The sequence below is a fragment of the Streptomyces sp. NBC_01433 genome (assembly GCF_026340105.1).
Classification (GTDB): domain Bacteria; phylum Actinomycetota; class Actinomycetes; order Streptomycetales; family Streptomycetaceae; genus Streptomyces.
This window is the reverse complement of sequence record NZ_JAPEPM010000001.1, coordinates 3778802-3835784: the sequence shown is the minus strand read 5'-3', so window position 1 is coordinate 3835784 and position 56983 is coordinate 3778802. Positions and strand designations below refer to the sequence as shown.

Below are 56983 nucleotides of genomic sequence, written 5' to 3'. Positions count from 1 at the left end.
GGGCGATGGCGTCGGTGCGGTTGCCCGCGAGGGCCCTGGCGGCCCGGTTGGGTACGTAGCCCAGCTCCGCGACCGCCGCCTGGACCGCCTCGCGGGTCTGCGCGCTGACCCGCGGCGAGCCGTTGATGACGCGGGAGGCGGTGCCCCGGCCTACTCCCGCCCGTGCCGCCACTTCTTCGAGCGTGGGCCGCCCACCGCTCCGTACTCGCGCTGCCGCCATGGCTGCCTCCCCGTTCCCGGTCAATTTCTCACAGCCGCAAAGTCAATCCAAGTCTCGGAGGTTTCGTCCCGGCGGGGGCCGGACCGTGCCGCTTGGGAGCGCTCCCAGACGTGCCGAGTCTACGGGCAGGAGACCGGGAACGGTGATCGTCGCCGGGTTCCGTAAGCGCGCGAAAGCCGGGAGACCCCGTCCGGTGGTGCGGGGTCTCCCGGCTTCGTGGTGCCGCGGCGGTCAGGCGTGCGCGTCCGGCACCGGGGGCAGCGCGTGGCGGCGGATCACGTCGGCGTACCAGTGGGCGCTCGCCTTGGGGGTGCGCAGCTGGGACGCGTAGTCGACGTACACCGCGCCGAAGCGCTTCGAGTACCCGTACGCCCACTCGAAGTTGTCCATCAGCGACCAGAGGAAGTAGCCCCGTACGTCCGCCCCGTCGGCCACGGCCCGCTGTACGGCGTCCAGATGGCCGCGCAGGTAGGCGATCCGCTCGGGGTCCTCGACCGTGCCCTCGGGGGTCACGTGGTCGTCGAACGCGGCGCCGTTCTCCGTGACCATCAGGGGCAGGCCCGGGTGGTCACGGGTGACGTCGAGGAGCAGGTCGTACAGTCCGTCGGGGTCCACCGACCAGTTCATCGCCGTACGCGGCCTGCCCTCGGCGAGGTGGAAGGCGACGTGCTCGGAGCCGGGCCACGGGGAGTGGTCGCTGTTGCCGTGGCCGTCGTTGCGGGTGTCACCCGCGCCGGAGGCGGGCGTGGAGACGATCGTCGGTGTGTAGTAGTTGACGCCGAGTACGTCGACGGGGCGGGAGATCGTCGGCAGGTCGCTGTCCCGGACGAGCGTGGACCAGTCGACCAGGTGCGCGGTGTCGGCGATCAGGTCCTCGGGGTACTCGCCCCGCAGCATCGGGCCGGTGAAGACCCGGTTGCCCACCGCGTCGATCCGGCGGGCGGCGTCCGCGTCCTCGGCGCTCGCGGTCAGCGGGCGGACCTGGTGGAGGTTGAGGGTGACCGAGATCTGCGCGGCGGCGGGGAGCCGGTCGCGCAGGATCCCGGCCGCCCGGCCGTGGGCGAGGTTGAGGTGGTGGGCGGCCCGCAGCGCGGCGGCCGGTTCGGTGCGGCCGGGGGCGTGCACTCCGGAGCCGTAACCGAGGAAGGCCGAGCACCAGGGCTCGTTGAGCGTGGTCCACATGCCGACCCGGTCACCGAGCGCACCGGCCATGATGGCGGCGTAGTCGGCGAAGCGTTCGGCGGTGGCGCGCTCGGGCCAGCCGCCCGCGTCCTCCAGCTCCTGCGGGAGGTCCCAGTGGTAGAGCGTGGCGACGGGAGTGATGCCCGCCGCCAGCAGCTCGTCGACGAGCTTGCGGTAGAAGTCCAGGCCGCGCTCGACGGCGGGGCCGCGGCCGGTGGGCTGGACGCGGGACCAGGAGACGGAGAAGCGGTACGCCTTGAGCCCGAGCCGCTTCATCAGCGCGACGTCGTCGCCGTAGCGGTGGTAGTGGTCGGCGGCGATGTCGCCGGTGTCGCCGTTGCGGACCTTGCCCGGTGTGTGGCTGAAGGTGTCCCAGATGGAGGGGGTGCGGCCGTCCTCGGCGGCGGCGCCCTCCACCTGGTAGGCGGCGGTCGCGGCGCCCCAGACGAAGCCCGCCGGGAAGAGGGGCGCCGCGGGTTCCCCGTACGGGACGGTGGCGGTGGTGGGCGTGAGGGTGGCGTCAGGTCGTACGACAGTCATTCGGGAGCGCTCCCATGAGTGGGTGGGGCAGGGGGCTGGGGCAGGGGGCAGGGGCAGGGGAAGGAGAAAGGGAAGGACGGTGGTGGGCGGGTGTCACCCCTTGACCGCGCCGGACATGATCCCTCCGACGATCTTCTTCCCGAAGAGGACGAACACCACGAGCAGCGGCAGCGTGCTGATCAGCGCGCCCGCCATGACGATGCTCTGGTCAGGGGTGTAGGAGGCGCTGAGCTGCCCCAGCGCGACCTGGAGGGTCGGGTTCTGCTGGTTCAGCGCGAGGTAGGGCCAGAAGAAGTCGTTCCACGCCTGGACGAACGTGAGCATGCCCAGCACCATCATCGCCGGGCGGGCCACCGGGAGCACCACGCTCACCACGATGCGCAGGTTGTTCGCTCCGTCGATCCTGGCCGCCTCGATGAGTTCGTACGGCAGCGCCTCGATCAGGTACTGACGCATGAAGAAGACGCCGAAGGCGCTCACCAGGGTCGGGAAGATCACCGACTCCAGCTGCCCGCCCCAGCCGAGGCCGGACATCATCATGAACAGCGGGACGACGCTGAGCTGCGGCGGGATCGTCAGCGTGGCGATGACCGCGGTCATCAGCCAGCCGCGGCCGCGGAAGCGCATCTTGGCGAAGGCGTAACCGGCCAGCGTGCAGAAGAACAGCGTCGCCGCGGTGATCGACGCGGAGACGACGATGCTGTTGACGATCGCCTTGCCGAGGTTCGCCTGTTCCCAGGCCGTCCGCAGGTTGTCGAACAGCCGCCCGCCCGGCAGGAACGGCGGGGTGCCGGCGAGGACTTCGTCCTGGGTGCGGGACGCCGCCACGAGCGTCCAGTAGAGCGGCAGCAGCGAACCGATACCGACGACGATCAGCGCGGCGTAGGCGAACGGGCCGCCCTTCATCTGCTGGCCCGCGCCCATCCGGAAGCGGTTCGTGCGCCGCGGTGTCCGGCGTTCGGGCTTCGGCGGGAGGGCCCGCGGGGCTTGGGTGGGGCTGGTCATGGTCATGGAATTCGCTCCCGGTCAGGCCGCTGAGGTGCGTGTGAAGCGGCCGATGAGCCAGTTGACCGCGGCGATGATGAGCAGGAGGGCGAGCATCGCCCAGGCCACGGCGGCGGCCGGGCCCAGATGCCCGAGATTCCAGCCGTAGTTGTAGAGGTAGACGCTGAGCGTCTCGTACTGATTCTCGTTGCCGCCGGTGGCGCCGAGCGAGCCGCCCTCCAGGAGCAGGGGCTCGGCGAACAACTGCATCGAACCGATGGTCGAGATGACGATCGTGAAGAGGATCGTCGGCCGCAGCGAGGGGATGGTCACCTTGCGGAACTGCTGCCAGCGCGACGCGCCGTCGAGCGAGGCGGCCTCGTACAGGTCGTTCGGTACCGCCTGCATGGCGGCCAGGTAGATCAGGGCGTTGTACCCCGTCCAGCGCCAGATCACGATCACGGAGATGGCGATCTTCGACGTCCAGTGCCCGTTGACCCAGTTGGTGTCACCGAAGCCGACGAAGTGGAGCACCCAGTTCAGCAGACCGCCGTCGGCGCGGAAGACCAGCGCGAAGACGAGGGTGGCCGAGGCCACCGAAGTGGCGTACGGGGTCAGGATGATGGTGCGCCAGAACGTGCTGGCCCGCAGCTTGTAGTTCAGCAGATGGGCCAGGCCCAGCGCGACGAGCAGCTGCGGAACGGTCGAGATGACCCCGATCAGAAAGGTGTTGCTGACCGCCGTCCAGAACTCGGAGTCGTGCAGGATCCGGTCGAAGTTCCCCCAGCCGACCCACTCCATGTGGTCCAGGCCGGTCATCTCCACCCGGTGCAGGGCTATCCAGCCGGTGTAGATGAGCGGGTAGAGCCCGAAGGCGGCGAAGACGAGGAAGAACGGCGCGATGTACGCGTACGGGGACGCCTTGTCGTCGAACCGCCACAGCCGGCTCCGCCACAACTGGCGTCGGGCGGCCCGGTGTTCGCGCTGGGGGTCACCGGGTGGCGGGGCGTACGCGTCCCGGGTCGGGGTCGAGGTTGCCACGGGTGGGAGTCCTTCCCTGGGGTGCGCCGGCAGGACGACGCGGTGAGCGGCCGGACCGGAGACGGGGGTGGGGATGAGGGCGGTTTCGCCCGAGGCGCCGGTGCGGGCGGCGGACGGCCGCCCGCACCGGCGGCGGTTCAGCCGATCGCCTTGTCGATGGCCTTGGTCGCCGCGTCCCAGGCGTCGTCGGGGCTGGTCCCGCGCTGCTCCATGTTGTTGATCTGGGTGGAGATGGAGTCCTTGATCACGCCGTCCTTCGGGCCGATGACCGCCTCGGGGATGGACGTCGCCTCATCCGCGTAGATCTGGCCGATCGGGGCGTTGTTGAAGTACGGGAGGGTCGCGTTCTTCACGTCGGGCAGCTCGTACGCGCCCTTGTTGGACGGGAACACACCGATCGCCTTGAAGACGGCGGCCTGCTGCTCGGGGGCGGTCAGCCACTTGACGAGCTTCATGGCCTCGTCCACGTTCTTGCCGGACTTCGGTACGGAGAGGAAGGAGCCGCCCCAGTTGGCGGCGGTCGCACCGGGGGCGGTGGTGATGTCCCACTTGCCCTTGTTGGCGTCACCGGCGTAGGTCGAGATCTGACCGGCCATCCACGCGGGGCACACCACCGTCGCGATGGTGCCCTTGCGCAGGGCGGCCTGCCACGGGTCCTCGAACTGCGCGAGGCCCTGGGTCAGCTTCTTCGACGCGGCCTCGGCGGCCAGGCCCCAGCCCTGCTTGACGCTGGGGCTGTCCTGGTAGACCGGCTTGCCGCTCTCGTCGTAGTACTGCTTCGCGTTCGAGCTGACCACGGCGTTGAACATCGCGCTCGCGGAGTCCATGAAGTACGTGCCCTTGGGCGCCTTCTTCTTGAACTCCTCACCGAGCGCGAGGAAGTCCTCCCAGCCCCCGGCGGTCCGCTCGGCGACCTCGGTGCGGTCCGTCGGCAGACCGGCCTTCGCGAAGAGCTCGGTGTTGTAGCAGAGGGACATCGGGCCGATGTCCGTGCCCGCGCCGATCACGGCGCCGCTGGGAGCCGTGGCCTGCTTCTCCTTCCACAACACCCACTCGTCGACGTCTATCACCTTGCCGAGGTCGGCGAACGCGTCCGCCTTGGTGTCGACGATCTCCTTGATCCGGCCGACCTCGATCCCCTGGACATCCGCCAGCCCACTGCCCGAGTTCAGCTGCTGAAGCAGCTTGGGGTAGTAGTTCTTCTCCTCGGCGGTGGTGTCCTCCTTGACGGTGATCTTCGGGTTGAGCTCGTGGTACTTCTCGAAGAGCCCGGCCTCCTTGTACCCGAACTGCCCGAAGTCGGCGACGGTCAGCGTGATGTTCCCGTCGGCGTCGGCTCCGCCGCCGGAGTCCGAGGAGCCGCCGCACGCGGTGAGCAAGAGGGCGGAGACCGTCAGGCCCGTGGTGGCCACGATCGCGGTTCTACGGCGTCGACCGGCAACGCTGCGGGTGATGCGCATTCCACTACTCCTTGTTCCAGGGTGGGACTGGCGTCGCTCCGCGGGGCCCCGGGGAGCGGCGCGGACGACGGCAGGTGGTACTGGGGGAGGCACGGGCAGTGCCATGCGCACGAGGTTCGCGTGCGATGTGGGAGCGCTCCCATGCGTCGATGTCGGAAGGTTGCTGCCTCAAGGGGGTGAGTGTCAAGAGTTGAAGACGTTTCCGTTGCCCGAGCGTGTCCATCACGTCACGCGAACGTGCCCGCGCGACACCTTGCGCCCCTGCCGGGGCTTCTGATCGCCCGTCCGTCCCATGGGTTCATGCGCGTAGGTCAGGCGCCCGTGCGGCGGCGAGGTCCGCCTCCGGCGGCGGCGGGGATCATCCCCGCGCACCCCGGCCGCCCGACTCCCCGGCGTACCCCGACGGGGAGCCGGGTATCGCGGCCCGGCCGCCGGAAGGTGAACGGGCCATGGCATCGAGCGCCCCGACCGGGCCGGTTCCGCGTTCTTTCCCGAAGGCCCGCCCTCTCGACCCACCCCTCGGCCGCCCCCGGCCCACCCCTCGGTTACGCCGCGACCCACCCCTCGGCCAACTCCCGGCCATCCCCGACCAGGCCCTCGACCAGCCCCCCGGCCACCCGAGGAAGACCCGCGAGCGCGGGGTCCGCGCAGTGAAGCATCTCCGTGCCCAACTGCTGCTAATTTCACCCTTATGCCCTTTTTGATCACCGACTCCCCGCTGGGCGGGTGAGGCGCGATGGGTGTCATCCGTGACCATCCCGAACTGGCGCTCTTCCTCTGCCTTGCCGCCGGATACCTGGTCGGCAAGCTCCGCGTCGGCCCGATCACGCTCGGCGGCATCTGCGGGACGCTGATCGTCTCGCTGCTGCTCGGCACCCGGCACATCAGCGTCAACGACGACGTCAAGACCGTCTTCTTCGCACTGTTCATCTTCTCGCTCGGCTACATGGCGGGCCCTCAGTTCTTCGCCAACCTCAACCGCAAGAGCCTGCGCTTCTTCGCGCTCTGCCTGATCGAGCTGGTCTGTGTCCTCGGCATCGCCTACGGCCTGGCCAAGGCGTTCGACCTGGACGTCGGCACCGCCGCCGGCATCCTGGCGGGCGCGGCCACCGAGTCCGCGGTCGTGGGTACGGCCACCGAGGCCATCGGCAAGCTCAGCGATCTGACCGCCGGCCAGATCTCCCAGTACCAGGGGCATGTCGCCACCGCGTACACGGTCTGCTATCTGTTCGGCCTGATCACCATCGTGCTCTTCACCAGTCAGATCATGCCGATGCTGCTGCGGATCAACCTGGCGGACGCCTCGCGCGAACTCTGGGAGAAGATGCGCGGCGGCGCGGCCGGGCTGGAGTCCGACGAGCGCGAGGCACTGCCCGGCATGGTCGGCCGCACCTATCTTGTGACCCTGGCCGACGGGCGCACCATCGGTGAGCTGGAGACCGCGCTCGGCGGCCAGGTCACGGTCGAGGGCGTCAAGCGCGGCAGCAAGCTGCTGACGCCCGCCGCCGACCTGGAACTGACGCTCAGCGACCTGATCCAGGTCGTCGGGCGACGCACGGCCATCATCGAGGCGGGCCGGGAGATCGGCCCCGAGACACCCGCCATTCCGGGCCTCGACACCCCGCTGGCCACCAAGCAGGTCGCCGTCACCGAGAAGGCCACCCACGGCCGGACCATCGACCAGCTGGAGCAGGCCCATCCCGAATTCCGCGCGGACGGGGTCTACATCACCGAGGTCGTGCGCAACGACCAGCAGTTGCCCGCCTCGGGCCGCACCACGCTCTACCGCGGTGACGTGCTGACCCTGGTCGGTGCGCGCGGCGGGCTGAACAAGCTGGTCGCGAAGATCGGCGCCGTGGTCAAGAACGACACGACCGACTTCATCTACATCGGGTTCGGCATCGTGGCGGGCTCCCTGCTGGGCCAGATCGTCATCAACGCCGGTGACATCCCCATGTCGCTCGGCACCGGTGGCGGCTGTCTGATCTCCGGCCTGATCTTCGGCTGGTTCCGCTCCCGCAAGCAGACCTTCGGCGCCTTCCCGCCGCAGGCCGCGAGCACGCTCAAGGACCTGGGCCTGGCGGTCTTCATCGCCTGTACGGGGCTGACCGCCGGGCCGCAGGCCTGGCCGCTGCTCAAGGAGTACGGGGCGCTGCTGCCGTTCGCGGGCATCGCCATGGTGCTGGTCCCGGCGACGATCTCGCTGATCGTCGGCCGCAAGCTGCTGAAGATCGAGAAACCGCTGCTCATCGGCGCCATCGCCGGACAGCAGTGCTCCACCCCCGCGATCACCTCCATCACCCAGGTGGCCCAGAGTTCCGTACCGCTGCTCGGCTACACGATCACGTACACGCTCTCGAACTTCCTGCTGCCGCTCACCGGGCCGATCCTCGTCGGTGTCCTGGGAGCCTGAGGTGATCGATTTCCTCGGCCGGAGCATCTTCCGGCCCCCACCCGGGCCGCTCGTCCTCGGGGCGGTCGCCACCGTCGTACCGCTGATCGTCATCCCCCACCACTGAAACGCACGGGAGCGGAGACCACCATGCCCAAGACCACCCTCAGCCGCGAAGAGATCCGTTCCTTCGCCCGGCTCAGCCCGTTCGAGCTGAAGGACAAATTCATCGCGATCGCCCAGTCGGCGCAGAGCGACAAGCCCGGCCAGAAGGGCAAGACGACGCGGGCCATGCTCAACGCGGGCCGCGGCAACCCGAACTGGGTGGCCACCGGCCCCCGCGAGGCGTACCACGCGCTGGGCTACTTCGCGATCTCCGAGTCCCGCCGGGTGTGGACGGCCGACAACCTGGGGGGCATGCCGGAGGAGGTCGGCTGCGCGGAGCGCTTCGAGCACTTCATCCGTACCCACCCGGAGCTGCCCGGCATCGAACTGCTCAGGGCGAGCGTGGATCTGGCGGTGAAGCGGTTCGGCTTCGACCCCGACGCCTTCGTCCATGAGCTGACGGACTCCTCGATCGGCGACAACTACCCGGTGCCCGGCCGGATTCTGCGTCACACCGAGCAGATCGTGCGCGGGTACGTCGCGGACGAGATGTTCGACCACCGTCCGCCCGCCGGGCAGAACCTGAGCCTGTTCGCCACCGAGGGCGGCACGGCGGCGATGTGCTACATCTTCGACTCGCTGCTGAAGAACGGGATCTTGAAGAAGGGTGACCGGATCGCCCTGATGGTCCCGGTGTTCACCCCGTACCTGGAGATCCCGGAGCTGGACACGTACGGCTTCGACGTGGTCCGTGTCGAGGCCAGTCTGTTCACGGAGACCGGGGTGCGGCAGTGGCGCTACCCGCCGGAGGAGATCGCCAAGCTCGCCGATCCGACGGTGAAGATGGTCTGCTGCGTCAACCCCAGCAACCCGCCCTCGCTGGCGCTCTCCCCGACGGTCTCCGAGCAGATCGTGTCGATCGTCGCCGAGCGGAACCCGAATCTGATCATCGTGACCGACGATGTGTACGGCACCTTCGTGGAGGACTTCCGCTCGCTCGCCGCCGATCTGCCGCGCAACACGATCCTCGTGTACTCCTACTCCAAGCACTACGGCGCCACGGGCTGGCGGCTCGGGGTGATCGGGCTGCACGACGACAACGTGATCGACGCGATGCTGGCGGCGCAGGGTCCGGAGGAGAAGGCCCGGCTGAACAAGCGGTACGGGACGCTGTCGCTGGAGCCGGAGAAGATCGCGTTCATCGACCGGCTGGTCGCGGACTCCCGGCAGGTGGCGCTGAACCACACCGCCGGGCTGTCGCTCCCCCACCAGGTGATGATGTCGCTCTTCTCGCTCTTCGACATGCTGGACGAGGGCCAGGCGTACAAGCACCGCATCCGCGCCATCGTGCGGCAGCGCCTGGAACTCCTGCTGGAGGGCGTGCACATGAAGGTCTCCGAGGACCCCAAGCGGGCCGCGTACTACATCGAACTGGACCTGCTCGCGGAGGCCGAACGCGTCCACGGGAAGCCGTTCGCCGACTTCCTGGAGAAGAACTACGAACCGGTCGACCCGCTGTTCCGGCTGGCCGAGCAGACCTCGGTGGTGCTGCTGAACGGTGGCGGCTTCGACGGACCGGAGTGGTCGGTACGGGTGTCGCTGGCCAACCTGGACGACCTGGACTACCTGAAGATCGGCCACCATCTGCGGGCGATCTTCGACGAGTACGCGCAGGAGTGGCAGGCGCGGTAGGCCCCCGGTCCAGGTGCCGCGGGGCGCCGGGTCAGGCGCCCCGCAGCATGCCGAGCGTGGCCTCCAGCTCGGCCCTGGCGGTCCGGGCCGCCTCCTGCGCGTCGCCCGCGACAACGGCCCGGACGAGGGCGGCGTGGGTGTCCTCACCGTGGCCGGGATGGGCGGTGCGCAGGTCCAGCAGGTCGACGAGGTCGATCAGGCCCTGGCGCAGGGCGGGGGCGAACTCCGCGAACAGATCGGTGAGTACGGGGTTGTGTGCGGCGGCCACGACCGCCCGGTGCAGCGCGATGTCCGCGTCGACGAACTCCGCGTCCCCCCAGCCGCTCGCCGCCCGGCGGGCCGCCATCGCCCCGTCCAGGGCGACGAGGTCGTCCTCGGTACGGCGCTCGGCGGCGAGCCGGGCCGCCTCGACCTCGACGATCATCCGGACCTCGTAGACATCGGTGACCGCGGCCCGGCGCAGCCGCGTGGGCCAGTCCTCGTGCGGGCGATCGGCGATGACGAAGACCCCGGCGCCCTGCCGGGCCCGGACCAGCCCGGTCGCGGCCAGGGCGCGCACGGCCTCGCGGACCGTGGAGCGGCCGACCCCGAGGGTCTTGGCCAGGGTGGTCTCGCCGGGAATCTTCGTGCCGACCGGCCACTGTCCGCCGGTGATCTGCTCGCGCAGGTGGTCCGTGGCCTGCTCGACGAGGGGACTGGGGCGGAGCGGGCCGAGGGGTCGGCCGAGCGGACCGGGCGAGGACACGAGTTTCACCTGTCAGGTTGTCTGAGGACTTGTTCGGTGGCTACTGTACCGGCATGACGCTCAGCGGTCTCCTTCTTCTCGGCTGCCGCGGCGGGGCCTGAAGCGACCGGCACCCCGCCGGGGTGCCGTGCCGTGCCGGTCGCGTCCGGCGACCCGAGAAGAGACCGTTTCCATGTCCGACGTCATGCCCGGCTTTCTGCCCGACTCCACCTCCGACGTCATGCCCGGCCCCACCTCCGGCTCCACGTCCACGACGCACGGCTTCCCCACCCTCCGTACGCCGCGCGGCCCCGTCCCGGCCGGTGCGCCCGCCTGGAATCCGCAGCGCGCCAGCGAGATGCCCTCGCACCGCTACCGCTCCGCCTTCGACCGCGTCGAACTGCCGCTGACCGGCCGTCGCTGGCCCGACGCCCGGATCGAGCGGGCACCCCTCTGGGTGCCGGTCGACCTGCGGGACGGCAACCAGGCGCTGGCCGAACCGATGGACACCCCGCGCAAGCGCCGGATGTTCGACCTGCTGGTGACGATGGGGTTCAAGGAGATCGAGGTCGGCTACCCCTCCGCGAGCCGGACGGACTTCGACTTCGTACGGCATCTGGTGGAGAGCGGGGCGGTGCCCGGCGACGTCACCCCCGTCGTCTTCACCCCGGCCAGGGCCGACCTGATCGAGCGGACCTTCGCGTCCGTGGCGGGGATGGACCGCGCGGTCGTCCACCTGTACATCCCGACGGCGCCGGTCTGGCGCGAGGTGGTGCTGGGCCGCAGCCGGGCCGAGGTGCACGGGGTGATCCGGGAGGCGGCGACACAGATGGCGCGGCTCGCGGCGGCGGCGCCGGACACGGACATCCGGTTCGAGTTCTCCCCCGAGGTCTTCATCCTCACCGAGCCGGACTTCATCCTGGAGATCTGCGACAGCCTGACCGAACTGTGGGACGCCTCCCCCGACCGGCCGGTGATCCACAACCTCCCGGCCACGGTGGAGATCGCGACGCCGAACGTGTACGCGGACCAGATCGAGTACATGCACCGGAACCTGGCCCGGCGGGACTCGGTGATCCTCTCGGTGCACCCGCACCACGACCGCGGTACGGGGGTGGCCTGCGCCGAACTGGCCGTGCTGGCGGGCGCCCAGCGCGTGGAGGGCTGCCTGTTCGGCAACGGGGAGCGCACGGGCAACGTGGACCTGGTGAACCTCGCGCTGAACCTGCACGCCCAGGGGGTCGACCCGATGATCGACTTCTCCGACATCGACGAGATCCGCCGCACGGTCGAGCACTGCAACCGGCTGCCGGTGCCGCCGCGCCACCCGTACGGCGGCGACCTCGTCTACACCGCGTTCTCCGGTACCCACCAGGACGCCATCAGCAAGGGCCTGGCCCACCAGGAGACGAGCGGTTCCGCGCTCTGGTCGGTGCCGTACCTGCCGATCGACCCGGCCGACGTGGGCCGTAGCTACGAGGCGGTCATCCGGGTCAACAGCCAGTCCGGCAAGGGCGGCATCGCCCATCTGCTGCACAGCAGCTACGGCGTGGACCTGCCGGCCGCGATGCGGGCCGACTTCTCCCGTACGGTGCAGACGGCCACGGACGACAGCGGGCTGGAGGCCACCCCGAAGGACCTGTGGGAGCTGTTCGAGGCGACGTATCTGAGGCCGGGACGGGACGGCGCGGTCGCCCTCACCTCCTGGACGGCGGACCGCGGCCCGACAGGTGAGCACCGCTTCGTCTGCACGCTCCGGACGGACGACGGCCTGCGCGAGGGCGAGTACGAAGGCACGGGCAACGGCCCGGTGTCGGCGTTCACGCACGCGCTGGCGGGTGTGGGGATCGAGGTCGAGATCCTCACCTACACGCAGCACGCGACGGGGCGGGGCCAGGGCAGCCCCGCGATGGCGTACGTGGAGTGCCTGGTCGGCGGGCGGCGGTGCTGGGGTGCGGGCCAGGACACGTCCGTGCTGGCCGCCTCGGTGACGGCCGTGCTCTCGGCGGTGAACCGGGCGGCCTGAGCCGGGAGGCGCCTGAGCCGGGGCCATCGGAGGCGCGCGCCGGCCGGGGTGGGGCGCGCGCCCCGGCCGGGGTGGGGGGGATGGGGACCGGCCGGGGCGCGCGGGGGGTGGGTGGCTACGTGCAGGCGCCGACCCCGAGGGCCACACCCTGCCGGGTCAGGCCCTCGGGCATCACCGGGAAGGTGGGGCCGAATTCGAGGCCCCGGTCGGACCGGGCCTTGCCGGTGACGTACTGCCCGGTGTGTCCGCTGTTCCGGCCGCCGGTCCTGGTGTACGTCGCGCCGACCGCCCCGGTGCGGGTGCTCGCCGTTCGGCGGTGCGTGCCGGTGCCCATCGAGTGCCTGCCTCTGTCCTGCGGAAGTGAGGGATTCGGGAGCACGCTAGCGGCATCGATTCCGGCAAAGGGGGTGATTCGGTCCGGAGTCGAGGTTCTTAGGGCGGGCTTAAGGAACCCATCGGCGCGGGTTAATGGTGCGGGTCGGCGGCGGCCTGTGGTGCGGGTAGGCGGCGGCCTGTGGTGCGGGTCTTCGCGGACCAGCGAGTCGGATCAGCGGGTCAGGTTGGTGGGTCGGGTCAGCGGGTCGGGCCCGCGCCGCCGGTGCCCCGGGCTTCCGCGTTCCGGCGGATCTTTCCGCGCCGCTGACGGCCCACCCGTCGCCCGTGTCCTCGGCCGCCCCGCTCCGGCCGGCTCCCGTGCAGCCCGATCCAGATCCGGACCTCCGTACCGCCGAGCACCGAACGGCCGATGCGCAGGTCGCCGCCGGTGGCCTCGGCGACCCGGCGCACGATGTCCAGACCGAGCCCGGTCGAGCCCACCGCGCCCGCCGCGCCGCCCCGGCCGCTGGAACCCCGGGCCAGGGCCGCCTCCGGATCGGCGATCCCGGGACCCGCGTCCGAGACCAGCACGATCACCGCGTCGCCGCTGTGGTGCACATCGACCGCGAAGGCGGTGCCCTCGGGGGTGTGCCGGAAGACATTGCCGAGCAACGCGTCGAGGGCGGCGGCCAGTTCGGGCCGGGCGACCGGGATGCGTACCGTACGGTCCACTCCCGCGAGGCGCACCTCGCGCCCCTCGTCCTCGGCGAGCGCCGACCAGAAGCCCATCCGCTCCCGGATCACCTCGGAGGCGTCGCAGCCGGCCCCCGCGCCCTTCTGCACGCCCTGGGTCTGCGGGCGTTGTTCGCGGGCGGTACGGATGATCGTGTCGACCTCGTGCTCCAACTGCTCGACCGCGGCCCGGGTCTGCTCGGCGGCCGGCCCCTCGCCCAGCGAGGCGGCGTTGAGCCGGAGCACGGTGAGCGGGGTGCGCAGCCGGTGCGAGAGGTCGGCGGCCAGTTCGCGTTCGTTGGCCAGGAGCTGGACGACCTGGTCGGCCATCGAGTTGAACGCCACCGCGGCGGACCGCAGTTCGGTGGGCCCCTCCTCCGGGACCCTGGTCCCGAGCCTGCCCTCGCCCAGGTCCTGGGCGGCGCCCGCGAGCCGCTGGGCGGGCTCCACCATGCGTACGCCGAGCCGGTCGGCGACCGCCACCGAGCCGACGATCAGCGCGATGCCGACACCCGCCAGCATCAGCCAGGCGGTGGCCACCCCGTGGGAGACCTCGCCCTCGGGCACGAACACCTCGACGACGGCGATGTCCCCGGAGCCCAGGGCGATGGGCGTGAGCAGTGCGGAGCCGCCCCGCACCGCGGTGATGGAGGCGCGCCCGTCCTTCCGTGCGGTCTCCACGTCCTCGCGCGGAGCGCGCCGGGTGCCGATCTCCAGCGCCCGGCGCCCCGGCTCGTCGGCGGCCGGGACATGGACGGCGAGCCGCCCCTCGTCGCCCGGTTCGGTGGACAGGACGGCCCGGGTCAGCTCCTTGCGGTCGGTGGTGATGGAGAGGGTCGGGCCGATCGTGGCGGCCTGCCGTTCCGCGTCGGAGAAGGCCCGGTCGCTGGCCATCTCCTTGACGACGAGCGCGAGCGGTACGGCGAACGCGATCGCGACCATGGCGGTGACCGCCAGACAGACCTTGGCCAGGGCCCATCTCATGCGGGCGGTTCCACGGCCGGTGGCTGGAGCTTCACGCCGACGCCGCGCAGGGTGTGCAGATAGCGCGGGCGGGCCGCGGTCTCGCCCAGCTTGCGGCGCAGCCACGACAGATGGACGTCGATGGTCTGGTCGTCGCCGTAGGACTGCTGCCAGACCTCGGCCAGCAGCTCCTTGCGCGGGACGACGACGCCCGGCCGTCCGGCGAGGAAGGTCAGCAGGTCGAATTCGCGGCGGGTCAGATCGATGGCCGCGCCGTCCAGTTCGGCCTGGCGGCGCAGCGGGTCGATGGCGAGCCCGCCGACCCTGATGATCCTGGGCGGCGACGCCTCACCGCCCGAGGCGCGCGAGCGGCGCAGCACGGCGGCCATCCGCGCCGAGAGGTGTTCGACCGAGAACGGCTTGGTCAGATAGTCGTCCGCGCCGTCGTTGAGCAGCCGCACGATCTCGCTCTCGTCGTCCCGCGCGGTGGCGATGATCACCGGTACGTCGGTGATGGACCGGAGCATCTTCAGTGCCTCGGCGCCGTCGAGATCGGGCAGTCCGAGGTCGAGGACGACCACGTCGAAGCCGTGGTGCGCGACCTCGCGCAGCGCTTCGAGCGCGGTCCCCACACTCCGTACCGTATGAGCGGCCTCACTGAGGTGCCGGATGAGGGCGGAACGTACGAACTGGTCGTCCTCGACCACGAGCACACTTGCCATGGGCGGCACCGTACGCCATTCAACGGCCCCCGGTCCCGCCGCCGGAGGTACGGGGACAGCACGGGCCCGGGTGGTGCAGGATGTCCCGGATGCAACGAGGACTCGTACACGCGATCGCGTGGTCGCTCGCCACCGGGGCGGCGGTCACGCTGTCGTGGTGGGGCGTGCACACGGTGATGGCGGGGACGGCGTACGACCCTCCGCGCGCCGTTCCGATCGCGGTGGGCTCGCGGGCTCCCGAGGGGCCCGAAGAGGCCGACCGGGAGCCGGTGTCGTCCTCGACACACCGGGCCGCCCCTCCCCCGTCGCCGCGCACCTCCGGCCCGGAGACCTCGGGCCCGGACGCCACGTCGTCGCCGTCGTCCGCCCGGCCGTCCCGGCAGCCGTCCGGCACCCCGGCGAGGAGGTCGGCGCCCGCGGGCGAGGTGAAGGGGTACCGCACGGACGGGGGCCGGGTCGTCTTCGAGCTGGGGAGCGACGCGGCGAAACTGGTCTCGGCGACCCCGGAGCCGGGCTGGTCGATGCAGGTCTGGACGAACGCGGCCTGGATCCGGGTGAACTTCAGTGACGGGGGCGAGGCGACGTACTCGGTGTTCTGCACCTGGAACGGTCATCCGCCGACGGTGCAGATCGTCGACCCGTAGGCGGGTGCGCGGGGATGCCGGGCGGGGTGCGCGGGGATGCCGGGCCGGGTCGTGCGTACGCGTCCCCTGGCGCTATGTGAAGGCCGAGGGCGGCGGTGCCGGGGACGGTTTGGCGGCCTCGTCCGTGACGACGGCGGCGCCTCCGGTGAAGTCCGCGAGCGCCCGCCCGTGTTCGACGCGGCCGGGGTGCGGATCGCTCGCGACCCGGCGGGTCAGTTCGGCGACCGCGAGCGGCAGGTCCGAGGCGAGCAGCACCGCGTTGCCGAAGCGACGGCCGCGCCACACGGTCGGGTCGGCGGCGAGCGCCAGTTCCGGGAAGGCGGTGGCGGCGGTGGCGATCTGGCCGCGCAGGTGGGCCAGCGGCGGCCCGTCGGCGAGATTGGCGACGTACTGTCCACCCGGCTTCAGGACCCGGCGCACCTCGGCGAGGAATTCGGCTGAGGTGAGATGGGCGGGGGTACGGGCCCCGCTGAACACATCGGCGATGACGAGGTCGGCCCAGCCGTCCTGGATCTTGCCGAGCCCGGCGCGGGCGTCCGTGGAGCGGACCCTGATCCGGGCCTGCGGGTCCAGCGGGAGTTCCCTGCGCACCAGTTGGACGAGGGCGGCGTCGACCTCGACGATCTGCTGGGTGGAGCGGGGGCGGGTCGCCGCGACGTAACGGGCGAGGGTGAAGGCGCCGCCGCCCAGATGAAGGACGTGCAGCGGCTGCTGCGCGGGGGCGGCGAGGTCGATGATGTGGCCGATCCTGCGCTGGTACTCGAAGGAGAGGTACGTGGGGTCGTCGAGATCCACGTGCGACTGGGGTGCGCCGTCCAGCAGCAGGGTCCAGCCGTGCGGCCGTTCCCGGTCGGGTATCAGCTCGGCGAGGCCGCCGTCCACCGCCTCGGACGTCTCGGACGTCTCGGCCCGCTCTCCCTTGCCGGTCCGGCGCTCCTGCTTGCGCGCGGAACCCTTCCGTGCGCCCGCGCCCCCGGCCGGCGCTCCTCGACGTGCCACGTTCGCTGATCCTCGCTGATGGGGGCCCGGGGTACCGGCAACGGCGGCAGATCCGCCCGTCCGGCCATTATGGGCTCAGCTGCAGTTGTCGGCCGCTTCGATCACCCGGGCCGCCTGGTCGAGCGCGGCCCGGAGCGCGGCCGGGTCGGTGACCGGGGCGTCGTCAGCGGGCGGCAGCAGCCAGCCGGAACCGGAGACGGGCGGCTCGGCGGGGATGCGCAGCCCGCGGCCGTTCGTGGACGTACAGGCACTGCCCGGTACGTCCCATGCCTCGGCGGTGCCCGGCGGCACCAGGAATCCCAGGGTGTCGCAGGCCCCGTCGTGCAGCACCGGGCCGACCGGCTCCTGGTCGGCGCCGCGGCGCAGGATGTCCACGGCCTCCAGGCCCTGGCGGGACGGGACGGTGACCAGGTCGCAGGGTTCCTCGGCGGATCCGGCCTCGGGGGTCGGCGAAGCCGCCACCTGACCCGTGGGATGGGTTGTCGGACCTGCGGGGTGCGTTGCCGGGCCTGCGGGATGCGTCGTCGGAACTGCGGGATGCGTCGTTGTTGCCGCCGGATCGGCCGCCACGGCCGTCGGGTTCGCCGCCACGGCCATCGGATTCGTCGTCGTGCCCGTCGAGTTCGTCGCGGTCGTACGTGAGCCGGTCTCCGAGCCGAGATGCAGCAAGGGAACCCCTCCTCTCATCGCCGAACGGAGCCACACTCCGTCTCCATGTGGACCAACGCGCAGACAGCGTCAAGGGCTACGGCGCCACGCCGCCGCAAAGGGTGGCAGTTCATGGCGGATCAGGGGGGAGTTATCCCTTTTGTAGGGAAACTCTGTGTATGTGGTTCGTCACACCAGGTACGTTCTTGCCCCGCCGGGACACCTGAACACAGGAGCCCGGCCGCACCGGAGAGGGCCAGCCATGGTGTCGACAGGGGCAGTTCCCAACGTCGTCTTCCGCCAACTGCGCGGCCGGCGTTCGGCGGGGGAGTTCGCGGCGGCCGTCCGCAGGGCCGCCCGCGAGATCGGCGAACACGTCGCGTGCGATGCCCGGTACATCGGGCGCGTGGAGTCCGGCGAGATCCGCTGTCCCAACTACGCGTACGAACGGGTCTTCCTGCACATGTTCCCCGGGTCGTCCCTGGCCGACCTGGGGTTCTCGGCCCGCGAGGCCGTACGCGGGAGGGGGGCGCGCGACACGGTCCCGGCGCCCTCGCCCTCTCCACCCCCGCCCCTTCCCCCGCCCGCCACGGGCCGCGGCGACATCGACATCGACGAGGAGAGCGACGTGCTGCGTCGCGTGTTCATGACGAGCGGTACCGCCACGGTGGCGGCCGCGTCCCTGAGCTTCGACGGCACCCGCGCGGCTGCCGCCCCGGTCCTCCTGCCCGCGCAGCGCCGGGTCGGCGAGGCGGAGGTGGCCGCCGTCGAGAAGGCGGTGCGGCAGATCCGGCTGCTGGACGACCGGCACGGCGGCGACGGACTCTACCGGCGGGCGGGCCGGCCGCTGCGTGCGGCTTACGCGCTGCTGGACTCCGGGACCACGACGCGGCGTGCCACCGCGGACCGGCTGCACGCGGGCGCGGGTGAGCTGGCGATCTCGGTGGGGTGGCTGGCGCACGACTCGGGCCGGTTCGACGACGCGCGCTCGCACTACGCGGAGGCGCTCGCCATGGCCCGGCTGGCCGGTGACGCGGCGCTGGAGGCGCACGCGTTCTGCAACGCGTCGTTCCTGGCGCGGGACACCGGGCGGCCCCGGGAGGCGGTGCGTGCGGCGGAGGCCGGACAGCGGGCCGCCCGCGCGCTCGGCTCGCCCCGGCTGCTGGCGCTGCTCGCACTGCGGGAGGCGGGGGGCCGGGCGGGGCTCGGCGACCGGACGGGGTGCGACCGGGCGATCGGCCGCGCCCGTGCCGCGTTCGAGCGGGGGCCGGCCGCCGCCGATCCGGAGTGGATGACCTTCTTCCGGGACGCGGAGCTGGAACTGCTGGAGGCGCAGTGCTGGTCGGCACTGGGCGACTGGTCCCGGGCGGCCCGGCACGGGCGGCGTGCGGTGGCGCTCCAGGACGCGCACTTCACCAGGAACCTGGCGCTGTACCGGGCCCAGCTGACGGGTGACCTGGCACGGGCGGGCCTGGCCGACGAGGCGGCGTCGACGGGCCACCAGGCGCTGGACCTGCTGGACCGGGTCCGTTCCTCCCGGATCCGCGGAATGCTGGCGGGGGCGGCCCGGGTGCTGGAGCCGCGGGGTGGGGCGGCGGGGGTAGCCACGTTCCTGACCCGCCACGCAGACCGCGACCGCCACTGAGACGTTCCGGGCGCACCCATCTCAGCCCGTCCGGCGTCCGGGGGCCCCTACATTCCGGGCGCGCACCCATTCCAGCCCGTCCGGCGATTGAGGACGGAACCGGTAAGCACGTCCCCGGGTACGAAATCAGGCCGCCCGGCGTCCGGGGCCCCCTACATTCCGGGCGCGCACCCATTCCAGCCCGTCCGGCGATTGAGGACGGAACCGGTGAGCACGTCCCCGGGTACGAAATCAGGCCGCCCGGCCCCGCAGGACCGCGAAGGTGCGCCACCCCCGGCACAAGGGTTCCGTCCTCAATCGCCGGACGGGCTGAGTAGGTACGCCCCGCCCCCACACAAGGGTCCCGTCCTCAAACGCCGGACGGGCCGAGTAGGTACGCCCCGCCCCCACACAAGGGTCCCGTCCTCAAACGCCGGACGGGCCGAGTAGGTACGCCCCGCCCCCACACAAAGGTTCCGTCCTCAAACGCCGGACCGGCTGAGTAGGTGCGCCCTGCCCCCGCGCAAGCGGACGGGCCAAAGGCAGGCGCCGCGCAGCTACTGGTGCAGGTGGCCCGTGTCGTTCCAGCGTTCCACCGCCGGCATCCCGTACGCCCACCCCAGCACCGACAGCGACGTCGGATCCAGCCTGATCCTGGCCCCGAAGGACACGTCCTCGCCCAGCCACCGCGCCCCCAGCGCCCGCAGGATGTGCCCGTGGGCGAAGACCAGGACGTCCCGGTCCGCCGAGCGCGCCCAGTCGACGATCTCGTCGGCGCGGGCGGAGATCTCCGCCGTCGTCTCCCCCTCCGGCACACCGTCGCGCCAGATCAGCCAGTCCGGCCGGTCCGCCCGGATCTGCGCCGGGGTCAGCCCCTCGTACGCCCCGTAGTCCCACTCCATCAGCGCGTCCCACGGCTCGGCACGCTCCCCGAACCCGGCGATCTCGCAGGTCTCGGCGGCCCGGACGAGCGGGCTGGTCCGCACCTCCACCCCGGGGAGCCCCGCCCAGGGCTCCTCGTGCAGCCGCGCGCCGAGCAGCTTCGCGCCCGCACGGCCGAAGTCGAGGAGCGGGATGTCCGTCCTGCCGGTGTGATTGCCCTGGACGGACCACTGGGTCTGGCCATGCCGGGCGAGCAGGATTCGCGGTGCCATGACGGCTCTCCCTGAAACGGTGGAACGGTGAACAGGTCCCGGACTGCGGTGGCCGGGACGGCTACGGAGGGACGGCGACACGGCTCCGGGCTCGGTCGAGGACGGAGCCGATTCGTCCCGCTCCATCATCTCTCACGTGCCCGGCAGGCAACCTCCGGGGCCGTAACCGCGTCCCACCCTGAGCAGTCCCGTGCCTCGGTCCGACCACGACGGGAACCGCGTGTGTACGGGGCGTCCGAAAGGGACCCCCCGGGGGGAACGGCGGCTCACGACCACCGTACGGTTGAACGCCCGCCGTCGGCCGCATGAACATGGGGAGAGCTACCGGATGCCGCACGCCACTGCCGCGCCCGTGCCCGGCCACCGGCCCCGCTGGTGGACGGAACTGCCACTGATAGCGGTGGTGTACGCGCTGTACTCGGCGGGACGGCTCGTGGTCCGCGGCGATGTGTCGACGGCGGTCGACCACGGCCTGGCCATCCTCCGCCTGGAGCAGGCGCTCCACATCAACGCCGAGCACCCGCTCAACCGGCTGCTGACCGACACCCCGTCGCTCGGGATACCCGCCGACTTCGCGTACGCCTCCCTGCACTACCTGGTCACCCCGGCCGTCCTCATATGGATGTTCCGGCGCAGGTCGGCCGCCTACCGGGCGGCCAGGACCTGGCTGATGACCTCGACCCTGCTGGGCATGATCGGCTTCACGCTGATGCCGACCTGCCCGCCCCGGCTGCTGGACGCCGGATACGGGTTCGTCGACACGATGGCCCAGTACAGCTCGTACGGCTGGTGGGGCACCGGCGCGAGCGCGCCGCGCGGGCTCAGCGGAATGACCAACCAGTACGCGGCGATGCCCAGTCTGCACGTGGGCTGGGCCGTGTGGTGCGGGGTCCTGCTGTGGCGCCACGGCCGTCACCCCCTCATACGGGCCGCGGGTATCGCCTACCCGCTGCTGACCACTTTCGTGGTGATGGGCACCGCCAACCACTATTTCCTCGACGCCGTCGCGGGTGCCGCCGTGATGGGCCTCGGAGCACTGCTGACCAGGCCGGTGATGCGGCTGGCGGACCGGGTCAAGGACCGGTTCCGGGCGGCTTCCGCCCCTGTCGCCGCGGCCTCCCGGGCGACGAAGTCCCCGATTGTCAGTGCCGGATGCAAGACTTCCGCGGGTGAGCGAATCCCCGGCCAGCGGACCACCTCCGCAGATTCCACCGACGCGACACGAAGCGACGCCGGACGAAGCGACGCGGCAGCGATCGACGCCGCACGGAGCGACGCGGCGGAGAGCGACGACGCTCCGGCAGCGGCTCGCTGAACTGCGCGGCCCGTCCGTCGCACCGCACCCGCTCGACGCCCGCGCGCTGGCCGCCCTCGCCGCCAACCCCGGCTGCAAACGCCGGGCGCTGCTCGACGGCGCCGGGGTGGACAAGGCCGTGCTCGCCACCGCTCTCGGCTCCCCCGCCCCGTTCGGCCAGTCCCAGTTCGCCTTCATGCGGGGCAACGCGTTCGAGGCGAAGGTCAAGGCCGACGGCGGTACGGAGCTGCTGCGCCTGCTGCACGAACGCCTCGGCGGCGGTGCCGAGGCGCCGGCCGAGGTGCGGGTGCCCGATCTGGCGGCGGCCGGACCCGAGGGCCGCGCGGCGCGCACCGCGCTCGCCCTGCGGGAGGCGACGACGGCGGGCGGCTGGACCCTGCTGGACCACCCGATGCTGGCCCTGGAGGTGGCGGGATCGCCCGCCTATCTGGAGCCGGACGCGGTGGTGGTGCACCCCGACGGCCGGTGGACGGTCGTCGAGATCAAGTCCTTCCCCATGATCGACGGTTCCGCCGATGCCGCGAAGGTCGGCGCGGCGGCCCGCCAGTCCGCCGTCTATGTGCTGGCCCTGGAGCGGGTCGCGGCGCTGACCGAGGGCGCCGAGGTCGGGCACCGGGTGCTGCTGGTCTGCCCGAAGGACTTCTCCAACCTGCCGACCGCCTCGGTCGTGGACGTACGCAAGCAGCGCGCCGTCACCCGCCGCCAGCTGACCCGGCTGACCCGCATCGAGGACATCGCGGCGACGCTGCCCGAGGGGACGACGTTCGACCCGGAGTGCTCCCCGCGGGAGCTCGACGCCGCGGTCGAATCGGTCACCGCGGCGTACGCCCCGGAATGCCTGGCCGCGTGCGAGCTGGCCTTCCACTGCCGGGCGAAGTCCCGTGCCGAGGGCGCGGTGGAGTCGCTGGGCCGGAGCGTACGGGGTGAGCTGGGCGGGCTGACGACGGTGGCCGGGGTCCTGGCCGCCGCGGCGGGCAAGGAGGGCGACCCGGCCGACCCCACGGTCGCCGCGCTGCGCAGGGCCGCGGCCCTGCGCGCGGAGGCACTGGAGGGCGCGGCCGCATGTCGCTGATCAACACGCTGGCCCGGCTGGAGGCCGTGGAGAGCGGCCGTGCGCAGCCGATGGCCACCGTCCGCCACCGCCATCTCACCGCCGCGCCCCTGGTGCTGGTGCCGCTGACCACCGCCGGTGAGGCGGGCGCCCCGCTGGGGGCGCTGGTCGGGACGGACCGCGAGGCGCCCCGGCTGCTGGCCGTCGCCCAGCCGCGCGACCGGGACCTGCGGTTCGCCTTCCTGGCGGAGCTGGCCGAGTCGATCCTGCCGCACATCGAGGGGTACGCGGACGTCGTCGAGCCGGCCGAGCGCAGCGAGGTCGACCCCGAGACCGGCAAGAAGGTCAAGGTCGAGGTCGAACTGTGCGCGGACGCGGCCCAGTTGATCGTGCCGAGCCGCGCGGGCATCGAGTTCGTCCGGCTGCTGGGGCGGTCGATGCGTTTCCGGCGGACCGCCGAGGACGATCCCGGCACCCCCTATCCGGCGCCCCCACGGGTGCCCCTGCTCGGCCGCTGGCTGACGCACTACGGGGAGCGCGCCCGGGTGCCGGGCTCCTCGCTGCTGCTCGCCACCACCGATCTGCTGAACCGGCACTGGGCGACCGGGCAGAGCAGTCTGGAGGACCAGCATCTGGGGGCGCTGCTCGCCTGGATCGACCCGTCGGCGGGCGAGTCGGGGGCGGAGGCGGCGCTCCGTGCGGAGCTGGCGCGGGACGGGGAGGGCCAGTTGCTGTGTCCGCCCGCCGGACCGGCCACCGACCCGGCGTTCGACAACCGGCTGCTGGCGCCCGCGATCGAGAAGTACGACCGGGCGCGCACCTCGCTGGCCGCCGCCGAGGACGGGCTCGCGGCGGATGCCCGGCTGGGTGAGCTGAGTTCCGCCGAGCGGGAGATCCGTTCGCTGCTGGCCGGGGTGCTGCTGCCCACCTGGGACGCCGTGTGGCGGGGGCTCGATCTGCTGCGGGAGCTGCCCGAGGGGGCCAGGGCCGAGGACCGGTGGACCCGGGACCGCTGGTCGTTCACCGGCCACCGGGACCGGGTGCGCTCCGGTGAGCCGCCGCAGCCGCGCCGGGACGACGCGGTGACGGCGGCGCAGAAGCTGGCCTCGCGGGAGACGGCCCAGGCGCAGTTGGACGCGCAGGAGGCGCTGGACGATCCGTTGGTGCTCGCCGGACGGCGGCTGTCGGGCGAGGCGTTCCTCGCGGAGGTGACCGAGGTGGAGATGGCGTACAGCGAGTCGAAGCGGCCCTCACCGCGCCCCCTGGTCACGGTCCGTACGGCCGAGCGCCCGCACCTGGGCGAGCGGACCAAGGTGTACCGCTCGCTGGACGGCAAGCCGCAGACCGCGGAGTTCGCGGGGTACGCCACCGGGGCTGCCGGGGCTGCCGGGGCTGCCGGGGACGGCGGGGATGGCGGGGATGGCGGGGATGGCGGGGATGGCGGGAACGACGGAAACGCCGTAGACACCGCGGACGGTGCCGGGGGCGACGGGACGGACGAGGCGGGCGAGATCCTGCTGGTGCTGCGGATCCTGGACCGGATGGGGCGGGGCAGGGAACCGGCACCCGGTTCGGTGCCGGAGCCGGGCGACCGGATCGCCTGGACGCTGTTCGAGCACGATCAGCGTGGCGGCCCGAAGCTGCCGGACCCGGAGGAGACCCCGTGGACCCATGGCGGCCCGCCGGGCGCGGCCGACGACCTGCGTGAGCATCCCGACCCCGTGACCCCCGAGGACCTGCTGTGACGGCCACGTTCGACCCGGGCGCCGAGGCGGCGCGGGCGACCGACGCGATTCTCGGCGACACCCTGCGCGGCACGTCGCGCGGCATCGTCGTGGATTCGCCGCCGGGCGCCGGAAAGTCGACCCTCGTGGTCCGCGCCGCGCTCGAACTGGCCGCCGCGGGACGCCCGTTGATGGTGATCGCGCAGACCAACGCACAGGTCGACGATCTCGTGGTGCGGCTGGCGGAGAAGGACCCGGGGCTGCCGGTGGGCCGGTTGCACAGCAACGACTCCGACCCGTACGACAAGGTGCTGGACGGCCTGGCCAACGTACGGAAGTCGGCGAAGGCGGCGGATCTGGCCGGGCTCGACGTGGTCATCTCGACGGCCGCCAAGTGGGCGCACGTGAAGAACGTGGAGCCGTGGGGGCACGCGATCGTGGACGAGGCGTACCAGATGCGTTCGGACGCGCTGCTGGCCGTCGCCGGGCTCTTCGAGCGGGCGCTGTTCGTCGGCGACCCCGGCCAGTTGGACCCGTTCTCGATCGTCGGCGCGGACCAGTGGGCGGGGCTGAGCTACGACCCCTCGGCGAGCGCGGTCTCCACGCTGCTCGCGCACAATCCGCGGCTGCCGCAGCACCGGCTGCCGGTGTCCTGGCGGCTGCCCGCGTCGGCCGCGCCGCTGGTCTCGGACGCGTTCTACCCGTACACCCCGTTCCGCAGCGGTACGGGCCACGGGGACCGGCGGCTCTCGTTCGGGGTGGCGTCGGACGGTTCGGGCCCGGACCGGGTGCTGGACGAGGCGGCGGAGTCCGGCTGGGCGCTGCTGGAACTGCCGGCCAGACACACCCCGCGCACCGACCCGGAGGCGGTACGGGCGGTGGCCCGAGTGGTGCGCCGGATGCTGGACCGGGGCGGCGTCGCGACGAGCGAGCGGTCCGAGGACCCGGTCCCGGTGACGCCGGACCGGGTCGCGGTCGGCACGGCCCACCGCGATCAGGCGGCGGCGGTCCGGGCGGCGCTCGCGGAGCTGGGCGTCACGGGGGTGTCGGTGGACACGGCGAACCGGCTCCAGGGCCGCGAGTTCGATGTGACGGTGGTCCTGCATCCGCTGTCCGGGCGCCCGGACGCGACCGCCTTCCACCTGGAGACGGGCCGGCTGTGCGTGCTGGCCTCACGCCACCGGCACGCCTGTGTCGTGGTGTGCCGCGAGGGCGTGGCGGACCTGCTGGACGAGCACCCGTCGACGGAGCCGGTGCAGCTGGGGGTCACGGTGAAGTTCCCGGACGGATGGGAGGCGAATCACGCGGTGCTGGCCCATCTGGCGGAGCACCGGGTCCGGTGGCGGCCCTGACGGACGGCGTACGCACGCGCCTCGGGCACCGGGGCGGGAAGCCCCCTTGCGCGGGGTTGGACAATGGAGGGTGGCCGTCCGGCCGCCCGAAGGAGGGACATCCCATGGCACAGCCCGAGCGGAACGAGCGGCAGAGGCTGCGTCCCGCGCCGCTGCTCTTCGAGCCGTCGGAGGCGGCAGCCGATCCCGAGCACTTCTTCGACCTGGAGTCGTTGGAGGACCCGAAGGACCTGCTGGCCCGCGCGACCGAGCTGACGCACGCCTTCCGGGCGGCGGCCGACCGGGCGGTCGAGTTCCAGGCGATGGCCGCCGCCCAGCTGGCCGACCCGCGCCGGTTCGACCGGCTGACGGTGACGGATGTCGCGGAGCGCGCGGAGTGGACCGAGGACTATGCCAAGAAGATGATCGAGTTCGGCCGGTCCCTGCTGAACACCCCGAGGCCGTGACGGACATCGCGAGGCCCTGACCGGACACCGCGACGCCCTGACCGGACACACGGCGGCCCTGGCTGATGCTCCGTGGCCCCCACCGGCCTGCGGACCCGGTGGTTTTCGTTGACTTCGGGTACGACCCCTGGCATATGCCGCCGGGCAAGATACTCCCTCGTCTCCCATCGTGTCCCGGTTTTGGCAACTCTCGGAATCGATCCCGTCACTCCCGGTAGACCTGAGCCCATGAGCGCTTGGCTGAAAGACGAAACGACCCTGCAGGCCGGTGCCGCCCCGCACCACGGCGTCGACATCTTCGCCCTGCTGCGGGACCAGGCCACCCATCAGGCCGCACAGGTCACCGCGGCCGGCGCCGCGTGGCTGGCCGGGGCCACGGCCTATCCGCGCAGCACGCTCTCCCAGTGGGAAGCCCGTCCCGGCTCGCCCGGCGTACTGCCGTGCGGCTCCGCGTTCGACGTGGTGAACGTCCCCGCGCTGTTCGGCCGCCGGATGCTGGAGCGGCTCTGGGCCGAGGGTCCGGGCTCCGGCCCGGTCGCCACGCACCGGGGCCGGATGATGCTGTTCGCGGCCCCCGGAACCGCCCAGCGGCTGCCCTCGCTCCTGGCCTGGGAGGAGTGGGGCACCGGAGGGCCCGAGCAGCGGCGGGGACAGGAGAGGGCCGTCCCCCCGCTCCTCTGTCACGGCACCGGCGACGCGGTGACCGTCCCGCCCCTGACCTGCGCTTCCACCAGCTCCGGCCCCCGCTGGGTGGTCGCCCCCGACACCCGTAGTCCGTGGCTTCCCGGACCCGACGTCATGCTCTGGGCCTGCGTACGGGTGGGCAGGTCGGCACCCCTGGCGGCCGACGGGAGTTCGATTTTTCCTCCGGCCGATCCGGATGCTAATGTCTACGACGTCACCAGGCGCCGTTAGCTCAGTTGGTTAGAGCAGCTGACTCTTAATCAGCGGGTCCGGGGTTCGAGTCCCTGACGGCGCACAGACGGAAGAAGCCCCCTCGCTCAAGCGAGGGGGCTTCTTCGTGTGCTCGGCGGAAACCGCACGGAAGTCATGCGGAAGCCAGGCGCAAGCCGCGCGGCCCGGGAGGGGCAGCCCTCACGCTCCGGTGGCGATCCGGACCGTCCAGGAGCCCGACGGGGTGCGGTCGGCGACCTCGATCCTGGTCCGCTCGCCGGGCACGGTGAACGTCTCGCCGACCCCGAGCGGGGCGTCGGCGAGCGGCGGGTAGACCGACCGGTCCCAGCAGGACTGGGTGTCGGGGTGGGTGTCGATCACCTCGACCGGGCCGCCGCCGGACGGCGTCTCGTTGCGGATCCGGTAGATCAGGACGCCCTCCGAACAGGTCGCGCTGTCGTTGCCGACGGCGCTGCGGGCCTCGATGGCCAGCGCGCTGCCCTCGCCCGTCCTGACGACGGCGAGCCGGGTCCCGATGGACCCGCCGGGCACGGGGGCGGCGGCGATGGGTTCCAGGGTGAGATCGGCCGTTCCCTGGACGCAGACCACCTGGCGCCGGTCGAGCCAGCCGAGCTTCCACTTGTGCCAGCCGAACAGGTCCGGTGCCAGTCCGAACTGGCTGCCCATGACGTCCCAGTCGCCGACGTAGGTGTCCCAGTCTCCCTTGCCGTCCGTGGGCCGGTGGTAGAGGTCGGCGAGGTCGAAGACGTGCCCGGTCTCGTGCGCGAGGACGTTGCGGTCCGGCGGGTGCTGCTCGAAGACGGTGACGACGCGCTTGATGTCCGTACCGTCGGCGCGCAGCGGACGGTCGAAGTTGACGACCTTGGTGGCGTCGGAGTCGACACCGGGAGCGTCCGGATCGGCCACCAGATAGACGATGTCGTACGCGGAGAAGTCGACCTCGCTGTCGGCGGCGGCGATCGCGTCACGCAGGTAGGCGGTGCGCCGCCCCGAGTCCCAGTCACGCTCTATCCCGTAATGGGCGGAGGGGTGCGGCATCCGCGTCCAGCGCCGCTGCGGGTGCGGGCGGAGGGTGAAGGTGCCGTAGCTGGCGCGCTCGAAGAAGTGCGTGGTCGCGGGGAAGTGGTCGGCGGCCAGCATCTCCGGGGTGACGGTGGGCTCGGAGTCCGGGAACGAGAGGAAGATCATGACCGCGTCGAGGCCGCGGTCGGGGCGCGGGTAGGAGCCGTTCCAGCTGTCCAGGCCCAGCGAGTGGTGCGCCGCCGTCCGGGGCAGGGCGCACGGGCCCGCGCCGCCCGTGGCGGCGTGCGCGGGGCCCGCGACCAGGGACGTGGCGGCAAGCGCCATGAGAGAGGTCAGAGCGGCCGCCACACTGCGCAGACTCGGCCTTTCCACTCCCCCGGGTCTGTGCTGACGCGGCACATCTACCTCCGGATGGGGAAATGCGGGACACCTCGACCACCCTGTGCCGGTTCGGAGCCGTACGCCCAGTTGTGCTGCCCCACTCGGGTCAGGGTCGGCTCACCGCCGCCCTTCACAGACAGTCACCTTTGATCAATTCGCTGACGTGAAATAACAGATCCGCACAGAAGAGATCACGAGCGGACAAACTGGATCGACGCCGAACGATGGAACGCCCTGCGGACACGGAGCCCGCCACGGTGGACTGGCTGGAACGGCCGCCGCGCCACCCTCTATGCTTCACCACGTTTTCCCGCGTGGTTTCCGCCCCTCACCCAGGCGCTCCACCCGGCGCTCTGTCCGACCCACCTGTTCACGACGACCTTCACAGCGGGAGCGAGCGGTGAGCGGAACCTCCGAAGGGCCGAGGCCCACGGCAGGCCCAGCATCCCCCGACAGCACGCCCCTTTCTGTCACGGAGCGTGACCCGGCGGCACCCACGGGCCCGGAGGCGGTGGCACCCACAGCCTCCGAGTTGCGCGACTACCGGGCCGCGTTCCGGGTCGCCGCGATGCCCATGGCCGTGGTCGACGCGCGGGGCCAGGTCGTCAGCGCCAACGACGCGCTGGGCGGACTGCTGGGCACCGACCCGTCGGCCCTCGCCGCACGGCCGGCGGCCGACCTGGTCGACCTCGCCGCGGACGGCCACACCTGGCACGCGTACCGCGAGGTGCTGCTCGGCCGGCGCTCCCGGTTCCGCTGCACCCGCCGGCTCAAACATCCCGACGGGCGCTCGCTGTGGGCCGAGATCACCTTCGTACCGATGCGCGGGGCGGAGAGCCCGGACGCGGCGGAAAGTTCGTACGGGACGGAGACCTCGGACGGCTCGGAGAGGCCGGATGGGGCGGAGAGGCCGGATGGGGCGGAGAGGCCGGATGGGGCGGAGAGGCCGGATGGGGCGGAGAGGCCGGATGGGGCGGAGAGGCCGGATGGGGCGGAGAGGCCGGATGGGGCGGAGAGGCCGGATGGGGCGGAGAGGCCGTACGGCGCGGCCGTCGGCCGGATGCTGATGTCGGTCGCGGACATCAGCGACCGGCACGAGCTCCAGAAGCGGCTGCGCCACCTCCAGATGCACGACCCGGTGACCCGGCTGCCCAACCGGACGCTGTTCTTCGAGCGGCTCTCGACGGCCCTGGAGACCCCGTACCAGGACGACACGCTGCCCCGGCACGGCCGTATCGGACTCTGCTACCTGGACCTGGACGGGTTCAAGGCGGTCAACGACACCCTGGGCCACCGGATAGGCGACCGGCTGCTCGCGGCCGTCGCCGGGCGGCTCACCGACTGCGCCGGGAGCGAGACCCGCCACCGCGGCGGCAGCCATCTGGTGGCCCGTCTGGGCGGTGACGAGTTCGCGATCCTGGTGGAGGACTCCTCGGGCACGCAACAGCTCACCGATCTCGCCCACGCGCTGCTCACCGCGATCCAGCGGCCCTTCGACCTGGCCGGGCAGCGGCTCTCCGTCTCCGCGTCGATCGGGGTGGTGGAACGGGCCTCGGCCGGTACCTCGCCCACCGGTCTGATGCAGGCCGCCGACACCACGCTGTACTGGGCCAAGGCGGACGGCAAGGCCCGCTGGACCCTCTTCGACCCCGAGCGCAACGCCCACCGCATGACCCGCCAGGCGCTCACCTCGACACTCCGGCCCGCCGTGGAGCGCGGTGAGTTCACGCTGGAGTACCAGCCGCTGGTCGGCATGGCCGACGGGGTCGTCCACGGGGTGGAGGCCCTGATCCGGTGGAACCACCCGCAGTTCGGGGTGCTGGCGCCGAACCGGTTCATCGGGATCGCCGAGGAGGACGGCTCGATCGTCCAGCTCGGCCGGTGGGTGCTGCGCACCGCGTGCCGGCAGGCGCGGCGCTGGCAGCTGGACCACCCGGACGCGCAGCCGCTGTTCATCAGCGTCAACGTGGCCGTACGGCAGGTCTGGGACTCCGATCTGGCCGCCGATGTGGCGGAGATCCTGGCCGACACCGGCCTGGAGCCGGGGCTGCTGCAACTGGAGCTGACCGAGTCCGCGGTGATGGGCTCGGCGGGCCGGCCGTTGCAGGCCCTCCGGGAACTGAGCGACATGGGCGTACGGATCGCCATCGACGACTTCGGCACCGGCTATTCGAACCTGGCCTATCTGAGCCGGCTGCCCGTCTCCGTGCTGAAGCTGGACGGTTCCTTCGTCCGGGGCTTCCGTTACGACGGCGGCGCCCACCCCAGCCCCGCCGACGAGACGATCGTCGAGGCGATGGTGCAGCTGGCGCACCGGCTGGGGCTGACCGTCACCGCGGAGTGCGTGGAGACGGCGGGGCAGGCGGAGCGGCTGCGCAGGATCGGCTGCGACACCGGGCAGGGGTGGCTGTACTCGCGGGCGGTCGCGCCGGAACAGATCGCCGGGCTGATCGGTGCGCGGCCCCTGCCGTGAGGCCCGTACGCGACCGGACCGTCCCGGTCGCGTACGTATCCGCGTCTGCGTACGTGTCTGTGGCTGCGTACGTGTCTGTGACTGCGGCTGTGCCCCGGATCAGGCGGGCAGCCCGTACGCGTCCGCGATCAGGTCGTAGCTGCGCAGCCGGGCGTCTCCGCCGTGGGCGTTGGCGGTGATCATCAGCTCGTCGGCGCCGGTGCGCTTGGCCAGGTCGTCCAGGCCGGTGCGGACCTCGTCCGCGGTGCCGTGGATGACGTTGGAGAGCCAGCTGTCGACGAACTCCCGCTCCATTGAGCTGAAGGAGTACGCCTCCGCCTCCTCAGGGCTCGGGATGAGGCCCGGCCGGCCGGTGCGCAGCCGCACCATCGACAGGGCGCCGGTGAGCACCTGGCGGCGGGCCTCGCGCTCGTCGTCGGCGGCCAGCGCCGAGACACCGATGAGGGCGTACGGGGCGTCGAGCACGGCGGACGGCTTGAAGGACTCCCGGTAGAGGTCCAGGGCGGGCACGGTGTTCTGGGCCGAGAAGTGGTGGGCGAAGGCGAACGGCAGCCCGAGGACCCCGGCCAGCCGGGCGCTGAAGCCGGAGGAGCCCAGCAGCCACACGGGCGGGCGGGCGGCGGACTGCACCCCGCCGGGGGCGGTGGCCTGGACCGGGCCGGGCACGGCGTGGATCCGGGCGTACGGATGGCCGTCGGGGAAGTCGTCGTCGAGGAACCTGATCAGCTCGGCCAGCTGCTGCGGGAAATCGTCGGCGCCCTCGCCGAGCCGCTCGGTGCGGCGCAGCGCGGCGGCGGTCGCGCCGTCCGTGCCGGGGGCGCGGCCCAGGCCCAGGTCGACGCGGCCGGGGGCCATGGCCTCCAGCGTGCCGAACTGTTCGGCGATGACGAGCGGGGCGTGGTTGGGCAGCATCACGCCGCCGGAGCCGAGCCGGATGCGCTCGGTGTGGGCGGCGAGGTGCGCCAGGATCACGGCCGGGGACGACGAGGCGACGCCCGGCATGGAGTGGTGCTCGGCGACCCAGAAGCGGTGGAAGCCGCGGCGCTCGGTCAGCTTGGCGATCTCCACGCTGGTGCGCAGGGCCTGGGTCGCGGTGCGGCCCTGCCCCACGGTCACCAGGTCGAGCACGGACAGGGGCACGGAGGCCGTTCCGCCTGCGGTGCCGCGAATCTCGTCGCCTCGGATCTCGTCCACGTGTCGGCCTCTCCCGGTGGTGCTGATGTGTATGCGGAAGAATGCAACAGGAGGATGGCTCCGCTTATTCCTCGGGGACCGCGCTGCCACCCCTCGGCCCGGCGCCCGGACCTGGGGACGGGACCTGGGGACAGGGCCGGGGAACGGGTCCGGCCGGGGAACGGCGTCCTACTCCCGGACCTCGATCCCCCTCTGGTCCCACGTCCCCGGCGGGGGTACGCGGGTGGCGAAGAGCGTGCCGAGCGCCGGGGACCAGGCCCGGCGGTCCGCCAGCCGCAGCCCTTCCCAGACCGTCACCTGGCTCGCCGTGAGGACCGGTTTGCCGAGGAGTTCCTCCAGCTCGGGAATGTACGCGGCGGTGTGCAGGGCCGTGTCCGGGAACAGCACCACCTCCGCGTCCGGGTGGTCCCCGGCCACGGCCAGCCGCTTCACCAGCTCCGCGTCCTCGCCGCCCGGCCCGTCGGCGGCCGGGATGCCGCCGCCCCGGCCGCCGACCACCTCGACGCCCCCGGCCTTCAGGAAGCCGGTGAAGAGGGCGGCGATGTCCTCGGGGTAGGTCGCGGCCACCGCGACCCGCCCGGCGCCCAGCTCCCGTACCGCGTGGACGAAGCCGAAGGAGGTGCTGGAGGCGGGCAGACCCGCGGCGCGGGCGAGGGTGGCGGTCTGTTCGTGGGCGCCCTCCCAGCCGTACACGAAGCTTCCGCCGGTGCAGGCCCAGACGAGCGCTTCGGCACCCGCCAGGCGCAGCTCCTCCACCCCGGCGTCGAGCCGGTCCGGTGCGCCCATGTCCCGCAGGCGGTCGACACGCCGGGTGTCCTCGCCGGTGTCGGTGTGGAACAGCGGCAGTCTGATGTCGCTGTCGAGCATGATCTCGATGCGCGGGAAGTCGTCCTCGGCAAAGTGGCCCGGGTAGAGAAGTCCTACGGTCGTCATGTCCACCCTTCCTTTTCGTCCCGGAACGCGCGACCGGTCACGGGTGCCCCGGCCTCTTCCCAGTATTCCCCCGGTACGGGATCGAGGCTGCCGTACCGGGTCTGACCAGCGCGAACCCGATAGGCCCTGTTGACGGCGGCAGGTTCGGATGCGAGCGTGGTCAATCCGCACATCTCAGACGTTGCGAAGCGGCTGCCCACTGATGCCAGAGCCCGTGCTTCTCGTTCTCGACTCCGCCCCGTCCCCGCGCCTCGGCCGGCTGACCGGCCGGGTCGGCGTCCGGTACGCGAACGAGCGGAGCCTGGCCGCGCAGCTCCCCCTCGCCGACGTGCTGCTGGTCTGGGACTTCACCTCCGACGCCGTCCGGGCCGCCTGGCCGGGCGAGGGGCCGCGGCCCCGCTGGGTGCATACGGCGAGCGCGGGCGTGGACCGGCTGCTGTGCCCGGAACTGTCCGCGTCCGACACCGTGGTCACCAATGCACGGGGCATCTTCGAGCGGCCGATCGCCGAGTACGTGGCGGGGCTGGTGCTCGCCTTCGCCAAGGACCTCCCCGGCACGCTGGATCTCCAGCGGCGGCGGCGCTGGCACCACCGGGAGGGGCAGCGGATCGCCGGATCGCGGGCGGTCGTGGTGGGCGCCGGGCCGATCGGGCGGGAGATCACGAAGCTGCTGCACGGTCTCGGTGTGCGGGTCGCGCTGGTGGGGCGTACGGCGCGGCGCACGATCCACGGCCTGGAGGACCTGGACCGGCTGGCCGCCCGTGCGGACTGGGTGATCTGCGCGGCACCGCTGACGGAGTCGACGCGCGGGATGTTCGGCGCGCGCTTCTTCGGGCTGATGCAGCCGTCGGCTCGGTTCATCAACGTGGGTCGCGGTCCGATGGTCGTCGAGGGCGAGCTGACGGACGCGCTGCGCAAGCGGTGGATCGCGGGTGCGGCGCTGGATGTGTTCCAGGAGGAGCCGCTGGGGCCGGACAGTCCGCTGTGGGACGTACCGGAGTTGCTGATCTCCCCGCACATGAGCGGGGACACGGTCGGCTGGCGGGACCGGCTGGGTGAGCAGTTCGTGCGGATGTACGAGCTGTGGGCGGACGGGCAGCCGCTGCCGAACGTGGTGGACAAGAAGCGCGGTTACGTCCCCTCCCCCGACCTGAACGAGGGCGACGTCACCGGGTGAACCGGACGGACCGGCCGACCGTCACCGACCGGCCGCTCCATGACAGTCAGTCATGAACCCTGCCCCTCCAGGGGATACGCCCCGCACACCCCTCGTCGCCCTCCGCCCCCAACAGGGCACGGGAAGGTCACCCTCCGGCCACTTTTCGGTTACATGCGACTTCTCCCTGCATAGACGTACGGGATCGGGCAGGCGCTCACCCTGTCCGGACTGTCCGACCGCTCCAGGAGATTGCGAACCATGGCTGACTTCCCGAACCTTTCCCGCCGGGGCTTTCTCCACCGATCGGCGGCCGTGGGCGGACTGCTCGTCGTGCCCGGCCTGCTGGCCGCGTGCAGCAAGACCGACGCCGGGGCCACGGACGGCAAGGGTGCGCTCGACAAGCTCCGCAAGCAGGGTTTCGTCCGGGTCGCGTACGCCAATGAGGCGCCGTACGGCTATCTGGAGGGCAAGGAGCTCAAGGGCGAGGCGCCCACCCTGCACCGGGAGATCTTCAAGGCGCTCGGCGTCGACGAGCTGAAGCCGACCCTCTCCGAGTGGGACGGCCTGATACCCGGACTCCAGGCGGGGAAGTACGACGTGGTCAGCGCGGGCATGGCCATCACCCCGGAGCGCTGCGCGAACGCCCTCTTCTCCGAGCCGGAGTTCATCTCCCCGACCGCGCTGATGGTCAGGAAGGGCAATCCGAAGAAGATCACCGACCTGGCCTCCGCGAAGGCCGCCGGGATCACCGTCGGGGTGATGTCGGGCGCGGTCGAGGGCTCGTACGCCAAGGGCGCGGGCATCGCCGAGGGCAGGATCAAGTCGGTCCAGAAGCCGCAGGACGGGGCCGACGCCGTCAAGGGCGGCCGGATCGACGCCTTCCTGCTGACCGGCATCTCCCTGCGCTGGCTGGCGAAGACCAACCCCGCCACCGAGGTCACCGAGGCGTTCGTCCCGGAGCTGGACGGCAAGCGGCAGTTCTCACCGGGCGGCGCGGTGTTCCGTCAGGGCAACGAGGATCTGCGGGACGCCTTCAACCGTGAGCTGAAGAAGATCGTCGCGGACAAGTCCCGCTATGTGAGCCTGCTCCAGGAGTACGGATTCGGGGCGACCGAGATCCCTCCGGCCACGTTGAAGACCGCGGATCTGTGCAAGGGCTGACGGGGCGGACCACTGCATGAGTGACTTCTTCTCCACTCTCGTCGATGAGTTCCCGCAGGTCCGCGCGGGTCTGTGGGTGACCCTCCAGGCCACCGTGCTGGGCTCCTTGCTGGCTCTCGCCCTGTCCTTCCTGCTCGGTCTGATGGCGGGCAGCCGGCTCCTCCTGGTACGCGGCACCTCCCGCGTCGTCGTGGAGTTCTTCCGCGGCACCTCCCTCTACATCCAGCTGTTCTGGCTCTACTACGCGATGCCGCCACTGACCGGATACGAGCTGACACCGCTGCTCTGCGGGGTCGTCGCCTTCGGCCTGAACTACGGGGCCTACGGCTCCGAGATCGTGCGCGGCGCCATCAACTCCGTACCGCGCGGGCAGTACGAGGCGGCCCTCGCGCTCAACCTCAGCCCGGCCCGGCGGATGCGGAAGGTGATTCTGCCGCAGGCGTGGGTGCAGATGATCCCGTCCTTCACCAATCTGCTGATCCAGCTGCTGAAGTGCACCCCGCTGCTGTGGCTGATCTCCGCGGCCGACCTGATGACCGTGATCCAGCAGCTGCGCGACCGCACCGGTGAGACCCTCACCGCGTATCTGACCCTGCTCGCCGCCTACTTCGTCCTGGCCTATGCGCTGACCCTGCTGATGAACCTGCTGGAGCGGACCGCCAAGCGGCGGCTCGGGCTCCTGACGGACGCGGACAGCCTGCTCAAGAGCCGCAGCGCGACCACCACCGCCGTCGGAGGTGCCCGGTGAACGGCTTCGACTGGAACGCCGCCATGGACGTCCTCCCCCTGGTGCTCGAAGGTTTCCAGGTCACCCTGCTCGCGACCGTGCTCGGCACACTCGTCGCGGCGGTCCTGGGACTGGCCGTCGCGGTGGCCGGACGGGCCCCGAGCAAGCTCGTGACGGTCCCGGTACGGATCGTCATGGAGTTCGTCCGCTCCACCCCGCTGCTCGTCCAACTGGTGGGCGCCGCGGCCCTGTTCACCTCGGTGGAGCCGCTGACCATCGGGATCGTGGTGCTGGGCGTCCACTACGCCGCGTACACCTCCGAGGTGTACCGGGCCGGGATCGACGGCGTACCCAAGGGCCAGTGGGAGGCCTGCCGGGCGCTGTCGCTGTCGCCGCGGCGGACCTGGCAGGCCGTGGTCCTGCCGCAGGCGGTGCGCAATGTGCTGCCGGCCCTCGGCAACTACGCGATCTCGATGTTCAAGGAGACCCCGTTCCTCGCCGTGATCATGGTGCAGGAAATGGTCTTCGAGGCCCGTAAGTACGGGGCCGACCACTTCGCGTACACCGAGGCGTTCACGCTCGCGGGCCTGGTCTTCCTGGTCGCGAGCTACCCCACGTCGCTGTTGATGAGAAAGCTGGAGAAGCGCCTTGGCCACTGAACCTCTCCCCACCGAACCGCTCCCCCTGGCCCCTCTCCCCGTACAGAAGACCGCGGCCACGGTCCCCGAGGTCACCGCACCGGTGATCGCGGGCCCCGCGCATCCGCTGGTCCGCTTCGACAACGTCGTGAAGCGGTACGGCGACCATGTGGTCCTGGACCGGCTGGACTTCACCGTGGAGCGCGGCGAGCACGTCACCCTGATCGGACCCAGCGGCTCCGGCAAGACGACGATCCTGCGGCTGCTGATGACGCTGGAGAAGGTCAGCGACGGGGTGATCTGGGTGGACGGCTCCCCGCTGTCGCACGTCCGCGCCCCGGACGGTTCGCTGCGGCCGGCCGGTGAGAAGCAGCTGCGCGAGTCCCGCAGGAAGATCGGGATGGTCTTCCAGCAGTTCAACCTCTTCCCGAACATGAAGGTGCTCCAGAACATCACCGAGGCGCCCATCAGCGTGCTGGGCAAGGACCGCGACGAGGCGGAGGCCCGCGCCCGCGAGCTGCTCGACCTGGTCGGACTGTCCGGGAAGACCGACGCGCACCCCTCCCAGCTCTCCGGCGGGCAGCAGCAGCGGGTGGCCATCGCGCGGGCGCTGGCGATGGAGCCGGAGATCCTGCTGCTCGACGAGGTGACCTCGGCGCTCGACCCGGAGCTGGTGGCCGGGGTGCTGGAGCTGCTGGGCGACATCGCCAGGAACACCGACATCACCATGGTCTGTGTGACCCACGAGATGAATTTCGCCCGGGATGTCTCAAAGAAGGTGCTGATGTTCGACGCCGGCCGGGTGGTGGAGGCCGGTTCACCGGAAAAAATCTTCACCGCTCCGGAGCACGAACGTACGCGCGAGTTCCTCAACGCGGTGCTGTGACCTCGCCATTGAGGCACAGATCATGACTCTGGCATATGCCGGACGGGTGCGCCCCAGCTGACAGCGCCGGGGCGCACCCGGGAACTCGTCAACGGCCGCCCATCAAGGGCTTCTTGGCCGCTATCGTGGGGCGAAAGCTTGCGGTCACAACCTGGTAGGGGGAAACCGTGGCGTTGAAGCCCGAGCCGACCGCACCGTTCCACTCGGTGCAGTACGCCCTGCGTGTGCTCGAAACGGTCTCCAAGCACGGCGACGGTGTGACCGACGCCCAGATCGCCCGCGAGACGGCGCTGTCCGCCGGGCACCTCGCCTCGCTGCTCCTGACGCTGCGCCGCGAGGGGTACGTCGAGCAGATCGCGGACGGCGCCTATGTCGTCGGCGCCGCACTGCTGCTGCTCGGCTCCGGGGCGGCCCGCCGCCAGGCACTGGAGACCAAGCTCCAGGAGACCCTGATGCAGCTGCGCGACTCGGTCGGCGCGGCGGTCTACTTCAGCAGGTACGTCGACGGGGAGATCCGGGTCACCCAGGTGGCCGACGGTCCCCTGACGCCCGCGGTCAACGAGTGGGTGGACTTCCGCTCCTCGGCGCACGCCAGCGCGGTCGGCAAATGCCTGCTGGCCCAGCTCGACCAGAACGGCCGCCGCGATCACATCTCCCGGCACCGGACGCCCCGGCTGACCTCGCGGACGATCACCAGCGAGAAGGTCCTCTTCTCCAAGCTGGACGCCCAGCCGGCGACGGTCCCGGTGCTGGACCTCCAGGAGTACGCGGTGGGCACGGTCTGCGCGGCGGTGCCGCTGACGGCCGGGTCGTCGGCGGGCTGTCTGGCACTGTCCCTGCCGGTCGAGGACGCCCACCGGCTGCGGTCGGCGGCGGAGACGCTGAACCGGCGGGCGGCACCGGTACTGCTGTCGATGGCGCTGTAGGCGACCTCGCCGCGGCAGGACGGGAGACGCCCGGTGGCGTACGGCCCCGTCGACGCCGGCTCCGCGGGGCCGGCGGGTGCGTGTCATCAGCACCCCTGGAGAGCGGGTATTATTTTCGAGTCAGCAGGCGCCGTTAGCTCAGTTGGTTAGAGCAGCTGACTCTTAATCAGCGGGTCCGGGGTTCGAGTCCCTGACGGCGCACAGACACCACACTGGGTGCTCTCCGTATCACGGGGAGCACCCAGTGTGTTTTTCGTGGTCGGCAGGTCCGTCAGGAGTACCGCCCGCGCGGCAGCGTAGGCACCCCTCACGGCCCCGCACAGTAACCGGTCAGGCGTCAGAACTTGACGTCCGAGCAGGAGTAGAACGCGTTGGTGGTGTCCGCGACGTTCCAGACGGCGAGGATGATGTGCTTGCCGGTCTTCTGGGTGGGGATCGTGCCCTGGTGGGTCAGCGTCGCCGGAGGCTGCTGGTTCCCGTACGGCACGGTCATGAACGGCTGCGATTCCAGGGCGGCCCGGGTGAGGGGCTTCGTGGAGTCCCAGCCGTTCTTGGTGATGTAGTAACGGAAGTCGCTCGTCGAGTGACGGGCGGTGAACTGCCAGCGGAAGCTGTAACCCTGCCCGCCGGTGACCTGGGTGGCGGGCCAGTTGCCACCACGCGGGTCGTCCAGCTGGGAGAAGGGGCCGTTGCCACCCGAACAGATCTTGCCGTCAGCGGGACCCGACGCCGGGAAGCCCTTGGGCCCCTCGACACTCTGCGGCTCCCACTGGATGTTGCCGCAGCCGGTGACCGTGCCATTGGCACAGAGCTTCTGACGGCTGATGGGGGAATCCGTGTAGCCATGGCTGCTGGCGCTGCTGGTAGCGAGCACCGAAGCACCCGCGATCGCCAGGCCGACCACGGCCGCGCTTGCCCTTTTCCGCATTGCTGTCGCTCCTCAAGAACGTGGGGGAGGTTCCATGAGCACTGCTCGACTGCTGCGCGCGTGTCGTGCGGTCTAGACCAAGTCCTAGATTATTGACGCGACGTGAACATGTCCAGACCAATGAGCGTCGGATTCCGAATCGCCGTCCCGACGGTGTCCCGAGCCCCTCAGGCCCCGTCCCCACCGCCTCGGCCGGTGTAGAAAGCCACCGTCAGATCCTTGACCAGCGCCTTCCGTTCGTAGTCGTCGAGCTCCACGATGCCCCGTGAGGTCAGCCGGTTGACCGTGTCGTCGACCGCGTCCACGACCGAGGTCAGCACACTGTCGCGGTGCTTCGCGTCGATCGCGGCCACCCGGCGCCGCTGCATCGCCGCCGCGACCTCGGGGGCGTACTCGATCCCGGTCGGCTGCGCGGAGTAGACCTCGATGCCCACGGGCTCGCAGTCCGCCTTCAGCATCCGGGTCAGCGCGTCGCCCACCGCCTCCGCGTCGCGCAGGGTCGGGGCGTCCTCCTGGAACGCGTCGGCCGGCAGCTGCGAGAGGACCCGGGCCATGGCGGCCTCGACCTGCTCGCGCAGATACACCTCGTGGTCCGCGACCCCGAGGGCGGCCCGCACGGTGTCCTTGATCCGCCAGACGACCAGGACGACGACGCGCAGCGCCGTACCGTTCGCGTCCACGGCGCGCAGCGACTCGCTGCGCCAGTGCCGCAGCCGTACGTCGACGCGGCGGCGCAGCAGCAGCGGGGAGACCCAGAGCAGGCCGGTGCGCCGGACGCTCCCCCGGTAGTCGCCGAAGAGGGTCAGTACCCAGGCGTACCCGACGCGACCGCGGCCGAGACCGCCGAGCGCGAAGAGCACGACGGTCACCAGGAGGGCGAGCACCGCCCAGGCTCCGATGCCGATCCCGTGGTACGGACGGGAGCCGAGGCCGAGCCGGGCGAGCGCGGCGGCGGGCAGCGCTCCCACCCACCACAGGGTGGCAAGGCCCGCGGCGAGCCCGGCGGCCCCGGTGAGCAGCGCGGCCCAGCCGGGCAGCACCGGACCGGGGCGCTCGGCGAGCCGGGGGTCGCCGAGCGGGGAGGGCCGGGTCGGCGCCTGCACCTGGGCCCGCGCCTGCACCTGGGCCCGCGCGTGCGCCGGGGCCCGCGGTGCACGCGGCTCGGGCGGACGCCGCACACCGGGGGTCCGCTCCGGGCGGGACGGGCGCCCGGCCACTGCCACCGGGAGCGTGGCGGCGTCGGCGTGCTCCCGGTCGTCGCGGAAGAGCAGGTGTACGGGGATGGAGGCGGTGGTCTCGTTGGCGATGACCGAGTGCCGTCTGCCGGTCTCCCGGCGGGAGTCGCCGCCGGGGGCGGCGGGCAGGGGCACGGGAGTGATCCCGGTGTCCGACTCCCCGCCGCCGAGGCCGAACGGTCCGTCAGCACCCCGTACCGGTACGGAGACCGTGGCCGACACGGCCCCGAGGCCGGACGCGACGGCCTTTCCGGGCGCCACGCTCTTCCCGAGCGCCATGGCTTCCCCGGGCGCCATCGCCGCCCCGGGCACGACGGTGCCTCCGTGGACGACGGCACCTCCGGCGGCGACGGACGCTCCGGGGGCGAGGTTCAGCACGAGGTCCAGGCCCGGGTCGGAGCCGTCGTCGCGGTCGGAGCCGTCGGAGCGGGTGGCGCGGGTGGCGTCGCGGTCGGAGCCGTCAGAGCCGTCAGAGCCGTCGGCGCGGGCGGGGGCCGTGGGGGACGCCTGCCCCTCGGCGGGCCATGGGGCCGCCGCCCCCCAGGAGGCCGTCCCCGGACGCGGCGCGGACCGGGGCGGCCCGGACCGTTCCGGCTGCCCGGAGGGGCGGGCTGGCCGCGGGTGGTTCTCGTCTGCGTTCACCGGTTCCCGTTCCTTTCCGTTCTCCGGGGGCCCGGAGCTGTCCGACACCGTGGGTCGCATTCCCGCCTCCGTCATGTCCGTTCCGTCATGTCCGATCCGTCACGCGGAGGGATCCGTCACGCGAAGAGCCGGCGCCAGGTCTCCGGCCCGGGGTATCCGTCGGCCGCGCCGCCGCGCCAGCCCTGGGCCCGCTGGAACGCCTCGACGTTGCGGCGGTCCGCCTCGCCCCAGCGCGATCCCGGTCCCGACACGTAGTGCTTGCCGTAGCCCTTCTTCACCAACTGTTTGCCGAGCCGGTCGACATGGCTGCTGGACTGACCCGGCTTGAAATAGCCGCGCCCGGGAAACGGGGCGGCCGTATTCGCGCTGCCGCCCGCGCCCGCGGCGGGGATGTCGCGCCCGGTGCCGTTCACCAGGAGGCGCCAGGTGTGTGCGCCGGGGAGGCCGTCCGCCTCCTTGCCCTTCCAGCCCTGGGCCTTCTGGAACGCCTGGGTCGCCCGCTTGTCCGCGTCGCCCCAGCCGGGCCCCGGACCCGCCTTGTAGAAGCGCTTCCCACCCCGCCCGACCAGCATCTTCCCGAGCTGGGTGACGTACTTGTTGCTGGCGCCGGGGCCGAATTTCCCGGCGCCGGGGAAGCTCGTGGACGATCCGCTGCCGCTCGTCCCACCGGTGATCCCCTTGTACCGGTAGGCCACGTACTTGGATGAGTTGTTCCAGTACGCCATGGGGGTCGACTGCTTGCGCGTGCTCGGGCGCGCCTGCTCGTAGGCGATGTAGTGGCTGTGGGTGTGGTCGGTCCAGCCACCGAAGATCGTGACGTGGGAGCCCTTGCTCGGGTCGGCCGGGTTGTGGAAGAGCAGCATGTCGCCGGGCTGGAGCTCCGAGCGGGAGATCCGTGTCCCGTAGGCCGCGAGACTGCCGGTCCATTCGTTGCCGCCGAGGTTCCAGGCCATCGACACGAAGCCGGAGCAGTCCTGGCGGTACCCGTCCGACCAGTACTTCCCCATGCTGTACGGGACCTTCGCGGACACCCACTTCTTGGCCCGGTTGATGATGTCGGCCCGGGTGGTCTTGCGCAGGCCCGACGTCGAGGACGGTGGACCGGATGCCCCGGAACCGTTCAGTGGTCCCGTCTCGCCCTGCGGGGTGGCCGGTTCGGGATCGGCCTTCTCGTCCGTCCGGGCGGCTCCGGCGGCGTGCTCGGCCGCGACCGCCGCCTCGACGGCCCCGCTGGACAGGCACACACCGGCGGCCGTGACCAGGACCAGCGCACGGCGCGCGCCGTGCGCGGCCGGGTGGCCGCCGTGCCGCACCGGCAGGGCCCTGGCGGCGGTGCGCCGCTGCAGGGCACACCCCGCACAGATGCAGTCGATGGTGGGTTCGTACTCCTCGAAGACCGGCACAGTCATGCGATTCCCCTCCGCACTCGTCAAGATCTTTGGGCGCATGTGCAACGGGCGTCAGTGTCTCAACTCTCCTGACATATCGCATTTTGACGGACCAATGAGAAAAAACGACCATCCGACAGGGCGTGGCGGCCGGGAAATGGTCCGGAGCACGCGTCGGGGTCGGGTAGAGTTCTCCAGGTCAGCAGGCGCCGTTAGCTCAGTTGGTTAGAGCAGCTGACTCTTAATCAGCGGGTCCGGGGTTCGAGTCCCTGACGGCGCACGCACAGTCGAAGCCCCCTCACCGAGCGTGAGGGGGCTTCGGCCGTTTCGGGCCACTCGCGACCGGCCGACCCGGGGCGCGGCGCGCGTCCGGCGCACACACACCCCCTTCACAGGATTCGAACCGTCACCGGGCAGTAACCGGACGGTCGCAGTGCGCTCATGAGCGCCTCCACACACCCCCTCCACAAGGACTACCCAAATCGCGCATATGAACGACAAACAGCTTGTTTCACCCTTGCGATCGTGCCCCAGGTCGGCCACCCTGTCTGGGTGCCGTCGGCTTCGGGGGGAGCCGCGAGAGGGGTATCCGCAGCGCTTCAAGGGAGCTGCCGTTCCATGCAGTTGGGACAGCAGAGCGTGACATTCCGGTTGCGTGCGCCGCGGGGTGGGGGTCCCGCTCGGGTACGGATGCCGAGAGGGCATCATGCAACCGGAAGGCCGCGTTTCCATGTCCATGGAGAAACGGCGGCCCACCAGATGTGTGTGCGCGGTGAACAGGGGGCGCCCGCCGTGCACCAAGTGACCGACCAATCACGCACCAGCATGCGTGCGGGGGGAATGACCCATGACGTCGACGCCGCCGGGCGACCGACAGGACAACGACCCTTCCCGGACCACGCAGCTACGGATACCGCCGCAGCTGCGGGCCGGGGGGCAGCGGCGACGCGCGAAGAAGCCGCTGCCGCGTTACGACTACGAGCACTACAGCCGGCTCGCCGGGCCACTGACCCAGCCCGATCCGGCCAAGCCGTACACCGTGCGGTACCGATCACTGCTCTCCCAGGAGCCGCACCGTTTCCGGGCGGCCCTGCTGCTGGGCGCGGCTCCGCTCGTCTCGCTCGGCCTCTTCGCCTGGCTGATGCAGCCGGGGCACTGGACCGACCGCGACCCGAACCTCAAGAACGACACCCTGCTGGTCCTCGACATCGTCATGCTGGTCTCGATCGGTCTGATCGAGCTCTTCCGCACGCTGAACGTCCTGTCGAACGCGCACGCCACGCTCGTCGCCCGGGACCCGGTCCCGGTCGTGCCCGAGTCCGGCACCAGGGTCGCCTTCCTCACCTCCTTCGTGCCGGGCAAGGAGCCCCTGGAGATGGTGACGAAGACCCTGGAGGCGGCGGTGCGCATCCGGCACCGCGGGCTGATGCACGTCTGGCTGCTGGACGAGGGCGACGACCCCGCGGTCAAGGAGGTCTGCGCCCGGCTCGGTGTGCACCACTTCTCCCGCAAGGGCGTCGCGCACTGGAACCAGGCCAAGGGACCGCACCGCGCCAAGACCAAGCACGGCAACTACAACGCCTGGCTCGACGCGCACGGCGGCGACTACGACTTCTTCGCCTCCGTCGACACCGACCACGTACCGCTGCCCAACTACCTGGAGCGGATGCTCGGCTACTTCCGCGACCCGGACATCGGCTTCGTCATCGGCCCGCAGGTGTACGGGAACTACGACACGTTCGTCACGAAGGCGGCCGAGTCCCAGCAGTTCCTCTTCCACGCCCTGATCCAGCGCGCGGGCAACCGCTACGGCGCCCCGATGTTCGTCGGCACGAGCAACGCCGTACGGATCACCGCCCTCAAGCAGATCGGCGGCCTGTACGACTCGATCACCGAGGACATGGCCACCGGCTTCGAGATCCACCGCCACCGCAACCCGGTCACCGGCCGCAAGTGGCGCTCGGTCTACACCCCGGACGTGCTGGCCGTCGGCGAGGGCCCGACCGCGTGGACGGACTTCTTCACCCAGCAGCTGCGCTGGTCGCGCGGGACGTACGAGACGATCCTCAAGCAGTTCTGGAGAGGCTTCGGCACCATGCCCGCGGGCAAGCTCTTCAACTACACGATGATGATCATCTTCTATCCGATGTCGGCCATGAACTGGATTCTCGCGGCGCTGAGTTGCGCGCTGTTCCTGGGCATGGGCGCCTCCGGTGTGCAGATCGACCCGACGATCTGGATGATGCTGTACGGCAACGCGTCCGCGCTCCAGATCGGGCTGTACATCTGGAACCGCCGCCACAACGTCTCGCCGCACGAGCCCGAGGGCTCCGGCGGACTGGCCGGCATGGTGATGTCCGCGCTCTCCGCCCCGATCTACGCCCGCTCCCTGATGGACGCGGTACTGCGCCGCAAGAGCTCGTTCGTGGTGACGCCCAAGGGTGACTCGTCCAGCCCGGACACCCTCTTCGGCACCTTCCGTATCCACCTGTTCTTCATCCTGGTCTTCGCCGGGTCCATCACCGCCTCGTTCTTCCTCGGCCACAGCCATCCCGCGATGCTGACCTGGGCGTCCCTGGCGCTGCTGATCACCGCGGCCCCGATCTTCGGCTGGCGGTACACGGTCCGCGCCGAGAAGAAGAAGCGCCGCAGCGGATCCCACCGCGGCGGCGGGCCGACGGCCCCGCGGCCGGAGCCGGCCGTTCCGGCGCAGACCGGTTTCCCCGGCAACGACCAGACCATGCAGATCGCCCTTGGGGGACGTAAGAAATGAAGTACCGTCCGAGCCGCCGTACGCGCCGCATGGCGATCAGTACGGCGGTGGTTCTCGCGCTCGCGGGAGCGAACGGGCCGTGGCTGTACCGCTTCAGCACCGAGCGCTACCACGAGTACGCGATCAACAAGCCGGAGTACAAGGCGGCCAACGGTCACTGGGACTTCCTGGACATCCCGTCCGAGTTCCGGATCAACACGATCCACGCGGCCCTGCTGCACACCGGCAAGGTGCTGCTCGTCGCGGGCTCCGGGAACAACCAGAAGAACTTCGACGCGAAGAGCTTCCGCTCGGTGCTGTGGGACCCGAAGACCAACGCCTTCAAGAACATACCCACGCCCAAGGACATGTTCTGTTCCGGTCACACCCAACTGCCGGACGGAAAGCTCCTCATAGCCGGCGGCACCAAGCGGTACGAGAAGCTCAAGGGCGACGTCACCAAGGCCGGCGGCCTGATGATCGTCCACAACGAGGACCCGGACAAGCCGGTCACCCTGCCCGCGGGCACCCGGTTCACCGGCAAGGACAACGGCAAGACGTTCGTCTCCAAGGACCCGGTGCTGATCGAGAAGGCCACCAAGGTCTTCGACAAGAACACCGGCGCCTTCCTGCGCAACGACCCCGGCCTCGGCCGGATCTACGTCGAGGCCCAGAAGTCCGGGACGAAGTACGAGACGGGCACCGAGGACAACTACCGGATCGCGGGCCTGTCCGGCTCCGACACCCGCAACCTCTACGGGATCGCCCAGAAACTCGCCCTGGACAAGAAGGACTTCCAGGGCATCAGGGAAGCCTTCGAGTTCGACCCGGTCGCGGAGAAGTACATCACCGTCGACCCGATGAACGAGGCCCGCTGGTACCCGACACTGACCACGCTCAAGGACGGCAAGGTCCTCGCCCTCTCCGGTCTGGACGAGATCGGGCAGATCGTGCCCGGCAAGGACGAGGTCTACGACCCGGAGACGAAGACGTGGGAGTACACCGGCATCGTCCGGAAGTTCCCCACCTACCCCGCGGTCTTCCTCCTCAACGACGGCAAGCTCTTCTACTCCGGCTCCAACGCCGGATACGGTCCGGCGGACGTCGGCCGCGCTCCCGGCGTCTGGGACCTGGCGACCAACAAGTTCGCGAAGATCCCCGGGCTCAGCGACCCGGACAAGCTGGAGACCTCGGCGACCGTACGGCTTCCCCCGGCCCAGGACGAGAAGTTCATGGTGATCGGCGGCGGCGGGGTGGGCGAGTCCGAGAAGTCCAGCGAGAAGTCCCGGCTGGTCGACCTCGGGCAGAAGAAACCGGAGTTCACCGACGGCGCGTCACTGGCCGAGGGCACCCGCTACCCCAGCGCCTCCCTGCTGCCCGACGACTCCCTGCTGGTCACCGGCGGCTCCAACGACTATCGCGGGCGCGGCGGTTCGGATGTGCTCCAGGCCCGGCTGTACGACGCGAAGTCCGACTCGTACGAGCGGGTCGCGGACCCGGCGGTGGGGCGCAACTACCACTCCGGCTCGGTGCTGCTGCCGGACGGCCGGGTCATGATCTTCGGCTCGGACTCGCTCTACTCGGACAAGGCCAACACCCGTCCCGGCACGTTCGAGCAGCGCATCGAGATCTACACCCCGCCCTACCTGTACCGCGACTCGCGGCCGGAGCTGACGGCGGGGCCTGCGAGCATCGAGCGCGGCGGCAAGGGGCTGTTCACCACCCGGAACGCCTCCTCGATCACCTCGGCGAAGCTGATGAGGCCCAGCGCGGTCACCCATGTCACGGACACGGATCAGCGGTCGGTGGCGCTGGACCTGGAGAAGTCGGCGGACGGGATCACGGTGAAGGTGCCGAAGAACCGGGCGCTCGTGCCGTCGGGCTGGTACATGCTGTTCGTCACCGACGACAAGGGCACCCCGTCCGAGGGGACGTGGGTGGAGGTACCGAACTGAGCCCCCGAGTTGCGGGCCTGGATTACGGGCTTGAGTTACGGGCCTTGGTTACGGGCTTGAGTTACGGGCCAGGCCCAAGGCGTACTCCGGCCACCAGGCCCCCGCCTTCGGGCCCCCCTTGCAGTCGCCGTCCGACTCCCCCGGCCGCTTGATCCAGAGGTAGGCGTCGACCAGGTCGTCGCCGGTCCGTGTGGTCGGGGGCTCGCCCAGCGCGCGGCCCGGCGGGTTGCACCAGCTCTCCGCGGGGTCGCCGCCGCCGTAGGGGCCGTTGCCGTTGCGGCTGGTGTCGATGACGAACGGCTTGTTGCCGACCTTCGCCGAGAGCCGCTTGCCGAAGTCGGTGCTGGCGGCAGTCGTCTGGTAGTTGGAGACGTTGACCGCGAAGCCGTCGGCTTCCGCGACGCCCGCGCGCTGGAGCGGCTGGAACAGCGCGTCGGGGGACTGCCAGCCCGCGTTGCCCGCGTCCACGTAGACCGTGGTGCCGGGCTGCCGCTTCAGCCGCTGGACCGCCCCCTTCAGCAGGTCGTACCGCTCCTCGTGGAACTGCTGGGGCGTGCAGCCGTCGACCAGGTGCAGCAGGGCGTCGGGCTCCAGGATCACCGTGGCCCGGCGGTCGCCGATGCCCTTGGCGACGCTGTCCAGCCAGGCGCGGTACGCGTTGCCGTCGGCGGCGCCGCCCTTGGAGAACTGGCCGCAGTCGCGGTGCGGGATGTTGTAGAGGACCAGCAGGGCGTCCCGGTCGGCCTTCGTGGCCGCCTCGGTGAAGCCCTTCGCCTCGCCCTCGGGATTGTCCGTACCGATCCACTCGCCGACCGGCTGCCGCGCGATCCTCTTGATCAGCCCGGCCTTCTCGCTGTCGCCGTCCTCGGTGTAGTCGGCCACCTGCCGGGCCGCGTTCCCGTCGGGGTTGACCCAGAACGGGTCCTTGTCCTTGGGCTGCTGCTCGACGGCCGCCGGGCCGCCCTTGTCGCCGTCGTCGGACGTCGAGCATCCCGCCAGCAGCAGGACGGCGCCGACCGCGGCGGCCGTACCGGTCCGCAGGCCCGTTCGCGCGCGAGCGCCCGTCCCGGACCGGCCGGTGTAACTGCCGTACATCCACTCCCCCTTGGGCGCACTGCCTGCACTGTTCTCACTGCCCGCACCGATGTACTGCCGGTCCGATCCATCCTGACACAGCGGTCCGGGCCCTCACGAGGCCGCCTGCCGGACGCGGTCGCCCGCTCCGGCCCTCGCCCCGGCCCCTTCCCCGGCCTTCACCCCGGCCCCTTCCCCGGCCTTCGCGACGGCCTTCGCCCCGGCCTTCTCACCGGTCAGGTAGGCGGAGACCACCACGTTCGCCGTGTACGAGCGCGTCCGGTGGTCGTACGTGCCCCCGCAGGTGATCAGCCGGAGCTCCGCCCGGCCGTTCTCGCGCGGTCCGTACGCCTTCTGCGCGTCGAAGCGTTCCCGGGTGAAGACCTGGACGTCGTCGATGGTGAACTCGGCGATCGTGCCGTCGGTCCTGGTCACCCGGACCTTCTCCCCCGGGCGGGCGGCGCTGAGCCCGTAGAAGACGGCCGGCTTCGTCTCGGTGTCGACATGGCCGACGAAGAGCGCGGCACCCTTGGTGCCGGGCTCGGTGCCGCTGCCGTACCAGCCGACGGTCTGCGGCATCTCGAACGGGGGCGGGTCGATCGCCCCCGCCTTGTCCAGGCCGCGCGGGACGACGGGTGCGTCGATCCCCACGGACGGGATCTCCACGCTCCGCGGCGGCGCCCCGTCGAGCGGGTCGTGCGCCGGGGGCAGCGGGACGCCCAGGGGGCGCCCGACAGCGGCGACATCGCCGGTCGTCGGGGCCGAGTTGCCGCCGGGTCCGTCCCCGGCCTCGCGGCCCCAGAGCCAGAGGCCGAGCAGCAGGACGGCCCAGGCCACTCCGGTGAGCAACCGCCCGGTGCCTGCCGGGCGGTCCGAGGCGGACACCTCAGTCCGCGGCCGGGCGGCGGCGGCGCACGCTGCGGAAGGCGACGGCGACGGCCGCGACGGCGGCGAGCACCAGCCCGGTCACCGCGTGCCGGGTGCCCGGTCCGTCCGACTGGGCGGCCTGGTCGGCGAGGGTCGCGGTGCCACCGCCACCGGCCCTGACGGGCGCGACGGGCGAGGGGCGGCTGTGGTGCATGACGGTGAGGCTTCCGGTGGCCTTGCCCTTGCCGTCCTTGCAGGTCACCCAGACGTCGTACGAGCGGGGCTCGGCGTCGGAGCGGATCCGGGCCTCGGCGAGGATGCCCTTCCCGTCGGCGGGGGTGAAGCGGGCCTCCGAGACGAAGGCGTCGGAGTTGCCCTTGGCCGACCTGCCCTTGCCGCAGACGTCGGTCCAGAGTTCCACCTCCCCGCCCGGGGCGATCGTGGACGGGGTCACCGAGACCGAACCTCGGTCGTCGTTACCGGCCGGGGCGGCCGGGATGGCGTGGGCGGCCAGAGCGACGGGCGCGGGCAGGGCTATCGCCGCGACCGCCGCTGCGGCACAGAACGTGAGGGGCAGTGAACGCATCGTGAACCTCCTTCTGGAAGGTTCACGCGTGCGGCCGCTTTCCGCATCCGCACGCGCCCGGTCGGGCGACGGCGGACCGGTGTCAGCGCAGGTCGACGAGGTCGACCAGATCGGCGATGGAGTCGACGACGGTGGACGGCCGGAAGGGGTAGCGGTCGATGTCGGTGAGGGAGGTGAGGCCGGTGAGGACCAGGAAGGTCTGCATGCCCGCCTCCAGACCCGCCAGGACATCGGTGTCCATCCGGTCGCCGATCATGGCGCTGGTCTCGGAGTGGGCGCCGATGGCGTTCAGGCCGGTCCGCATCATCAGCGGGTTGGGCTTGCCCGCGAAGTACGGGTCCTTGCCGGTGGCCTTGGTGATGAGGGCGGCGACGGAGCCGGTGGCGGGCAGCGGGCCCTCGGCGGACGGGCCGGTCTCGTCCGGGTTGGTGCAGATGAAGCGGGCGCCCCCGTTGATCAGCCGGATCGCCTTGGTCAGCGCCTCGAAGCTGTACGTACGGGTCTCGCCGAGCACCACGTAGTCCGGGTCGTGGTCGGTGAGGACGTATCCGATGTCGTGCAGCGCCGTGGTGAGCCCCGCCTCGCCGATGACGTACGCGGTACCGCCGGGGCGCTGGTCGTCGAGGAACTGGGCGGTGGCCAGGGCGGAGGTCCAGATGTTCTGCACCGGTACGTCCAGGCCCATGCGCTTCAGCCGGGCGTGCAGGTCGCGCGCGGTGTAGATGGAGTTGTTGGTGAGGACGAGGAAGGGCAGCCCGGAATCCCGCAGCCGCTTGATGAAGGCGTCCGCACCGGGGATCGGCGTGCCCTCGTGGATGAGGACCCCGTCCATGTCGGTGAGCCAGGATTCGATCGGCTTGCGCTCTGCCATGTGACGGGACTCCTGCCGTACGTACGCTGTGCACACGAGGTGCCGGGACGCCGGCGGCACCGCGTTGTGCAGCGCCGACGTACCCGATTTTAGAGGGGTACCGGTCCGCGGTCCGCCCGGCGGGCGCGGCCGGGGGCGCGGACCGCCGTACGGTCGGCGGGAGCGCTCAACTCCCCGCCCGCGGGCAGGGAGTTGAGTGAGGGTCCAGACCCGTTACCTTTTCGTGACAATCCACTGCCGGTCCGCGCCGCTCCAGTGGGCCGTCGGACTGTGCCCGGTGTCGCGGGACGGCGGTCAGCTGCCCGTGGCCGACTTCCAGGCGTCCACGTAGCCGTCCAGCTTGGCGCCGATGTCCGACCAGTCCGGCTCGAAGATCTCCACGCCCTCCATGAGCTTGGTCAGCTCGATGGCGTTGGCGTCGGTCGCCTCGATGTCCTTGCGGGCGGCGAATCCGCCGCCGACCGCGCTGACGTCCTTCTGGGCCTGCTCGGAGAGCATGAAGTCGAGCAGCTTCTTGCCGTTGGCGCTGTGCGGGGCCTTGTCGACCAGACCCGCCGCGTACGGGAGGGCGAAGCTGGTGGGCTTGCCGTCGCCCTTCGCCGGGAACCAGATGCCGAGGTTGGGCATGTCCTTGGACTGGGCGAAGTTCATCTGGACGTCGCCGTTGGCGGCGAGGAGTTCGCCCTTGTCCACCTTGGGGGCGAGTTTGCCGGTGGAGGCGGACGGGCCGACGTTGTTGGACTGGAGCTTCTTCAGGTACGCCATCGCCGGCTCCTGGCCGCCGAAGTCGTGCATCGCCTTGATGAGGACGGCCGTGCCGTCACCCGCGACGCCCGGGGTGGAGTACTGGACCTTCTCCTTGAACTTTCCGTCCAGCAGCTCCTCCCAGCTCTTCGGCGGGGTCTTCAGCTCCTTCTTGTTGTAGATGAAGCCGAAGTAGTTGTTGACGACGGAGGTCCACTTGTTGTCGGCCGCCTTGTCGGCGCCGCCGACCTGGTCGGCGCCGGCCGGCGCGTACGCCGTCAGCAGCCCCTTGGAGTCGGCCTGCTGGATGAAGGGCGGCAGCGTGACGAGCACATCGGCCTGGGTGTTGGACTTCTCGCGGACGGCGCGCTGCACCATCTCGCCGGAGCCGCCCTCCACGTACTTGACCTTGATGCCGGTCTTCTTCTCGAAGTCCTTGAAGACCTTGTCGTACCAGCCGTCGCCGTTCTCGCCCTTGAGGCCGTCGGCGCTGTAGACGGTGACGACCTTCTCGTCGGAGGCGGACGAGGAGCCGCCGCAGGCGGAGAGGGTGACGGCGAGGGCGAGCGCGCCGGATACGGCGGCGATCGGCTTGAGGTGGCGCTTGCGCATGGGTGTGGTTCTCCTGGGAAAAGTCGTTGCGTACGAGGAGGGCCGCGGATCAGCGGTACGAGGCCCTGGTGCGGATGCGGGAGACGCCGAGCAGTACGAGCAGCGTCGTCCCCATCAGGACCACGGCGACCGCCGCACCGGTGAAGAGCGAGCCACGGTCGGTGGCCGCGAAGATCTGCACCGGCAGCGGTGTCCAGTCGGGCGGGTAGAGCATCATCGTGGCGCTCAGCTCGCCCATGGACAGGGCGAAGCAGAGCCCCGCAGCCGCCGTCAGGGACGGCAGCAGGAGCGGCAGCCTGATCCGCCACAGGACGTACGAGGGGCGGGCGCCGAGACTGGCCGCCGCCTGCTCGTACATCGGGTCAAGACGCACTATGGCGGCCGAAACCGACTGATAGGCAAACGCAGTGACAAGAACGGTGTGCGCGAGGATCACGATCCAGCGCGTTCCGTTGAGCAGGACCGGCGGCCGGCTGAACGCGACGAGCACCGCGAGGCCCACGACGACGGACGGCACGGCGACCGGCAGCATGAACAGTGCGTCCAGGAACCGCTTCCCCCGCTTGCGCAGCGAGGCGGCGGCCAGCGCGGCCCAGCTGCCGATGAGCAGGGCGAGGAGGCTGGCGGTGAGGGCGGTGACCAGGCTGGTGGTGAGCGCCTGGAGGGAGTCGCCGCTGGTGGCGGCGGCATAGTGCTTGGCGGTGGGCCCGGAGGGGAAGGCGCCGGACCAGTTCGTGGTGAACGACGCGGCGACGATGACCAGCAGCGGCACCGCGAAGAGCGGGACGAAGAGCAGGAAGAAGACGGCCCAGGTGGCCCACTTCCCGGTTCGGCTATGCACCAACACGGCGGCTCACCATCCGATACAGGCTGTAGAGGCCGACGGAGATCGCGATGTTGACGACGGCGACGACACAGGCGGCCGGGTAGTCGGACTCCAGGATCGCCTTGCCGTAGACGAGCATCGGCAGCGTCGTGACGCCCTTCGCCCCGGTGAACAGCACGATCCCGAATTCGTTGAGGCACATCACCAGGACGAGGCTGCCGCCCGCGGCGAGCGCCGGGAGCGCCTCGGGGAGGATCACCTGCCGCACGATCCGGGCCGGTCCGGCGCCGAGCGAGGAGGCGACCTCCAGCTGGGCGGTGTCCATCTGCGAGAACGCGGCGAGCAGGGGCCGCATCACGAAGGGCGTGAAGAAGGTGATCTCGGCGAGCAGGACGCCCCAGGGCGTGGTGAGGAAGTGGAAGGGGCCGTCCGCGGTGCCGGTGACATCCGTCCAGATGCCGTTGGCCATGCCGACGCTGCCGTAGATGAACAGCAGGGCGAGCGTGATCAGGAACGACGGGAAGGAGAGGAACACGTCGATGAACTTGGCGACCGCCTTGCCGCCGGGAAACGGCACGAAGGCGATGACCAGCGCGAGCACGAAACCGAGGACGAGGCATCCGACGGTCGAGCCGACCGCGAGCCACACCGTGGTGGTGAGCGCGTCGCGGAAGGACCGGGAGGCGAATACGTCGGCGTACGGGGTGAGGGAGGTACCGCCCTCGTCGGGGGAGAAGGACTGCTGGACCACGAGGGCCAGCGGGTAGAGGAAGACGAGCGCGAGGACGATGACGGGCGGCAGCGCCCACAGCATGCCCGTCCGGCGCTCGCGGACGACGCGGCTGCCGGGCGAGCCCCGGCGGACGTCCTGTGCGGCGACGCTAGCCATGGACCCCTCCGGATATCGTCGCGCCCTCGGCCGCCGGACGGCCGTCCTGGGGTTCGGCCGTCGGAGGGTTCCGGGGTCCGGCCGTCGGAGGGTTCCGTGGTCCGGCCGTCGCACCGACCGGCAGCAGTACCGCGTCCTCGGCGGCGAAGTGCAGGGTGACCTTGTCGCCGAGTGCCGGGGTCTCGCGCAGTTCGCGCACGTCGGCCTTGACCCGGTGGCCGTCGACGTCGACGTACAGCCGGTGGGTGGAGCCGCGCCACTGGACCTCGGTGATGGCCCCGGTCAGGGCGTTGGGCCCGTCGCCGAGACCGACCAGGTGGGGCCGGACGCAGAGGGTGGCGGTGACGCCGCTCGCGACCTCGCCGGTGGGTACGGCGAGGTGGTGACCGGCGAAGTCGACGCGGTCGGTGGTCCCGGTGACGGTGACCGGCAGCAGGTTGGCGTTGCCGACGAACGAGGCGGTGAACTCGGTGCGCGGGCGGCGGTACAGCTCCTGCGGGGTGCCGCAGTCCTGGAGCCGGGCCCGGTCCATGACGGCGATCCGGTCGGCGAGGGTGAGCGCCTCGACCTGGTCATGGGTGACGTACAGGATGGTGACGTCCGGCAACTCCCGGTGCAGCCGCGCCAGTTCGGTGAGCATGCCGGAGCGGAGCTGCGCGTCGAGCGCGGAGAGCGGTTCGTCGAGCAGCAGGACATCGGGGCGGATGGCGAGCGCGCGGGCGATGGCGACGCGCTGCTGCTGGCCGCCGGACAGTTCGCGCGGGTAGCGCGTGGCGTACGCGGCCATGCCGACGAGTTCGAGGGCCTCGGCGACCCGCTCGGGGATCTCGGACTTCGCCGCCTTGCGGGCCTTGAGCCCGAAGGCGACGTTGTCCTGGACCCGCATGTGCGGGAACAGCGCGTACTGCTGGACGACCATGCCGATGCCCCGCTTGTGCGGGGGCAGCCCGGTGACGTCGCGGTCGCCGAGGTACACCCGCCCGGAGGCCGGCCGGACGAATCCGGCGACGGCGCGCAGGGCGGTGGTCTTCCCGGAGCCGGAGGGGCCCAGGAGCGCCATGACCTCGCCGGGTTCAACGGTCAGGTCGAGCTGGTCGAGGACGACGTTCCCGCCGTACGCGACGCTGACCCGGTCGAACCTGATGCCGCCGCGCACGGCGTCCGCCCCGCCCGTCATGCCTCGGCCCGCGCGATCAGGTCCGGCAGCTCGGCGACCGACCCGAGGACGTGGGTGGCTCCGTGGCGGGTCAGCTGGTCCCTGTCGTGGGCGCCGGTGAGGACACCCGCGACGATCCCGGCGCCGGAGCGGACCCCGCTGAGCATGTCGTACGAGGTGTCCCCCGCGACGACGAGGCTCGCGACGTCGTCCACCGCGCCGGTGCGCAGGAACGCGGCGAGGACCATGTCCGGGTAGGGGCGGCCGCGGCCGCCCGCGTCGGCGGGGCAGAGGGTCAGCGCGACGAGGTCCTGCCAGCCGAGGGCGGCGAGGATCGCGTCCTGGGTGGTGCGGGCGAAGCCGGTGGACAGCACCACGGTCCGGCCCTCGGACGTGAGCCGCTCGATCGCCTCGCGGGCGCCGGGGACGGGGGCGATACGGCCGCCGTCCACGAGTTCGCCGTACGCCTCCTCGAAGGCGAGGTTGGCCTGCTGGGCCTTGTCCTCGTCGCCGAAGAGGTGGCGGAAGACGGAGATCTTGGACTCGCCCATGGTGGCGCGGACGTAGTCGAGCTTGGCCGCGTGGTCGGCGGAGCCGGGGATCACGCCGAGGCGCCCGGCGGCGGTGGCGAATGCCTGCTCGACCAGGCCGCCGTCGATGACGGTGGTGCCGGCCATGTCGAGGACGACGAGGTTCAGGGGGGCCAGGGGGGGCAGGGGGCTCTTCGTGCGCTGCGGGGTCTGCGTGTTCTGCGGGGCCTGCGGGCCCTGGGGGTTGTGCGTGGTCATCGTGTTCACCAGCCCAGTTCGTTGGCGGTCGTTTCGGCGATGGCGGGCGAGCAGGTCATGCCGCGCCCGCCGGGCCCGGTGACCAGCCAGACGCCGTCGCGCACCTGCTGGCGGTGGACGACGCGGCTGGTGTCGGTGCACTGGGCGTAGACCCCGGCCCAGCGGTGCCGGACGCGCGGCAGCGGGCGGCCGAGGAAGGACTCGACGACCCGGGTGAGGTGCTCGTAGGGCTCCTCGACCGTGTCGAAGGCGAAGGGGTGCTCGTACTCGTGGGTGTCGCCGATGGTCAGTCCGCCGTCGCGGCGCTGCACCATCAGCAGCTGCATCCGGTGCTCGGCGGCGGTCGGCTCCTGGGCCTGTCCGGCGTTGAGCGCGTCCAGCGCCTCGCTCCGGTACGCCGGGTAGTAGCGGAAGCTGTCGGCGTCGGCGACGGAGGTGGTGAGCGCCTCGCCGAGCGGGTCGGTCTGCATCATCTGGAGGCGGACACGGCGCACGGGGAGGGCGGGTCCGGCCAGCTCGCGGACGAGGCCGCCGAGCCAGGCGCCGGTGGCCAGGATGACGGCGTCACCGGTGTGGATGTCACCGTGGTCGTCGCGCACGGAGGCGGTACCGACCACCTCGCGGACCTCGCGGCCCCCCAGGAACGTATAGCGGCCGGAGGCCAGCAGGGCTTCCTTCAGGGCGAGTTGGGCGGTGCGCGGCTCGACGGCCGCGTCGCGCTCGCACCACAGGGCGGCGGTGAAGGTGCCGCGCAGGGCGGGGTTGACCGCGCGCGCCTCGGCGGCGGTGAGCAGCTTGTAGCCGCGGGCCGCCGCGTCGGGCCGGGCGACGGCCGCCTCGGCGACGGCGGTCTCCAGCTCGTTGCGGAGGGGGGTGAGCGAGCCGCAGGCCCGGAAACCCAGGTCCGGAACCCGCTCCCCGATCTCCTGCCACAGCTCACGGGCGCGGAGCGCGGTCTCCAGCTCCTCGCCACCGGCCCGGCCGCTGACCCATATCTGTCCGAAATTACGGAGCGACGCTCCGCGTGCCTCACTCTCGCGCTCGATCTGTACGACCTCGTGGCCGCGGTTCACTGCGTGCCAGGCGTGCATGGTTCCCACCACGCCGGCTCCTACGACGATGACTCTCACAACGGCAACGCTCCTCGGAGCGGGTGGCCCGCACGGATCCGTACGGCAACGGGACGGTGAACGACCACC

48 protein-coding genes and 3 tRNA genes (1 of these 51 only partly in view) are annotated in these 56983 nt (G+C 71.4%); 23 read left to right on the top strand and 28 right to left on the bottom strand.

Annotation, left to right across the window (positions count from 1 at the left end; all coding sequences use genetic code 11):
- The 5 genes from OG413_RS17345 to OG413_RS17325 all read right to left on the bottom strand — a co-directional run.
- Positions 1 to 220, bottom strand: partial view of a LacI family DNA-binding transcriptional regulator gene (locus tag OG413_RS17345; protein ID WP_266806583.1) — the 5' end (the start) only. The gene continues 812 nt to the left of window position 1, outside the view; 220 of the gene's 1032 nt are visible here — the first part of the coding sequence; its start codon is at positions 218 to 220; its stop codon lies beyond the left edge, outside the window.
- A gap of 231 nt (positions 221 to 451) precedes the next feature.
- Complete coding sequence (locus tag OG413_RS17340; protein ID WP_266806581.1) at positions 452 to 1942, bottom strand: GH1 family beta-glucosidase; 1491 nt, start codon at positions 1940 to 1942, stop codon at positions 452 to 454.
- Between the two features lie 93 nt (positions 1943 to 2035).
- Positions 2036 to 2953 carry a carbohydrate ABC transporter permease gene (locus OG413_RS17335; RefSeq protein ID WP_266806579.1) on the bottom strand — a complete coding sequence of 306 codons (918 nt, stop codon included), beginning with the start codon at positions 2951 to 2953 and terminating at the stop codon, positions 2036 to 2038.
- A 15-nt stretch (positions 2954 to 2968) separates the two neighbouring features.
- Positions 2969 to 3967 carry a carbohydrate ABC transporter permease gene (locus tag OG413_RS17330; protein WP_266806577.1) on the bottom strand — a complete coding sequence of 333 codons (999 nt, stop codon included), beginning with the start codon at positions 3965 to 3967 and terminating at the stop codon, positions 2969 to 2971.
- Between the two features lie 137 nt (positions 3968 to 4104).
- Positions 4105 to 5427 (bottom strand): ABC transporter substrate-binding protein, encoded by a 1323-nt coding sequence (locus tag OG413_RS17325; RefSeq protein ID WP_266806575.1) that lies wholly within the window; start codon positions 5425 to 5427, stop codon positions 4105 to 4107.
- A gap of 736 nt (positions 5428 to 6163) precedes the next feature.
- On the opposite strand from OG413_RS17325, the gene aspT reads away from it, so the two are divergent.
- Positions 6164 to 7840 (top strand): aspartate-alanine antiporter, encoded by a 1677-nt coding sequence (aspT, locus tag OG413_RS17320; RefSeq protein ID WP_266806573.1) that lies wholly within the window; start codon positions 6164 to 6166, stop codon positions 7838 to 7840.
- Positions 7841 to 7969: 129 nt separating this feature from the next.
- Positions 7970 to 9616 (top strand): bifunctional aspartate transaminase/aspartate 4-decarboxylase, encoded by a 1647-nt coding sequence (locus OG413_RS17315; protein WP_266806571.1) that lies wholly within the window; start codon positions 7970 to 7972, stop codon positions 9614 to 9616.
- A 31-nt stretch (positions 9617 to 9647) separates the two neighbouring features.
- Here the strand turns inward: OG413_RS17315 and OG413_RS17310 are convergent, their stop codons facing one another.
- The gene (locus tag OG413_RS17310) at positions 9648 to 10361 is read right to left on the bottom strand and encodes a FadR/GntR family transcriptional regulator (protein ID WP_266806570.1); all 714 of its coding nucleotides are present in this window, start codon (positions 10359 to 10361) and stop codon (positions 9648 to 9650) included.
- 184 nt (positions 10362 to 10545) lie between these two features.
- Between OG413_RS17310 and leuA the strand changes: the two genes are divergently transcribed.
- Positions 10546 to 12366 (top strand): 2-isopropylmalate synthase, encoded by a 1821-nt coding sequence (leuA, locus tag OG413_RS17305; protein ID WP_266810211.1) that lies wholly within the window; start codon positions 10546 to 10548, stop codon positions 12364 to 12366.
- Between the two features lie 115 nt (positions 12367 to 12481).
- Here the strand turns inward: leuA and OG413_RS17300 are convergent, their stop codons facing one another.
- The 3 genes from OG413_RS17300 to OG413_RS17290 all read right to left on the bottom strand — a co-directional run bounded on the left by OG413_RS17300 (position 12482) and on the right by OG413_RS17290 (position 15098).
- Positions 12482 to 12700: a hypothetical protein gene (locus OG413_RS17300; RefSeq protein ID WP_266806569.1), complete on the bottom strand. Its 219-nt coding sequence runs from the start codon at positions 12698 to 12700 to the stop codon at positions 12482 to 12484.
- Between the two features lie 239 nt (positions 12701 to 12939).
- Entirely contained in the window at positions 12940 to 14397 is a 1458-nt protein-coding gene (locus OG413_RS17295; protein WP_266806567.1) for a HAMP domain-containing sensor histidine kinase, read from the bottom strand.
- Complete coding sequence (locus OG413_RS17290; RefSeq protein WP_266806565.1) at positions 14394 to 15098, bottom strand: response regulator transcription factor; 705 nt, start codon at positions 15096 to 15098, stop codon at positions 14394 to 14396. Before OG413_RS17290 ends, OG413_RS17295 begins: the two co-directional genes overlap by 4 nt.
- Before the next feature lie 89 nt (positions 15099 to 15187).
- Here OG413_RS17290 and OG413_RS17285 point away from each other — a divergent pair, with 89 nt between their 5' ends.
- Positions 15188 to 15742, top strand: a complete 555-nt coding sequence (locus OG413_RS17285) for a hypothetical protein (protein ID WP_266806563.1) — start codon at positions 15188 to 15190, stop codon at positions 15740 to 15742.
- A 72-nt stretch (positions 15743 to 15814) separates the two neighbouring features.
- Here the strand turns inward: OG413_RS17285 and OG413_RS17280 are convergent, their stop codons facing one another.
- Both OG413_RS17280 and OG413_RS17275 read right to left on the bottom strand, forming a co-directional pair.
- Positions 15815 to 16741, bottom strand: coding sequence for a spermidine synthase (locus OG413_RS17280; protein WP_266806561.1), 927 nt, complete (start codon positions 16739 to 16741; stop codon positions 15815 to 15817).
- A gap of 75 nt (positions 16742 to 16816) precedes the next feature.
- On the bottom strand, positions 16817 to 17203 hold the full coding sequence (locus tag OG413_RS17275; RefSeq protein WP_266810209.1) for a hypothetical protein: 387 nt from the start codon (positions 17201 to 17203) through the stop codon (positions 16817 to 16819).
- A gap of 448 nt (positions 17204 to 17651) precedes the next feature.
- Between OG413_RS17275 and OG413_RS17270 the strand changes: the two genes are divergently transcribed.
- On the top strand, positions 17652 to 19034 hold the full coding sequence (locus OG413_RS17270; protein ID WP_266806560.1) for a tetratricopeptide repeat protein: 1383 nt from the start codon (positions 17652 to 17654) through the stop codon (positions 19032 to 19034).
- Between the two features lie 536 nt (positions 19035 to 19570).
- Here the strand turns inward: OG413_RS17270 and OG413_RS17265 are convergent.
- Positions 19571 to 20167: a histidine phosphatase family protein gene (locus OG413_RS17265; RefSeq protein ID WP_266806559.1), complete on the bottom strand. Its 597-nt coding sequence runs from the start codon at positions 20165 to 20167 to the stop codon at positions 19571 to 19573.
- 328 nt (positions 20168 to 20495) lie between these two features.
- Between OG413_RS17265 and OG413_RS17260 the strand changes: the two genes are divergently transcribed.
- The 7 genes from OG413_RS17260 (at position 20496) to OG413_RS17230 (ending at position 27034) form a co-directional block, all read left to right on the top strand.
- Positions 20496 to 21482 carry a phosphatase PAP2 family protein gene (locus OG413_RS17260; RefSeq protein WP_266806558.1) on the top strand — a complete coding sequence of 329 codons (987 nt, stop codon included), beginning with the start codon at positions 20496 to 20498 and terminating at the stop codon, positions 21480 to 21482.
- 106 nt (positions 21483 to 21588) lie between these two features.
- On the top strand, positions 21589 to 22554 hold the full coding sequence (locus tag OG413_RS17255) for a hypothetical protein (protein ID WP_266810208.1): 966 nt from the start codon (positions 21589 to 21591) through the stop codon (positions 22552 to 22554).
- A complete protein-coding gene (locus tag OG413_RS17250) occupies positions 22545 to 24278 on the top strand; it encodes a hypothetical protein (RefSeq protein ID WP_266806556.1) in 1734 nt (577 codons plus the stop codon). Before OG413_RS17255 ends, OG413_RS17250 begins: the two co-directional genes overlap by 10 nt.
- Positions 24275 to 25609, top strand: a complete 1335-nt coding sequence (locus tag OG413_RS17245; protein WP_266806555.1) for an AAA domain-containing protein — start codon at positions 24275 to 24277, stop codon at positions 25607 to 25609. The genes OG413_RS17250 and OG413_RS17245 overlap by 4 nt, the downstream gene beginning before the upstream one ends.
- 104 nt (positions 25610 to 25713) lie before the next feature.
- Positions 25714 to 26055, top strand: coding sequence for a hypothetical protein (locus OG413_RS17240; protein ID WP_266806554.1), 342 nt, complete (start codon positions 25714 to 25716; stop codon positions 26053 to 26055).
- A gap of 228 nt (positions 26056 to 26283) precedes the next feature.
- Positions 26284 to 26970 (top strand): hypothetical protein, encoded by a 687-nt coding sequence (locus OG413_RS17235; RefSeq protein ID WP_266806553.1) that lies wholly within the window; start codon positions 26284 to 26286, stop codon positions 26968 to 26970.
- A tRNA-Lys gene (locus OG413_RS17230) sits at positions 26961 to 27034 on the top strand. The genes OG413_RS17235 and OG413_RS17230 overlap by 10 nt, the downstream gene beginning before the upstream one ends.
- Before the next feature lie 116 nt (positions 27035 to 27150).
- Here OG413_RS17230 and OG413_RS17225 read toward each other — a convergent pair.
- Positions 27151 to 28392 carry a M6 family metalloprotease domain-containing protein gene (locus OG413_RS17225; protein ID WP_266806551.1) on the bottom strand — a complete coding sequence of 414 codons (1242 nt, stop codon included), beginning with the start codon at positions 28390 to 28392 and terminating at the stop codon, positions 27151 to 27153.
- Between the two features lie 382 nt (positions 28393 to 28774).
- Between OG413_RS17225 and OG413_RS17220 the strand changes: the two genes are divergently transcribed.
- Complete coding sequence (locus tag OG413_RS17220; RefSeq protein ID WP_266806549.1) at positions 28775 to 30847, top strand: bifunctional diguanylate cyclase/phosphodiesterase; 2073 nt, start codon at positions 28775 to 28777, stop codon at positions 30845 to 30847.
- Between the two features lie 99 nt (positions 30848 to 30946).
- On the opposite strand, the gene OG413_RS17215 is transcribed toward OG413_RS17220, so the two are convergent.
- Both OG413_RS17215 and OG413_RS17210 read right to left on the bottom strand, forming a co-directional pair.
- Positions 30947 to 32041 (bottom strand): LLM class flavin-dependent oxidoreductase, encoded by a 1095-nt coding sequence (locus tag OG413_RS17215; protein WP_266806547.1) that lies wholly within the window; start codon positions 32039 to 32041, stop codon positions 30947 to 30949.
- Between the two features lie 168 nt (positions 32042 to 32209).
- Positions 32210 to 32974, bottom strand: coding sequence for a decarboxylase (locus tag OG413_RS17210; RefSeq protein WP_266806546.1), 765 nt, complete (start codon positions 32972 to 32974; stop codon positions 32210 to 32212).
- 202 nt (positions 32975 to 33176) lie between these two features.
- Between OG413_RS17210 and OG413_RS17205 the strand changes: the two genes are divergently transcribed.
- The 7 genes from OG413_RS17205 (at position 33177) to OG413_RS17175 (ending at position 38672) form a co-directional block, all read left to right on the top strand.
- Positions 33177 to 34151, top strand: a complete 975-nt coding sequence (locus tag OG413_RS17205; RefSeq protein WP_266806544.1) for a D-2-hydroxyacid dehydrogenase — start codon at positions 33177 to 33179, stop codon at positions 34149 to 34151.
- A gap of 240 nt (positions 34152 to 34391) precedes the next feature.
- Entirely contained in the window at positions 34392 to 35294 is a 903-nt protein-coding gene (ehuB, locus tag OG413_RS17200; protein ID WP_266806542.1) for an ectoine/hydroxyectoine ABC transporter substrate-binding protein EhuB, read from the top strand.
- Positions 35295 to 35310: 16 nt separating this feature from the next.
- Positions 35311 to 36042 (top strand): ectoine/hydroxyectoine ABC transporter permease subunit EhuC, encoded by a 732-nt coding sequence (gene ehuC, locus OG413_RS17195; RefSeq protein ID WP_266806540.1) that lies wholly within the window; start codon positions 35311 to 35313, stop codon positions 36040 to 36042.
- Positions 36039 to 36680 carry an ectoine/hydroxyectoine ABC transporter permease subunit EhuD gene (gene ehuD / locus OG413_RS17190; protein ID WP_266806538.1) on the top strand — a complete coding sequence of 214 codons (642 nt, stop codon included), beginning with the start codon at positions 36039 to 36041 and terminating at the stop codon, positions 36678 to 36680. Before ehuC ends, ehuD begins: the two co-directional genes overlap by 4 nt.
- A gap of 82 nt (positions 36681 to 36762) precedes the next feature.
- Positions 36763 to 37545 (top strand): ectoine/hydroxyectoine ABC transporter ATP-binding protein EhuA, encoded by a 783-nt coding sequence (ehuA, locus tag OG413_RS17185; protein WP_266810206.1) that lies wholly within the window; start codon positions 36763 to 36765, stop codon positions 37543 to 37545.
- Positions 37546 to 37712: 167 nt separating this feature from the next.
- Positions 37713 to 38471, top strand: coding sequence for an IclR family transcriptional regulator (locus OG413_RS17180; protein ID WP_266806536.1), 759 nt, complete (start codon positions 37713 to 37715; stop codon positions 38469 to 38471).
- Positions 38472 to 38598: 127 nt separating this feature from the next.
- A tRNA-Lys gene (locus OG413_RS17175) sits at positions 38599 to 38672 on the top strand.
- Positions 38673 to 38808: 136 nt separating this feature from the next.
- Here the strand turns inward: OG413_RS17175 and OG413_RS17170 are convergent.
- The 3 genes from OG413_RS17170 to OG413_RS17160 form a co-directional block, all read right to left on the bottom strand.
- Positions 38809 to 39399, bottom strand: a complete 591-nt coding sequence (locus OG413_RS17170) for a lytic polysaccharide monooxygenase (protein WP_266806535.1) — start codon at positions 39397 to 39399, stop codon at positions 38809 to 38811.
- A 167-nt stretch (positions 39400 to 39566) separates the two neighbouring features.
- Positions 39567 to 41336, bottom strand: coding sequence for an SPFH domain-containing protein (locus OG413_RS17165; RefSeq protein ID WP_266806533.1), 1770 nt, complete (start codon positions 41334 to 41336; stop codon positions 39567 to 39569).
- 56 nt (positions 41337 to 41392) lie between these two features.
- Positions 41393 to 42685: a peptidoglycan-binding protein gene (locus tag OG413_RS17160; RefSeq protein WP_266806531.1), complete on the bottom strand. Its 1293-nt coding sequence runs from the start codon at positions 42683 to 42685 to the stop codon at positions 41393 to 41395.
- Between the two features lie 185 nt (positions 42686 to 42870).
- On the opposite strand from OG413_RS17160, the gene OG413_RS17155 reads away from it, so the two are divergent.
- From OG413_RS17155 to OG413_RS17145, 3 genes are all read left to right on the top strand, one after another.
- A tRNA-Lys gene (locus tag OG413_RS17155) sits at positions 42871 to 42944 on the top strand.
- A gap of 567 nt (positions 42945 to 43511) precedes the next feature.
- Positions 43512 to 45437 (top strand): glycosyltransferase family 2 protein, encoded by a 1926-nt coding sequence (locus tag OG413_RS17150; RefSeq protein WP_266806529.1) that lies wholly within the window; start codon positions 43512 to 43514, stop codon positions 45435 to 45437.
- Positions 45434 to 47371 (top strand): galactose oxidase-like domain-containing protein, encoded by a 1938-nt coding sequence (locus OG413_RS17145; RefSeq protein ID WP_266806527.1) that lies wholly within the window; start codon positions 45434 to 45436, stop codon positions 47369 to 47371. The genes OG413_RS17150 and OG413_RS17145 overlap by 4 nt, the downstream gene beginning before the upstream one ends.
- Positions 47372 to 47419: 48 nt before the next feature.
- Here OG413_RS17145 and OG413_RS17140 read toward each other — a convergent pair whose 3' ends face one another.
- The 10 genes from OG413_RS17140 to OG413_RS17095 all read right to left on the bottom strand — a co-directional run bounded on the left by OG413_RS17140 (position 47420) and on the right by OG413_RS17095 (position 56914).
- Positions 47420 to 48466, bottom strand: a complete 1047-nt coding sequence (locus OG413_RS17140; protein WP_266806526.1) for a glycoside hydrolase family 6 protein — start codon at positions 48464 to 48466, stop codon at positions 47420 to 47422.
- 93 nt (positions 48467 to 48559) lie between these two features.
- Positions 48560 to 49330, bottom strand: coding sequence for a class F sortase (locus OG413_RS17135; RefSeq protein WP_266806524.1), 771 nt, complete (start codon positions 49328 to 49330; stop codon positions 48560 to 48562).
- A 1-nt stretch (position 49331) separates the two neighbouring features.
- Positions 49332 to 49898, bottom strand: a complete 567-nt coding sequence (locus OG413_RS17130) for a hypothetical protein (protein ID WP_266806522.1) — start codon at positions 49896 to 49898, stop codon at positions 49332 to 49334.
- Between the two features lie 82 nt (positions 49899 to 49980).
- Positions 49981 to 50769: an HAD-IIA family hydrolase gene (locus OG413_RS17125; protein ID WP_266806520.1), complete on the bottom strand. Its 789-nt coding sequence runs from the start codon at positions 50767 to 50769 to the stop codon at positions 49981 to 49983.
- A gap of 294 nt (positions 50770 to 51063) precedes the next feature.
- Positions 51064 to 52125, bottom strand: a complete 1062-nt coding sequence (locus OG413_RS17120; RefSeq protein ID WP_266806518.1) for a 2-aminoethylphosphonate ABC transporter substrate-binding protein — start codon at positions 52123 to 52125, stop codon at positions 51064 to 51066.
- A gap of 49 nt (positions 52126 to 52174) precedes the next feature.
- Entirely contained in the window at positions 52175 to 52972 is a 798-nt protein-coding gene (locus OG413_RS17115) for an ABC transporter permease (protein ID WP_266806516.1), read from the bottom strand.
- Complete coding sequence (locus tag OG413_RS17110; RefSeq protein WP_266810204.1) at positions 52959 to 53765, bottom strand: 2-aminoethylphosphonate ABC transporter permease subunit; 807 nt, start codon at positions 53763 to 53765, stop codon at positions 52959 to 52961. The genes OG413_RS17115 and OG413_RS17110 overlap by 14 nt, the downstream gene beginning before the upstream one ends.
- Before the next feature lie 67 nt (positions 53766 to 53832).
- Positions 53833 to 55017, bottom strand: a complete 1185-nt coding sequence (locus tag OG413_RS17105) for an ABC transporter ATP-binding protein (RefSeq protein WP_266806514.1) — start codon at positions 55015 to 55017, stop codon at positions 53833 to 53835.
- Complete coding sequence (locus OG413_RS17100) at positions 55014 to 55784, bottom strand: phosphonatase-like hydrolase (RefSeq protein ID WP_266806513.1); 771 nt, start codon at positions 55782 to 55784, stop codon at positions 55014 to 55016. Before OG413_RS17100 ends, OG413_RS17105 begins: the two co-directional genes overlap by 4 nt.
- Before the next feature lie 5 nt (positions 55785 to 55789).
- A complete protein-coding gene (locus OG413_RS17095; RefSeq protein ID WP_266806511.1) occupies positions 55790 to 56914 on the bottom strand; it encodes a TIGR03364 family FAD-dependent oxidoreductase in 1125 nt (374 codons plus the stop codon).
- Positions 56915 to 56983: the final 69 nt, after the last annotated feature.

What these genes read in the sequence shown, in the direction of transcription:
- OG413_RS17240 (WP_266806554.1), top strand. Translation starts at nt 25,714, where the DNA reads ATGGCACAGCCCGAGCGGAACGAGCGGCAGAGGCTGCGTCCCGCGCCG.
- ehuB (WP_266806542.1), top strand. Translation starts at nt 34,392, where the DNA reads ATGGCTGACTTCCCGAACCTTTCCCGCCGGGGCTTTCTCCACCGATCG.
- OG413_RS17100 (WP_266806513.1), bottom strand. Translation starts at nt 55,784, where the DNA reads ATGACCACGCACAACCCCCAGGGCCCGCAGGCCCCGCAGAACACGCAG.
- OG413_RS17290 (WP_266806565.1), bottom strand. Translation starts at nt 15,098, where the DNA reads ATGGCAAGTGTGCTCGTGGTCGAGGACGACCAGTTCGTACGTTCCGCC.
- OG413_RS17120 (WP_266806518.1), bottom strand. Translation starts at nt 52,125, where the DNA reads ATGCGCAAGCGCCACCTCAAGCCGATCGCCGCCGTATCCGGCGCGCTC.
- OG413_RS17295 (WP_266806567.1), bottom strand. Translation starts at nt 14,397, where the DNA reads ATGAGATGGGCCCTGGCCAAGGTCTGTCTGGCGGTCACCGCCATGGTC.
- OG413_RS17140 (WP_266806526.1), bottom strand. Translation starts at nt 48,466, where the DNA reads ATGTACGGCAGTTACACCGGCCGGTCCGGGACGGGCGCTCGCGCGCGA.
- OG413_RS17160 (WP_266806531.1), bottom strand. Translation starts at nt 42,685, where the DNA reads ATGACTGTGCCGGTCTTCGAGGAGTACGAACCCACCATCGACTGCATC.
- OG413_RS17250 (WP_266806556.1), top strand. Translation starts at nt 22,545, where the DNA reads ATGTCGCTGATCAACACGCTGGCCCGGCTGGAGGCCGTGGAGAGCGGC.
- OG413_RS17235 (WP_266806553.1), top strand. Translation starts at nt 26,284, where the DNA reads ATGAGCGCTTGGCTGAAAGACGAAACGACCCTGCAGGCCGGTGCCGCC.
- OG413_RS17270 (WP_266806560.1), top strand. Translation starts at nt 17,652, where the DNA reads ATGGTGTCGACAGGGGCAGTTCCCAACGTCGTCTTCCGCCAACTGCGC.
- ehuC (WP_266806540.1), top strand. Translation starts at nt 35,311, where the DNA reads ATGAGTGACTTCTTCTCCACTCTCGTCGATGAGTTCCCGCAGGTCCGC.
- OG413_RS17130 (WP_266806522.1), bottom strand. Translation starts at nt 49,898, where the DNA reads ATGCGTTCACTGCCCCTCACGTTCTGTGCCGCAGCGGCGGTCGCGGCG.
- OG413_RS17340 (WP_266806581.1), bottom strand. Translation starts at nt 1,942, where the DNA reads ATGACTGTCGTACGACCTGACGCCACCCTCACGCCCACCACCGCCACC.
- OG413_RS17325 (WP_266806575.1), bottom strand. Translation starts at nt 5,427, where the DNA reads ATGCGCATCACCCGCAGCGTTGCCGGTCGACGCCGTAGAACCGCGATC.
- OG413_RS17300 (WP_266806569.1), bottom strand. Translation starts at nt 12,700, where the DNA reads ATGGGCACCGGCACGCACCGCCGAACGGCGAGCACCCGCACCGGGGCG.
- OG413_RS17260 (WP_266806558.1), top strand. Translation starts at nt 20,496, where the DNA reads ATGCCGCACGCCACTGCCGCGCCCGTGCCCGGCCACCGGCCCCGCTGG.
- OG413_RS17110 (WP_266810204.1), bottom strand. Translation starts at nt 53,765, where the DNA reads ATGCTGTGGGCGCTGCCGCCCGTCATCGTCCTCGCGCTCGTCTTCCTC.
- OG413_RS17285 (WP_266806563.1), top strand. Translation starts at nt 15,188, where the DNA reads ATGCAACGAGGACTCGTACACGCGATCGCGTGGTCGCTCGCCACCGGG.
- OG413_RS17125 (WP_266806520.1), bottom strand. Translation starts at nt 50,769, where the DNA reads ATGGCAGAGCGCAAGCCGATCGAATCCTGGCTCACCGACATGGACGGG.
- OG413_RS17105 (WP_266806514.1), bottom strand. Translation starts at nt 55,017, where the DNA reads ATGACGGGCGGGGCGGACGCCGTGCGCGGCGGCATCAGGTTCGACCGG.
- OG413_RS17165 (WP_266806533.1), bottom strand. Translation starts at nt 41,336, where the DNA reads ATGCGACCCACGGTGTCGGACAGCTCCGGGCCCCCGGAGAACGGAAAG.
- OG413_RS17205 (WP_266806544.1), top strand. Translation starts at nt 33,177, where the DNA reads ATGCCAGAGCCCGTGCTTCTCGTTCTCGACTCCGCCCCGTCCCCGCGC.
- OG413_RS17210 (WP_266806546.1), bottom strand. Translation starts at nt 32,974, where the DNA reads ATGACGACCGTAGGACTTCTCTACCCGGGCCACTTTGCCGAGGACGAC.
- OG413_RS17145 (WP_266806527.1), top strand. Translation starts at nt 45,434, where the DNA reads ATGAAGTACCGTCCGAGCCGCCGTACGCGCCGCATGGCGATCAGTACG.
- leuA (WP_266810211.1), top strand. Translation starts at nt 10,546, where the DNA reads ATGCCCGGCTTTCTGCCCGACTCCACCTCCGACGTCATGCCCGGCCCC.
- aspT (WP_266806573.1), top strand. Translation starts at nt 6,164, where the DNA reads ATGGGTGTCATCCGTGACCATCCCGAACTGGCGCTCTTCCTCTGCCTT.
- OG413_RS17150 (WP_266806529.1), top strand. Translation starts at nt 43,512, where the DNA reads ATGACGTCGACGCCGCCGGGCGACCGACAGGACAACGACCCTTCCCGG.
- OG413_RS17315 (WP_266806571.1), top strand. Translation starts at nt 7,970, where the DNA reads ATGCCCAAGACCACCCTCAGCCGCGAAGAGATCCGTTCCTTCGCCCGG.
- OG413_RS17170 (WP_266806535.1), bottom strand. Translation starts at nt 39,399, where the DNA reads ATGCGGAAAAGGGCAAGCGCGGCCGTGGTCGGCCTGGCGATCGCGGGT.
- OG413_RS17335 (WP_266806579.1), bottom strand. Translation starts at nt 2,953, where the DNA reads ATGACCATGACCAGCCCCACCCAAGCCCCGCGGGCCCTCCCGCCGAAG.
- OG413_RS17265 (WP_266806559.1), bottom strand. Translation starts at nt 20,167, where the DNA reads ATGGCACCGCGAATCCTGCTCGCCCGGCATGGCCAGACCCAGTGGTCC.